The organism is Mesorhizobium sp. LEGMi-168a (assembly GCF_058312955.1).
Window position 1 is genome coordinate 57,672 of the sequence record NZ_JBZEGV010000018.1, and the last position, 56,418, is coordinate 114,089.

Sequence of the window (56,418 nt, forward strand, 5' to 3'; positions counted from 1 at the left end):
CCTGCTCGCCGGCGCTGCTAGAGCGACTGCCGCTGCGCAAGCCGGTCGATATTCTCGAACGGCCTTTGCTGGCAATCGAATGGGCACGCGAGCATCGCTCGCCGCCGACCTGGAGCGAGTGGGCAACAAGCATCGGCGCGAAATACCGCAAGACGTCGGGCGAGGTTGCATTCTCGCTGTCGAGCGCGGCCATCGACGCAGCCATTAACGGCCGCGGCTTCGTGCTGGCGCAATTGTCGATGGCCAGGGACGACATTTCCTCCCGTCGGCTGGTTGTGCCGTTCAACCTGCCACTTCGACTGCCCGATCCCTATTTCCTTGCCTGGGATCGATCGGCGCTGCAAAAGCCCCATGGCGCGGAGCTTCGCGCCTGGATCGTCTCGATCGCAAATCGCCAAGAGGCGCAGTATTCGGGACTGCGGCCCGCTTAGCCGACTCTGCCACGAACTAGCGAGGTGCTGAAGCCGTGTTTTTCGCAATAAAATAATCAAAGGTTATGGTAGGCCCGGAGGGTGTGCGACTTCCAAGGAAACTCAATGGCTTAGCGGATGGTTAGCCAACCCATATCCTTCGTATGATCTCGTATGGTCTGGCGAACCGAAGGATCGGCAGGAGGACTAATTTTCCGAGCAAGCAGTGTCTCTATCCCACGGCATGAGTGCGACTGGTTTGGGGCCGAAACCGAAAACGGCCGCTTTTCGGGCGATCAGGCGCGGCGCCGAGCACCTGCAGGAACACGCAAATCCGGCGATCCATAGCTGCATCATCTCCTCACCTTCGGCGCTTGCCATCCGATGCTTCCGTATGGGTCCAACCAACCGGTCGTCTGATCGTCCGGCCTTCACCCGCTCCGTATCATGCTGGCGCACAGTCCAATATGGAGAAGGATAATGAAGCTCATCACGCTTGCAGCCGCCTCTGTTCTTGTTTCCCTGGGAACCGCCCTCGCCGGCAGCGACCACTATGGGTCGGAGAACGCGACAGCCTCGGATAAGTCGCAAACCTCCTCGACCGGGATGGTCGGCGGACGTGCCCGACACGACGTCGGGCAAGCGGTGCGAAAGCCCGTGCCGCCGAACGACAAGTACGGACAGGGCGTTTGGGGGCGCTAGTCCGCAAGACAAACCGAATTGGGCTGCTCGATCTTCCTCCCGATCGGGCGGCTCAAACCGCCGGCCGCAGCGGGCGGCACTGAGCCTGACCATACGCAGACCGCCCAAAGATCGCCGGACTGTGTTCGATAAGCCGGCGGTAGCGGAAGAGGCCGAGTGTCCTGTTTTTGGCTCGGAAGCGACGCGACCGAACTCCGGTCCCCACATCCGAGGTTCATACTTTTCTGAATTGGTCTCTCAAATCAAAAGTGTGAGGGCTCCGCGCCACTCATTCGCCATTGCACGGTTTCCGCAATCGACGTCCCTCGAGCAGGCAAAAATCGAACCTGGCCAGACCGCGACCTGCGATCGCAATCGTTGGCACGCAAGCATGTCTCCCCGACAATCCCTCCCAGTCGTTCGTTGAGGAACCATAGACCAAGGTATGGAACGCACGCGTCCTCGGCACGATGGCTTGCACCTGGGAAAACTTGGCATCGTTCGGTCCTCTGAAGCCCGACAGAAGGAGAAGCCGAAATGACACTGCGTTTGGCCCTTTCGAAGGTGCTGCAAATCCTCCCGAGGCTCTGGGGGGTCGACGCATCAGAGCCGGCGAGGCACGAGAGCGGTGAGCAACTTGCTCGCGCGAAGGTCGAGCGAATTTACACACGCAACGGGGTCAGAGTTTCCATCTCCCCCAAGACCTATCGAGATCGCGGGTGAAATTCGCTCCGCCTGCAGCGGACGGCGGCGGGGCGAGGAGTCTTGGCCGATCTTGATACCAGCCAACGAACCAGAGGCGATGCGATGAGCGGTGAACATTCGACTTATGTGCCCAAGACCAGGGTCGGACGCTGGTTCGACGCCCGCCTGCCGCTACCGCGGCTGGTGCACGATTCCTTCATCGTCTATCCCGTTCCGCGCAACCTGAACTACGCCTACACGTTTGGCGGCATCCTGACGATGATGCTGGCATCGCAGATCGTGACCGGCGTCGTGCTGGCCATGCATTATGCGGCCGACACCACGCTGGCGTTCAATTCCGTCGAAAAAATCATGCGCGACGTGAATTCCGGCTGGCTGCTGCGCTATCTCCATTCAAACGGCGCATCGTTCTTCTTCATCGCGGTTTACACCCATATCTCGCGCGGCCTGTACTACGGATCGTATAAGGCGCCGCGTGAGCTGCTGTGGGTTCTTGGTTGCACCAACTTGCTGCTGATGATGGCGACGGCCTTTATGGGCTACGTGCTGCCGTGGGGGCAGATGTCGTTCTGGGGCGCTACGGTCATCACCAATTTCTTTACAGCTATCCCGGTGGTCGGGGACAGGATCCATCAGTTGCTGCTCGGCGGATTCGCAGTCAACAATCCCACCCTCAACCGCTTCTTCGCCTTGCATTACCTTCTGCCGTTCATGCTTGCCGGCGTGGTGGCGCTGCACATCTGGGCTCTTCATGTCGTCGGCCAGAACAATCCAACCGGTATCGACGTGAAGTCAAAAACCGACGTCGTGGACTTCACCCCCCACGCCACCGTCAAGGACGCGTTCGGAGCCCTGATTTTCCTTGTCGTGTTCACCTATTTCGTCTTCTACATGCCGAATTATCTCGGGCACCCGGATAACTACGCCCCCGCTGACCCGCTGAAGACACCGGCCCACATCGTGCCTGAATGGTACTTCCTGCCGTTCTACGCGATCCTGCGCGCCATCACCTTCAACGTAGGGCCGATCGACTCGAAGCTCGGCGGCGTGCTCGCCATGTTCGGCGTCATTGCCGTGCTGTTCTTCGTTCCTTGGCTCGATACATCGAAGGTGCGCTCGGCGGTCTATCGTCCCTGGTACAAGCGGCTTTTCTGGTTGTTCGTAGCCAATGCGATCTTTCTCGGCTGGCTCGGATCCAAGCCGGCTGAGGGCTGGTACGTCCCGGCAATGCAGGTATCGACCCTCTACTATTTCGCGTTCTTCCTGGTCGTCATGCCGCTATTGGGCATGATCGAGAAGCCGCGGCGCTTGCCGGGCTCGATTACCGAAGCAGTCCTCGAGAAGAACAGGATGGACAGCGATCCTGGTCGGGAAGGTTGGATGGCCAGACGCCCTAGTCGAGGCTGTGGCTGTCGTGATCACAATCGAGCGCGCGGCAGGGCCTCTGCCGACCGCGGTTCGCTCAGGGTTGGACGCATTGGTTGAGGCTTCGGTCGAAGCGGGTTTGTCATGGACTGGTCGAGCGCTCCCCCTCTCTATATGGTTCTCGTGGGTGCCACCGGAATTATCGTCTGGTACCTCATTCCACAGGCCCTCACCAACACGAGGCTGATCGTTCAGATCGCCTTCTTTCTTACGATGTCGGTTCTCCTTCTGGACGGGGCCGTTGTCCCCTACGAGTTAAGCCGAGGCAGTGAGACAACTGCGGAGGCGATACTCTTCGGAGCGGCGAAAGTGCTCTGGTGGGTTCACCTCGCATGGGCGCTGATCGGCTTCGTCCGCATCTTTCTCGTCGTCGAGGGGAAGCCACGCGAGGCGCGCCTCCTGCAGGACCTTGTCGTCGGCGTGGTCTATGTCGGGATGGTGCTGTCGGTTCTCGCCTTCGTCTTTGGCGTGCCGGTCGGAACGCTCATCGCCACGTCGGGCGTCTTTGCCGTCATCCTGGGACTAGCCCTGCAGAATACGCTGAGTGACGTATTTTCGGGTATCGCGCTAAACCTCGGCCGCCCCTTTGTGCTTGGAGACTGGATCGTTCTGAGCGACGGCACCGAAGGCCGAGTCGTGGAGACCAGTTGGCGCTCGACCCAAGTGCTCACCTGGGCCCACAATGTCGTGGCGCTCCCCAACAGCTTTCTAGCCAAACTTGGCTTGACCAATGTGACCAGGCCAGACGAAAGCCATGGACTTTCTCTGGCCATAAGACTGGCGCCCACGAAGATGCCCTCTGTCGTGGCGGACGTGATGAGCACGGCCTTGCTGAGCTGTAACTCCATCCTGAAGGAGCCGCCGCCCCTGGTTGTCATTCGGGATTTGAATGCCGTGGCGATCGAGGTCGCCTTGCTCGTTCACGTCGCGAATGTTGGCCAGCGGATCACGGCGCGAAACGAAGTCTTCGATCGCGTCTATCGCCATGCCAAGGCCGCTGGCTTGCTACTGGCGGCGCCTCCCTCTTCCATTGCCATGAGCAACCTGCCGGCCGAAGAGACGGCGATGCCGTCGCGCGTTACCCCAATCGACCTCATGAGAGCCATTCCGATATTCTCGACGCTGACAGACGACGAGCAGGAGGCCCTTGCCGCAACGAGTTCGGTTCGCACCTATCGAAAGGGCGACATCATAGCGCGACAGGGCGAGATGCTGCCGTCTCTCATGATCGTTCGATCAGGCGTTATCGGTCGGCAACTTGGCCAGGGCGATACCCGCATACAGGATACGGGCCGTCTCGCGCCCGGCGACTTCTTCGGCGAGACGGGTCTGCTCGCCGGTATGACCGAGACGTCGACATTGCAGGCAATGACCCATGTCGTGGTCTACGAAATAGACCAGCAAAGCCTCGCCCCCTTGTTGCTCGCCCGGCCCGAAATGGCCGAAGATCTCGCGGCAATGCTGGCGATCGCGATCTCAGCTTCAGGCGAAAATGGCACAACCGCTTCGCAGCACGAGAGTTCGCGGCCAACTCTGCTTAAGGCCATTCACAACGTGTTTCGCAACATGCCGATCAGGCGCACCTTGAATGCCGACACGCAGCCTTCACAAGAAGGGAAAGCGCCCTGACCATTCACAAAGTCCCGTCGAAGGCATCGATAGCTTTCGGGGGACTTGTCCGGCGTAGATTAACCCTTTTGCCCGGCGTCAATTCCCGACAAGGCCGCGGGAAGCCGCAAGATCACAGTCGTTCCTGATCCCAGGATGCTTTCGATCTCGACACTTCCCTGGTGTGCTTCGGCGAAATGCTTCACCATCGGAAGGCCGACACCGCCCAGGCCCTTGCCCTTTGTCGTGAAGAAGGGCTCGAAGGCGCGGGCCACCGTCTCCTGCGTCATCCCGATGCCGCTATCTCCGACGCGGAGCTCGATAAGGGCGGCACCGCCTTGAACCTCAATCGAAATCAACCCGCCATCTGGCACCTTGGGTCTTCAAGCGTATTCCCCGCGCCCGCCTCTTTGCCTTCGTCATCGGACCCTCGTCCTCGGGACCGGTCGATGCTTGAAGCTCCAATCCTTGACGACAGACCCCGGTCTCCGGACGCATCCGACCTAGACCTTCGCATCGGATGACCGATGCCCCCGTAGAATAGTTCAGCACGCCGGCCCGGGGCATCCTCTGCAGCAACTGGTCACGTCCCATTGCAGAGGAGAAGGCAAGTGCAAAGGATTACGAGAATTCTGATGCTCTCTGCGGCGATTGCCGTATCGGGCAACACTGTGGCGCAGCCCGCGAAACAGCAGGCCAAGCCGACGATCGTGCTGGTACACGGCGCCTTCGCGGAGTCGTCGAGCTGGAACGCGGTCATCGCCGACCTCAACAAGGACGGCTATGCGGCCATCGCGGCCGCCAATCCGCTTCGCAGCGTCTCCAGCGACGCCGCGGCGGTTTCGGCTGTCATCCGGTCGATCTCGGGACCCGTCGTGCTGGTCGGCCATTCCTATGGCGGCCCAGTAATCACCGAGGCTGCCAACGGCAATCCCAACGTGAAGGCGCTGGTCTATGTGGCCGGGTTCGCGCCGGATACTGGTGAGTCCAGCCTTACGCTTTCGGGAAAATACCCGGGCAGCACGCTTGGCGACGCGCTTTTGCCCGTGGCTCAGCCTGATGGGGACCAGGATCTCTACATCCAGTCGCAGAAGTTTCACGAGCAGTTCGCGGCCGACGTGTCGACGGCAGAGGCGAACCTGATGGCGGCGACCCAGCGCCCCGTCGCGAAAGCCGCCCTGGCTGAGCCGTCCCGCACCGCCTCCTGGAAGACGATTCCATCCTACGCGATCTACGGCTCCGCCGATCGAAATATTCCCCCGGCGGTCATGAAATTCATGGCGGAACGCGCGCACGCGGTGAAAACCGTGGTCATTAAGGGTGCGTCCCACGCCCTGATGGTTTCGCATCCGCGCGAGGTGACAGCGCTTATCGAAGACGCCGCCTCGGCCAAAGAATAGCCGGCTGCACGCAACAGCCGACGTTCCATCCAGCAAGCAATTTTCAAAACCGCAACAGGAGATTGGACATGAAGATCGTCGTCATAGGCGGCACCGGCCTTATCGGCTCGAAGACCGTGGATCGGTTGCGCAAAAAGGGTCATGACGTGCTCCCGGCTTCACCGAACAGCGGTGTCAACACCATTACGGGCGAAGGGCTGACTGATGCTCTGGCCGGAGCTCAGATTGTCATCGACCTGGCAAATTCGCCGTCGTTTGAAGACAAGGCCGTTCTCGAGTTCTTCGAAACCTCAGGTCGCAACCTCCTCGCCGCCGGAAAGGCGGCCGGCGTGAAACACCATATCGCGCTCTCGATCGTAGGCGCCGAGCGCCTGCCCAATAGCGGCTACCTGCGCGCCAAGATGGCGCAGGAGAGGCTGATCCGGGAGTCCGGAATTGCCTACACCATCGTTCACTCGACGCAATTCTTCGAATTCCTGGGCGGCATCGCACAATCAGCGACGGTCGGGGATACCGTGACTCTTCCGTCCGCCTATTTTCAGCCGATCGCATCGGACGATGTCGCCGACATCATGACCGACGTGGCGCTCTCCGCCCCGATCAACGGCGTCATCGAGATCGCCGGGTCACAGCCGGTCCGCATGAGTGAACTTGTCGCCCGGTTCCTGAAGGCGACGAACGATCCCCGCAAGGTGATCGGGGACCCTCACGCTCGCTACTTCGGCACGGAACTGGACGACCGGTCGCTCGTCCCCGGCGACCATCCGCGCATCGGCGCCATCCGCTTCGAGGACTGGTTCAGCCACGCCTCGCGCCCGCAACACTGATTCGCCGCGGCCGCGCATCGTCCGATGAAGCACGGCCACAGCGCTCAAACGCGAAAGAGCTAACCGATGAAAGACGACTTTCCTTCCTCCGCAGGCGCATCGCGCCGAGACGTGTTGCTGGGCGCACTGGCCGCTACCGTTGCGACCGGCCTCTCCATAGCCGCGCCCGCGCAAGCGGAGCGGTCGACAAATCTTCCCCCTACCGGACCAGGCAAAGGACCAAGGACCATGAGCACGATCACAACCAAGGACGGCGTGGAAATCTTCTACAAGGACTGGGGCCCTAAGGATGCTCAACCCATGGTCTTCCATCATGGATGGCCGCTGAGCGCCGACGATTGGGACGCACAGATGCTCTTCTTCGTCAACAAGGGCTACCGCACCATAGCTCATGACCGGCGTGGTCACGGCCGGTCCGCGCAAGTGAGCGATGGTCACGACATGGACCACTACGCCGCCGACGCAGCCGCTGTGGTCGAACATCTCAGGCTCACAGATAGCATTCACGTCGGACACTCGACGGGTGGAGGGGAAGCCGCTCGCTACGTCGCTCGCCATGGCAAGGGTCGCGCTGCGAAGCTGGTTCTTATTGGTGCGGTGCCGCCGATCATGGTGAAGACGTCTGGCAATCCCGGTGGACTTCCGATCGAGGTCTTCGATGGATTGCGTACGTCCCTCGCCGGCAACCGTGCGCAGTTTTACGTCGATTTCCCTTCGGGTCCCTTCTACGGGTTCAACCGGCCGGGTGCAAAACCCATACCTGGCGTTATCCAGAATTGGTGGCGGCAGGGAATGATGGGCAGCGTCAAGGCACATTACGAGGGCATCAAGGCATTCTCGGAGACCGATTTCACCGAGGACCTCAAGATGATCGACGTGCCGACTCTCGTCATGCACGGCACCGATGACCAGATCGTGCCGTTTGCGGATTCCGCGCCGCTGTCGGCAAAGCTCCTGAAGAACGGCCTGCTCAAGACTTATGAGAACCTGCCGCACGGCATGTGCACCACGCATGCCGAATTGGTGAACACCGACCTGCTCGCATTCATCAGAGCATAGGCTCGAGCTGCATCCCCCCAAGCAAGAGCCCGATCGCCGGCCGCCTCCGTTCCGGCCGGCGATCACCCCTTCCATTCTCAACCCGCAAACTGGAGCCAAGATAATGATCAGGTCTATCCTATGCGCCGCCGTTCTCACCGGTATCGTTGCGACCGGTGCGTTCGCCGGCGATTCGCATGGTGACAAGGTCACGCTGGTCTACGACCATCCGCTTCCCAACGTGCCGGGCAAAAGCATGCGTGCCGTGCTTGTCGAGTATGAGCCCGGCGGCACATCCTCGGCACATACGCACCCAAGTTCGGCCTTCATCTATGCGACGGTCCTCGAAGGCGCGATCCGCAGCAAGGTCAACGATGGGCCGGTGACGACCTATCACGCCGGCCAGGGCTTTACCGAACTTCCCGGCGACCGTCATGGCGTCAGCGAAAATGCCAGCGCAACCGAACCTGCCAAGCTCCTCGCCGTGTTCGTTGTCGACACAGACGAGACGGAACTGACGACGCCCTACGACGAGTGAAGTCGAGGACTTCTGAATCGGGTTTGAACAGGGAGAGAGCCGTGCCGCCGGAGCATTCGAAAGGCTCGGCGGCATGATCGATTAGACAAGGGGCGCCGCAATGCTGATCGACAGACTGCATCCTTTGACGTCGTCACGTCTTGCCGTGATCGACTTCAATGCCATCGTGCGAGCGGCCGCCCTTTCGCTGTCCAGAGCGGTTCACCGTTTCACGGAAACGGCGAACCGCTCTATCTCTTTGTTTTTACGCAATTCCGAACGGAAAACCGTTTCACACTTTTCCTGGAATTGCTCCAGGCCTGGCATCGGCCCTCGTCGTGGTGTGTAATGCCAGCGGAGGCGCTGAAGGTGTCCTCAGCAAATCCGATCTCGTGCGCCACCTCACCAGTCCGACGTCGTCAGCGCCACCGGTGTCCGCCCTGATGAGCAGGTCCATCTTCCGCTACTCGGCCGCACCGACGAGGTGATCGAGTAGGCCTTTGCAATCTACGCAGAGGGCGATCGCCCCAGAGCGGCGAGTGGACGGGGATCAAACCCAACGGTAGCGCAGCTCTTAGGTGAACCGCCGCACATGGTAGCCTGGCCGTTAAAGCAACTGGAAGAACCAAGAAGCTTTTCGTCTCTCGCAAATGCAGTTTGGCGTCGCGTTCTCGACATTGCCCATTTTTGACGACTTTGGATTAAACAAACGGATCGCGCGATGGTGCAGGCAGCAACAAAGCCGGCACCATCGGCGCTTACCAGCCACGACATCCGGCGCTTCGATGGCTTGAGAAGCGGCTACCGATCGGCGAGCTGGGTCATGACGAGTTCGTCGGCTATTCGACTCCCCGCAACCTGAATGACAGGACCTATACCGTGGTATGGCTCGCCCTCTCCCTCGACTCAATCGACCGCAAACACGCCTCAAAGTAGCGTCGTCGATGCCGTGTGTAAGGCGGCGGATCAGCAGGAGACAAACATGAGCCTAGATAACGCCTCACACCCCGGTAGGCCGGGACCCGAAGAGTTGGTTCCGTCGCGCTACGCGGTGCGAGTCGGCGAGATTGACGTGCTGGTGGTCAGCGACGGAGTGCTACCACTCCCAACCGAAATGCTGGGACACAACGCCGACCCAGCCGCCCGGGCCGCCTGGCTGGGCGACATGTTCTTGCCAGCGGATGCTTTCGACTGGTCGCTGAACGTGGCCTTGGCGCATAGCGGTGATCGAACCATACTGATCGACGCTGGGCTGGGACTGGACCCAAATTTGAACTTGCCGCGGGCCGGGCAACTGGTCAAGCGACTGGACTCAGCCGGCATCGATCTTGCGTCTGTGACCGACGTGGTGCTTACCCACTTGCACATGGACCACATCGGCGGTCTCCTCGTCGACGGCGTGAAAGACCGGCTGCGGCCGGACCTGCGGATCCACGTGGCGGCCGCCGAGGTCAAATTTTGGGAGTCGCCCGACTTCACGCACGTCCATATGCCGCAGGGATTTCCGGACGCGCTTAAGGCAACCGCCAAGCGGTTCATGGAAGAGTACCGGAGCCATCTGCGGCAGTTCGATGAGCAATACGAGGTGGCACCAGGAGTGGTCGTCCATCGCACCGGCGGCCACACTCCCGGGCACAGCATCGTCCGTCTGGCATCTGGCGGCGATCGCCTGACATTCGCTGGCGATGCCGTTTTCACGGTCGGGTTCGATCACCCCGACTGGTATAACGGCTTCGAGCACGACCCCAAAGAGGCGGCTCGCGTTCGTGTCCGTCTTCTGACGGAGCTGGCGGCGACCGGCGAACAGCTGGTGGCCACTCACCTGCCGTTCCCTTCCGTCGGCCGGGTGGCAGTCGACGGCGACGCCTTTCGTTGGGTGCCGGCCTTCTGGGATTACTGACCGCTTGTCGGGTTAGGGCGGAACCAGGGCGCGGACTCTTTGTGTTAATGAGTCCGCGTGTCCTAGTTGCCGCAACTGACCTTCCCGGCGAGCGATCCGGTCGCCGTGTTTGTTCCTGAACGTTCGCCGGAAGCCCATCAACCAGAAAATCTATCCAGCGAAGAAGCTGACCAGGAGCAAGATCATGTCCGCATTAGATAACAAAGTCGTCATCGTCACCGGTGGAAGCTCCGGTATCGGCCGCGCAGCCGCGCTCGGCCTTGCCAGGCAAGGCGCGAAAGTCATCATCACAGGACGCCGCTCGGCACCGCTGGAGCAAACAGCCGCTGCGCACCCAAACGTCGTCAGCCTCGTCGCCGACGCTGCGATGCCCGAAGATGCCGCGCGCACCGTTGCGCAGGTAATCGGCACATGGGGCCGCCTCGACATTCTCGTCAACAACGCCGGCGCTGGCGCTCTCATGCCTATAGGCGATGTTACCGCTGAGAAGATAACGAACATCTTTGCGGTGAATGTCTTCGGCCCAAGCCTGCTGGCAGCGGCGGCGCTTCCGCATCTGACAGCGGCGAAGGGAGCGATCATCAACGTGTCGAGCACGTTCGGTCACAAGCCCGGGGCTGGTCTCTCGCACTACGCCGCCAGCAAGGCGGCGCTGGAGCATCTGACCCGCTGCTGGGCGCTCGAGCTCGCGCCTCTGGGCGTGCGCGTCAACGCCCTCGCTGCCGGCCCGACCGAATCGGGAGCGCTGACGGGCATGATGGGGCTCTCGCCCGAGCATGCTGCGGTCGTCGAGGAAGCGGAGCGCGAGCAGATACCGCTCAAACGACGCGGCACACCGGACGACATGGCCAAGTGGATCATCCATCTGGCCGATCCAGCGTCCGAGTGGATGACCGGGCAGGTGATCGCCGTAGACGGAGGTCTGGGCCTCACATGACCCGCCTGCTTCAGATCCTGACGGCCTTGGCGGACCATAACTTCCGCCTGTTCCCTCGCTGCTCGAAACCCTATTGGAGACCATAGAGATGAACGGCACGACCAGTCGGATACTTGCTGGAATTTCGGTTCCCGACACGCCACTTGTGGAGCGGGCGCTCGACTATGCTCGCGGGGAATGTGAGCCTTATCTTTTCAATCACGTCGTCCGGTCCTGGCTGTTTGCGGAGCGGATCGGACAGCTTCGCAACATCGATCACGACGCGGAAGTCGTCGCCGTCGGTGTGCTCTTGCACGATCTTACGCTTAACCAGCGCTTCAACGGTCCGCGCCGGTTCGAAGTTGAAGGCGCCGATCTGGCACGGATCTTCGCCAGGCAAGCCGGTGTCGACGAGCGCCGCGCCCAGTTGATCTGGGACAGCGTCGCTCTCAACTCGACGCCATCGATTGGTCTCTACAAGGAAGCGGAGGTGGCGCTCTGTACTGCCGGGATCTGCCTGGATGTCGTGGGCCTGCAGTATGAGATCATTCCAGCCGCGGAGATCGCAAGTATCGTCAGGGAGTTCCCGCGGCTCGACTTGAAGCGACGCATGACACGGTGCTTCTGCCACATCGCCGAGACGAGGCCCGAAACGACCTACGACAATTTCGTTCGGGATTTCGGTGAACGCTATGTCCCCGGATACCGAGCTTCTTCTTCCGTCGACCTCGTAGCGAAAGCGCCCTTCGACGAATAAATGCAGCAGGCAAAACAAGTTCGCTTGAACTATCGCCTGACGGGTCGGGCTTTCAGCAGTCCCCGTTAGAGCAATTCCGGGAAAGTGTGAAGCGGTTTTCCGTTAGGAATTGCGTGAAATCAAAGAGATAGAGCATTCGCCGTTTCCGTGAAAACGGTGAACGATCTAGTCGTCGACGAGTTGCAATTCTGTCGCGCCGATATCCCATCGACGGCTGCCGCCCCTGTTCAGGCCAAGGTCTCACGCAGCGGCATGGGCAGTGTCTCCCAAGCCCGGATCAGTTCACCGATGGAGGCTGCCTCCATCTTGCGCATGACGTTGCCGCGATGCAGCTTCACCGTCACTTCGCTGATGCCGAAGTCGAAGGCGATCTGCTTGTTGAGACGACCGCGCGCCACGTGATGGAGGACCTCGCGCTCACGGGGCGTCAACGTTCCAAGTCGTTCGACATTTCGCTTGACCACCTCTGCTTTTGCCCGTCGCGAGGCATCCATCGCTATGGCCGCGATTATGGCATCGAGCAATGTTTGGTCCCGTACCGGCTTGGTGAGGAAGTCCACGGCGCCGGCTTTCATCGCCTGGACCGTCATTGGTATGTCGCCATGACCAGTGAGAAAGATGATTGGCTTCGGGTTGCCATTCTGGGCCAGATGATGCTGCAGATCGAGACCGCTCGCTCCTGGCATGCGCACATCGAGGATCAGGCAGCCGGGTTTGTGCAATACGTCGGCGTGGAGCAATTCGCGCGTCGAGGCAAAGCAGACCGGCTGGAAACCCGCCGACAGGATCAAGTCCGATAGTGCCTCCCTAACCGCTGCATCGTCATCGACAATGATCACGAGCGGCTGCTCCGCTTCGCCTCTCTGCGGTGACGATGCCGATCTCCTTTGGAGCGGCTGGTCAACTCTCATCATTACCCTCCATTTCTCGATCGTTTAAGGCGTTGGCAACGGCAGCGAGCAGGACTTGACCGTCGAAAGGCTTGCGGAAACAACCGCTGATCCCCCGGGCGCGAAACTGGTCTGCAATCTCGTGGCGGCCGGTGATGAGGAATACCGGCAATTCCGGGCGAGCCTTCTTCACCAGGTCGCGAAGTTCGAAGCCGTCCGTGCCGGGCATTCCGATGTCGGTGATGAGCACGTCCACGCCCGGCAGCCTGCGGTCGAGCAGCGATTCCGCCGACGAGAAGCAGCAAGCGACATAACCCGCGGACTCCAGTAGGTCCTCCAGCGACTCGAGGACTCTTGGGTCGTCGTCGACAACCGCCACGACAGGTCGCACCTTGCTCACACTCAGTTCCCTCCTGCTCGTCGAGAGTGGGTAATCGGTATCTCCAATCGTTCCGCCATGCGCACGAGATCGGCGAGCGACGCCGCCATCATTTTCTGCATCACGTTCCTTCTGTGGATTTGCAGCGTGACCTCGCTGATCCCCAACTCGGCCGCGGCCTGTTTGTTGAGGAGGCCACTCACAACGAGCGGCAGCACGTCGCACTCGCGCGGCGTGAGTTCTAGATAGCGTTGCCTCAACACGGTGAGTTCGGCGCGCTCTGATCGCCTTTCCTGATCCTGGGAGATCGCCGTCTGGATTGCGGCCATCAGGTCCGCGTCACTGAAAGGCTTTGTCAGGAAGTCCACGGCGCCGTGCTTGATAGCGCGCACCGAGGACGGGATGTCGCCGTGCCCTGTTATGAAGACGATCGGCGGATGATCGCCCTCGGCGATCTGCTTCTGCAGATCGAGCCCGTTGATGTCCGGCAATTCCACATCGAGGATGAGGCAGGCAGGGACGTCCGGCTTGTCGGCCAGGACATAGTCGCCGGCCGATCCGAACGCGATGGCGCGCATACCATGCGACTCCAGAAGCTCACCAAGCGCTTCCCGGATACGCACGTCGTCATCGACGATGAAGACCATGTGATTGTCGGTCGTCATGCTGCCGCTTTCATTTCAACGGGCATCGTGAAGACGAACGTCGTCCCGCGTGGCTCGTTCTTCTCCACCCACAACCGTCCGCCATGCGCCTCGACGATCGAACGGCATATCGCGAGCCCCATGCCCATGCCGTGCTCTTTCGTCGTAAAGAACGGCTCGAATATTCGGTCAGGAAACTCAATGCCCGGGCCACGATCGCTGATCTCGATCTGGATCGCATCTCCTGTCCGGCGCACGCGAAGTCCAAGAACCCTGTCACCCGCGACAGAGTCCATCGCATCCATGCCATTGCGGATGAGGTTCACCAGAACCTGCTGGATCTGCACCCGATCGAGCGCGACAACAGGAAGGTCGCTTTCGACATCGACGTCCAGACGAACACGACGCCGCACCGCCTCTTCAGCGATGAGGTCGCGCGCCTCCGCGATGACGCTGCCGAGTGTCGCGTAGGCCATCGCGTCTGCAGACTGCTTGAACAAGGCGCGGATGCGGCTGACGACATCCGCCGCGGAGTTGGCATCCCGGATAATGCGCTCCACCGTCTTCTGTGCCCGCTCGATATTTGGCGGCTCGGCCGTGAGCCAGCGCTGGCAGGCGTACGAGTTGGCGACAACGGCTGCCAGAGGCTGGTTCACCTCATGCGCGATAGAGGCCGAAAGCTCAGCAAGACTCGCCGCCTGGCTCGCACGTGCAAGTCTCTCTTGCGCCAGGCGCAGCTCTTCTTGCGCTCGAACTTCGCCATCGATGTCCAGACAGACGACGTTCCACTGAACAATCGCCCCTTCGGCATTGCGCATCGGTGCTGCGCGCATATCGACCCAGCAATATTCGCCATCGAAGCGCCGCAGACGGTGCCTCCGCGCATACGGTTCGCCAGTGGCCAACGAATGAGCATAGTTCGCTTTGACGCCCGCCAAGTCGTCAGGATGAACACCGTCGTCGAGTGTGCCGGCCAGGCGGGATTTTCCCTTGCCGTCCAATGACTCCAACTCATATCCGAGGAATTCGCGGAGCTGACGGCTGCGATATATCGGCTCGCCATTCGGCGTGGCGCAATCGATCATCACCGGCAGCGTTTCAACCAGCTGCCACAGCGAACGTTCTCTCTCGCGCAGCGCCACCTGTGCGCGCATCTCATCGTCGATGTCGATGGAAACCTGGTACCAGTGCACGATCGTTCCGTCCCGATCGCGCAGAGGCTCGCAGCGCCCCTCCATCCAGCGATAGTTGCCGTCTTTCCACCGCCGGCGATACCGCATGATGAAGGAGTCGCCCGTTTTGAGGCAGCTGGCTGACCTTTTGAGCACCTCGGGAGCATCTTCGGGGTGGATCAGCTCTTGCGCCACCTTGGTGAAATCTTCGAAGTTCGCCCCGGAGATGCCGAGATCCTCCAAAGACCGCCTGTTGACGTAGGCCAGCTTGCCATCGGGCGTCCAGCTCCAGATGTGGACCGGCAAGGCGTCGACAAGCTGCTGAAGCTCGCGCTCTCTTTCGCGCAATGCCTCCTGCGCTCGCATCTCGTCTTCGATGTCGATTGAAGCCATATACCACTGCACAATCGCGCCATCGGCATCCCGTAACGGTTGCGCTCGTGCTTCTATCCAGCGGTAGACGCCATCCTTCTCGCGCCGACGAAACCGGTTCACGAAAGGCTGGCCGGTCGCAAAGCCATTCGATGCCCTTTGGAACATGATCGGAAAGTCTTCAGGATGGGCCAGGTCCCGGGCCAGGGCGTCGAAGTCCTCGATGTGCGTCGGTGGCGAACCGACCTTCTCCAGGTATCTTTTGCTGGTGTAGGTGATCCTGCCTGAAGGGGCGAAGCTCAGGATATTCACAGGCACGGCGTCAATCATTTGCTCCAGTTGCCGCTTGCTCTTCCGCAGCGCTTCTTCGGCCCTCACTTGGTCGTCGATGTCGTGCGAAAGACCGTACCATTGGACGACGGACCCATCCTCGTTCCGCATCGGTTCCGCGCGACCCGACATCCAGCGAAAGACACCGTCGGCGCGACGCAGGCGATAGTTCAGCGAGAAGCTCTCGCCCGTGACGATGGAGTGATTGAGCGCAGCCTCCAGCTTGGCCGCGTCGTCGGGATGTACGACAGCCGCTATAGCGGCTGTCAGACCATTTCCTCCCGCACTCTCGTATTCTCCTACGTCGAGGCCGAGAAACTCGACCATACGCTTACTGAAGAAGACCGGCTCGCCCGACGCAGACAGGCGCCAGAGGAAGCTCGGCACCATATCTACAAGCTGCGAGAGCTCCCGCTCCCGGTCGCGCAACGCTTCCTGCGCGCGCATCTCGTCGTCGATGTCGATGGAGATTGCATACCACTGCACGATCGCGCCGCTGTGATCGCGCAGCGGCTCACCGCGCCCATCCACCCAGCGGTACGCGCCATCCGCACGGCGCATGCGGTATTTCATGGAGTACGGCTCGCCGGTAGCCAGGGAGTGGCGGACGGTCTCCAGGAGGCGGGCCGCATCTTCTGGATGGACGAGGGACTGTATCGCCGCCGTCAGCCGGCTCATCGCCGGCTTGTCCAAATCCGCCACGCCGTCCAAACCGAAGAAGTCAAGCAAGCGCTTGTTGAAGAAGGTCGGCTCGCCTTCCGGCGTCAGACGCCTGATCTGGACTGGGACCATGTCGACGAGCTGAGAAAGTTCCCGCTCCCGACCGCGCAGCGCTGACACGGTTTTCTTGTAGACGTCGTTGTCGAGTGCGATGCCGTACCATCCTGTGATACGACCCTGGCTGTCGCGTGCTGGCCGCGCGGCGGTTCGGGCCCATACGTAGACGCCGTTCGCGCGACGGAAGCGGAACTCGACATTGAAGTGATCGCCTGTTTCCAGACAGTGGCGCCATGTGGCTGCGATCTGCTCGTAGTCGTCCGGGTGAAGCAAACGCTTCCAGGCGGTATGCCCGTCGCTCAACGGAGCGTTCAGGTCTTCCAGCGTCACCCCGAGGGAGTTCAGTGCAAACGGATGCAGGTAAATCCATCTACCGGCCGCGTCGAACGCCCACCCGTTGCCGAATATGCTTTCAACGATCTTCGCCGATCGAATGGGTTCGGCGTCGTCTTCAACCAGGGGGTCCAGCCCTGCCTTGGCGAGCGCCTCCCTGTCGGTCACCAGATCGTCGATGTCGACACTTACACTGTAGCCTGGCTCAGACCGGGTCTCGTTCCAACGGTAACTGCCGTCGGCCTGGAGTTGCCGGTGTCTCGTGATCTGTGGGACGCCTGTCCAGAAGGCGCGGGCGGCCGCATGAGCCGCTGCGGTCCGGTCATCCGGGTGGACAAGGCTCAGCGAATGCGGCGGGTCGGAAGCGGCTTTCTTCTCGAGCGCAGCGGTAGTGACGTCAGCGAATCGCTCCCTGGCTGCTGACGGCGCATCGCCATCGATCACCGTGCCATACCATGCAACGATACGACCTGCGCTATCGCGCAGCGGCTGTCCGGAGTTTCGACTCCAGCTATACGCACCGCTCGCGCGCAGAATGCGGTGCTCCACAATGTAGTGCTCACCTGTCTCAAGGCAGCGACGCCACGCGGCGACGGCCCGGTCATGATCGTCCGGATGGATCAGCCGCTTCCAACCCGCGGAACCATCTTCCGACGAAGTGTTGAGTTCCTCCAGTGTCGTGCCGAGATCCGACAACATGGTGGGAGTAACGTAGCTGAACCTGCCGGCCGCGTCTGTCGCCCACGCATTGCCGACCACGCTCTCGATGATCCGGGCCGCTCGCAATGCTTCTGCATCGGTTTCGCCAAGTGAGTTGAACGCTGTCGTCATTGCCTTCTCCTACCGGACAATGAAAGCCGGAGACTGTCAGCGCCTTGTTTAACACTCATCCTCGAACATCTGGGCTGGCGAATTTGTGTTCCATCCTAACCGGGCCACGCCGCGGCCGCACCTCATGGAAATCCATGAGGCGTGGGTCACCTAGCCTTGAGAATAAGGCCGCCTGGACGTCCCGATTGAAGTCACAGCCCCCTCGCGCAATGGCTCAGTTCGACCTGTCCCGGCATGTTTTCCAAGCGATGAACTTCAAACTGTCGCCAAGGAGATATCGATGAACATGGCCACCAAAACGCGCACCCCCGCGGGAGCACAGAAAGCCCCGGGGCCCCGTGTCAACTACGCCGAACAGTCCCCGGAACTCCTCAAGAAATTCACAGAGTTTCTTGCCGCCACCCGGGAGAGCTCGATCGAGGAGCCCATCCGCGATCTCGTTGCCATCCTGGCCGCGCAGATCAACGGCTGCACCTTCTGCCTCGACATGCATGTCAAGCAGGCCAAGATCCACGGTGAGCGCGAGTTGCGCCTGTACCATCTGGCGGCGTGGCGAGACTCCACCTTGTTCGCTCCGCGTGAACGCGCCGCTTTGGCCTGGACGGAGGTCCTGACCAAGCTGCCCGAGCAAGGCGTTCCGGACGACATCTATGAGTGCGTCCGGACACAGCTGTCGGAGAAGGAGATCTCCGATCTGTCGTTCGTTGTGATGGTGGTCAACGCCTGGAACCGTCTCAATATCGGCTTCAAGACGGTGCCAGGTTCGGCGGACGCCAAATTCGGCCTGGAGAAGGCCGCACTGAAGTAGCGGCCTCTATCCGGCGACGCAGGCCGCTGCGTCGCTCTGCTCTCTGGCGGCGGATAACAACTCGCCAGGGAGCAGTCACAGACGGCACAGGTCGCAGTAGAAGCCGCGCCTTAGCAGACACGTCCCGCCCCCTCGACGGTCCAGCCCATATTCTAATGGGCATCGACGGCTCGGCATAGGCGATGGCGGATTGAATGCGCGGCGGTGGCGCACCACGCGTCACAAAACGTCGGTCTGAACCGTCATGTCCATGTCAGGGGTCTATTTCCAGGGGAATCTCATGAAACACCCGACTCGATCCATCTTGAGTGTCGCCGTTGCGTGCGCGCTCCTTGCAACGTCCGCGCTTGCCGGCTCCGCCCCGGCTGCACCGAACTCATCTACATCCGCGCCAGCCGGTCGCGCGGGAGTTCCGTTTCCCGATGCTCCGGAGATTGCTCCGATCGGCGTGCGCCTCGACAAGTACCTCGACGTGCCAGACTCCGCCAAGGGGCCTGCCATCGACCCGCAGAAAGGCTACCGCGTGGAAAAACTTGGCAGGGGCCTCTACATGGTCACCGACAACGCCTACCAGTCAATGTTCATGGTCTACGAGTCCGGCGTCGTCGTTATCGATGCGCCGCCCTCATATGCGGCCAAGCTGAAGCAGGCGATCGCCGAGGTCACGACGCTTCCCATCACCCACATTATCTACAGCCACTCGCACACCGACCACATCGGCGGCGCCGGTCTGCTGGGCGGCCATCCCGTCATCGTGGCGCAGGAGGAGACGAGGCGGCTGTTGCGCCGCGACGCCGATCCGGCGCGGCCTCTGCCAACCGTGGTATTCAAGAACACCTACCGGATGAAGCTTGGCAGCCAGCGCCTGGAACTTTCATATCACGGGGATGGTCACGAACCGGGCAACATCTTCATCTATGCGCCGGAACAGAAAACACTGATGGTGGTCGATCTTGTCTTCCCGGGATGGATGCCGTTCCGGCGCTTTGCCGTCGCGCATGACTTGCCGGCTTGGATGGCGCAGGTGGAACTGATTGCGAAGCTTCCCTTCGACAAACTGGTAGCCGGTCATGTCGCCCGGTTGGGAACGCGCGCCGATGTACTGACCCAGATCGAGTTCGACAACGACGTGAAGAGCGCGGCCGCAGCGGCGCTTAAGGCGGTTCCTTTCATGGCAGGCATCAATCCCGCCGATGCGGGAAATCCGTGGGCTCTCACGGACGACTACACGGCGCGTGTCGCTGGACATTGCGTCAAGGAGTTGACGCCGAAGTGGAGCAGCAGGCTAGGCGCATTTGACACTTTCGTGTGGGATCAGTGCTACGCAATGGAACAAAGCCTGCGCGTGGACTGAAACGCGGCTTTGCGCGGCGTCCGGCGGCGTCCAGCGGTTCCTGTCACCAAGAGGACCTCGAAACACCGCCGGCCACTTCGAGCGCAGCACCGGTGATGAAACCGGCGCGTGGCGAAGAGAGAAAGAGGATGGCCGCTGCAGCTTCATCTGCCGTGCCAAGCCGACCCAGCGGAATGCGCTTGTCCTTTGCCACTTCCAACAGATAGTCGTCCAGCGTCTGTCCCGGCTTCGATGCTGTCGGATACCGTCTTTCCCACTGGCCGCTATTTACGTTGCCGATCAAGGTCGCATTGACCCGTATCGCTGGCGCCAGCTCGGTACTCAGCGACTTGACAAGGTTCTGCACGCCGGCGCGCGCGGCCGAAGTCGCCACCATGTCGGGATCCGGCTGGCGAGCCAGGAGCGCGTTCACGACGACGATGGAGGCTGCATCGCTTTTGCGCAAAAGAGGGACGAAGGCACGGGTGGGGTAGATGACAGAGAAGAACTTGAACTCGAGTTCGGCCAGCCACGCTTCGTCCGATGTGGACGCAAACGTCCCGAACCGCCCCTGGCCGGCGTTGTTGACGAGTATGTCGGCCCGTCCGAATCGCGTTTCAACCATCCGCGCCATCGCGGCCACCGAGGATGCATCGGTGACGTCGCAGACGCAGGTGGTCAGCCGTTCGATACTTGATCCGTTGGCCGCCAGAAATGCTTCCGACTTGGCCAGGCGATCTGCATTTCGCCCGCAGCTCACGACCACCGCGCCTTCGTCGAGGAACGCTTTGACGGTCGCCAAGCCGATCCCGGAGGAGCCACCGGTCACGACCGCGATTCGCGTGCCAAGGTTGAGATTCATCGCTTCAGCCTTCCAATTGTCACATGTTGGCCAGTCGGTTCGTCATTACCTATGACGAACCGCGCAGGGATAATGTGACCGATGAGCGAACAGGACTGGCTGGCTTCCCAATTCGAGGCTAACCGCGAGCGGTTGCATTCGGTTGCCTACCGCCTGCTGGGCTCCGCCAGCGAAGCAGAGGATGTGGTTCAGGAAGCCTGGCTGCGGCTCAGCCGTACTGATGGTGGCGGCTTTCACAATGTGGCCGGATGGCTCACCACGGTCGTTGCGCGGCTATCGCTCGACGCGCTGCGTTCCCGCGTCAAGCGACGCGAAGAGCAGCTCGACATGGAACTGCCCGAGCACGACATCCCTGATTCCAAGCAAGAAGGCCTGGAGCAGCAAGCCATTCTTGTGGACGCGATGGGACCGGCGCTGCTCATCGTGCTCGAGCACCTGTCTCCGACCGAGCGGCTCGCTTTTGTGCTGCACGATTTGTTCGGCGTTTCATTCGAGGACATAGCACCGATCGTCGGTCGTACGCCGACTGCGGCACGCCAGCTCGCTAGCCGCGGCCGTCGGCGCGTGCGGGCGGCGGATCTGGCTTCGAAGCCAGATCCCGCGCGTCAGCGCAAGATCGTCCATGCCTTCCTCTTAGCCTCGCGCAGCGGTGACTTCGCCGCGCTGCTGGAATTGTTGGATCCCGACGTCGTATTGCGTGCCGACACGGCCGCTGTGCTCAATAGTGCAAAACAGGCCGTCGGGCCGAAGTTCGCGCCCGAGATTCGCGGCGCAAGAAGCGTCGCTGAAACTTTTGTCGGCCGCGCGCGCGCTGCCCAGCCGGCGCTCATCGGTGGCGTTGCCGGAGCAGCCTGGGCGCCGCAAGGCACGCCGCGCGTGATGTTCTCGTTCACCATCGCCGGCGACCGCATCGTCGGCATCGAAGTCGTCGCGAACCCCGCGCGTATCGCCGCGAGCAATGTCGTCCTGGACTTGAAGTAGCGTCAGAACAAGGTTTCCCTTGGTAGCTCGCCCAATCCTGGTGATCGACCAGCTCCGGAGCGGCACGACCTTTTGGCGCAGAGAGCTTGACCCGTGACCTGACCCATCTTGGACGTTAAGTCTGAGGCGCCTCGCTGGCGCACTTACGTCGATGCTGGGAATTCGATGCAGACACGAGGTCTCAAACTAGCAGGCAAGCGGGCCAATCGATCATCGCTCGCTGACGGCACGGCGAACACAACCGAGGTGTTTCTATGGCCCGCGTCAAACGTAATGTTTGACGGCAGAATCCGATGGACAAGGACAACGGAAATTCGACGGGCTCGAACCTCGGCCCTCCAAGGCAAAGGTCACAAGTTCGAATCTTGTCGGGTGCGCTAATAATTCAACAGATGATTTCATTCATAAATTAACAACGACAATCCGATCAGATTGATTTATTTTCGTTGCAGGCACGGTTCTGGCGTAACGGAGCGAGGCCGTGGCATCAATTTGCAAGCGCGGAAGCAGGTACCATTCAGGTCAGGCATTGGGGTTTCCCAATGATGACGAAGCCATTCAGGCCCCGGAAGGATGCGATGGAATGGGCACGTAACGTCGAAGGTCAGGCAGACTGTTGCGAGCCGGATCGGACGATACTCGATACGAAACACTGGGAGATGTAATCGTTCGCTACAACAATTCTCGTTGACTTAGCCTAGCGGGTCAGTAACGTTACAAAAAGCTTGGCATCGATGAGTCCACGCCCTAGTAAACGTCCGTGATCTATTTTTTACTTCTCGGTCGTTTTCGCGCCTGTGCCGGTGCGACCAGTCCCATACCGACCACCGGATCCTCTTTAGCGTAATCCTCAAGCTTCTTGGCAGTAATCAAGGACGCAGGCTGGTATTTGAACTCGCTCCGGGATGGATCTTTCGACCAGTAAGTTCGAAGCTTTGCGATCGCTTCGGAAAGGTTAGGCGACTTTCGTATGGCGTCATTCAGACCAGCTATCGCCGATTCTGAATCGTATGACCAAAAGGTTCTGTAATGATATCGGTAGCCAATTGACCAATACGTTCCCAAGTACCTCGCACCCTCAACCTTTTCCACGTTTTGCCGAATAAAAGCCTCGTTGTCTTCCAGGAATTGATGGAATGCGGGCACATCCTGGTAGGGGATACCAAATGTCCATTCAATCAGAATACAACCCAGGGCGTAAGGAATAGCCGGCTCGCACGGTGTAAATGAAATAGCCCCGTGCGTGCGAACTTCAACGACAACTGGCTCGACCGCCGGTGGCGCCGGAATGCCTTGCCGACGTACCAAGCGCTTGACCTGTTCGATAGTCGGATTGCGTGCCACTAGCCAGTCCTCCTGGTCGCCGAATGGTTTCTCCGGCGCTTCAAGCCGGTTCTACAAGCTCTATGACGCCCTGCTGAATGAGATCCTCAATGCCCCGCCGCAGTTCAAGCCGTGCAACTTCGCGCGAGCGCGAAGGTTCGATTGTAGCAAAATAGCTACGCTCCAGCGACCTCCAACTCCGCCCGTCGCACAATTCCATTATAAGCCACGCAGACGAATTGAGGGTGTATAGCCTCGGGTTCTCTGGGGTGAACACGATGCAGATACCCATCTCATCGACGGGGCGAATACGTAGGTTTGCGACCTTTCGAAAGGAGACGCGACGGTAAGACACGTAAGTCGACTCCGTCATTCAATGTCGAGCAGAACGGATCAGGTGCCCCCCAACGACCATGAAAGGCATAGGCCGCCGAACGGCATCCTCCGCGCGTTCCTTCAACGGCATCGCAGGTCGGGCACGACTTTTCGACCACACCGGAGCGCAGTTCTCGGTAGAGGGAATGCTCCCAAGTGTCGAGGAACGGCACCTCGCGAATATTGCCGTAATCGACGTACTCGCGGAGATAAGCGCAACCAATTGATCGGCCGAATGGATCTACCGCAGCAGCCTGCCAGCAGCAGTTCCGGTCATTGGGATGCCACGACTTCATCACGGTAAGCCCAGGTGGTGGTGCAAGCGAGTTGAGCACAGCCATCTGCTCTTGCAGGGACATCGCCAACTCATCCCAGCGGGACTTAGCTCGTCCCAGAGGATAGAGGCGCAGAATTCCTGCGCGGGGAACACCGAGCTCGTGTGCAAGCTCCAAATACTCTTGCAGTTCGTGCATATTTCTCCGGTTCAGGATCGTGAGCACATCAGTATCGATGCCAGCCTCGAGCAGGTAGCGAACCGCTTCGCGGGCTTTCTGGAAGCTCCCGCTTACTCCGGTGAAATAATCGTGCGTCTCGGCTCTCGCTCCCATCAGGTCAATGAGCACACGTCCTATGCCGATCTGCTTTAGGCGATGCGCCATCTCGCGATTGATGAGGGTTCCGTTGCTCCGCAACATGGTCATCATGCGGCGAGCGCAGTGTTCCAAAATTTGAAGAAAATCTTCCCGGAAAAGAGGTTCCCCGCCTTCGAAGTAAACGGAAATAAAATCATTTCTAACCAAATAGTCGAGGAACCTCTGCCATTCATCAGTAGTGACTTCAGCGGACGCTTCGCTGGCCTGGCAATCTGCATAACAATGCTTGCACTCTAGATTGCACGTCTGAGTTATCGACAGTGTTATGCTTAGGGGTGAGTTCAGAACGGGTGGCAACTCAAGTCCTCCTCAGCAACAATAGCACCTCTCGTTGGGGAAATCCAACGCGCTGCCGGCAAGCGCTCTGACCGGCAGCCCTTGTTTTGCGTCAATCGGTGCACCGAGCCTGGTTTCGGCTCAGAGCATGGTCCGAAATTCTTGAGGGTCGAGTCAGCCTTCGTAAGGAGCATGACAGAGGCAACGCAGCGGAAACCCAGGGTGGCCTCGGGGTCGTTGAAGGGCCATGAGACCTGCGTCGCGCCATAGGGCTGAACCAGGATAGACGGTGCGGACGGCAGGTCGCGCGGGAGAAGTCGCCATGCAATTCCACGACGTAGAAGATCGCGTTGATGATTTCACGCGGCGACCAGGCGCGTGGTCGCGCGTTCACACGGTTCGGCATAAACGGCTCGGTCAGAGTCCATTCGGAGTTTCTAACGTAAGCCACCGCGGCTATGATGTCGCCGGATCCACATCGTGGTTCCAAGAAGGCTTCGACAACCTTTGGAGTCGCACGAACCCCCGGCCACAAACCCCTTTCTCGGGACGGGCACTCACAGGTTTATAAGCTGGAGACGCTCCATATGCGCTGTCCTCGGTGTCGGTTCGAGAACGGGGTTGGTATGCGGTTCTGCGGCAACTGCGGAGCACCGCTGACGAACGTACCTTCGCCTCTGTCCGACGCCGCCGCACTCGCCTCCGCAGAGCGCAGGCAGATCACCGTCGTGTTTTGTGACATCGTCGGGTCAACTGCTTTATCGGAGCAACTCGACCCCGAGGATCTCCGCGACCTTTTTGCTACCTATCGATCCACTTGCGATGAGGTGGTCCGCCATTGCGGCGGGTGGATAGCTTCATACTTCGGGGACGGTCTTCTCATTTACTTCGGCTATCCCGGTGCAGGCGACGACGATCCGGTAATGGCTGTGCGCGCTGCGATTGAAATCATCTCACGTTTCCAGCAACGTAGCGCTGAAATGGTCGATTGCGCTGGTGCCAGCTTGCAGGTTCGCATCGGCATTCATACCGGATTGGTGGTTGCTGGCGATCTCCCTAGCGGTTCTGAACGGGAGATCTACTCTATCGTCGGCGAAACCCCCAATCTGGCAGCTCGTCTGCAAGCGCTCGCTGCGCCCCAGACGGTACTCATCAGCGATGCCACATACGCTCTGGTCAAGCATCGATTTGAATGTCGCGCTTTGGGAGAGCGCCACGTCAAAGGCATTTCGCGTCCGATTCGGGTCTATGTACCGTTGGCTGAATCAGCCTTCACGTGGCAGGATGCATTTGAAGTTCGGAACCTTACCCCCCTCGTTGGACGCACACGCGAGCTGGCACACCTCAGAGAAGGCTGGGAGCGCGTACTGCAGGGCAAGGGTCAAGTGGCGTTGATTTGCGGCGACCCAGGATTTGGCAAGTCACGCCTCGTACACGCTTTTCACGCCAGCATAGCCGACGAGCATTCCATGCTTGCGTGTAACTGCATGCCGCATTCGTCCGACAGCGCGTTCCTCCCGATTATTGATTTGCTGCATCGGCATCTTGCAATTACCTCGTCGGATGGCGCGGCCGAAAGACTCGCGAAACTTGAAACGTCACTAAAGCAATCGCCATTTCGGGTGGAAGAAGCGCTGCCTCTGATTGCCTCTCTGCTGTCGCTCCCGACTCCTGCCGGATTGGACACGACCAATCTGCTGCCTCGGAGGCGGCGGGAGAGGACGATTGAAATCCTGCTGGCCTGGTTGCTTCGAGAGACCGAGCGTCGCCCAGTTATTCTTGTCGTAGAGGATCTCCATTGGGCCGATCCCTCGACGCTCGACGTCATCAAGCAACTTCTTCAGCTTGTTCCAACCGCGAAGTTATTTCTCGTCCTGACGTTTCGCAAGGAGTTCGCGCAACCTTGGGTCGATCCCTCGTACGCGATGCGATTTACGCTTTCGCGCCTCTCCTCTGGTGACACTAACGAGATTATTGCCAACCTGACCAAAGGCACCGAGCTATCACCGGCGTTGCTCAGCCAGCTGATTGAACGGGCTGACGGCGTGCCGCTATTCGTGGAGGAATTAACGAAGACCGTTATTGAATCTGCGCAGGCCACCGAAAGCGCGGCGACTCCCGCCCTCCTCGACGAGACTGCCATCCCTGTAACGCTGCGCGACTCCCTGATGGCCCGACTGGATCGGCTGAATTCCATCAAAGCGACCGCGCAGATCGCGGCAACTCTTGGCCGCGAGTTTCCGTTCGAGTTGCTGAAGGCAGTCACGTTGGCGTCTGAGACAGAGCTGCTGAGCGCTCTATCCCAGCTGGTCGACCGTCAGATTCTGTTACAGCGTGGTATTCCTCCGCAGGCTTCATATTCTTTCAAGCATGCACTCATTCAGGAGGCAGCCTACCAATCTCTGCTTCGAAGCTCACGGCGCCGCTATCATCTGCGGGCCGCCGAGGCGCTGGTTGATCAGTTCCCGGATTTCGTCGAGCGGCAACCGGAGCTGATAGCTGGGCATCTCAACCTCGCGGGAGATACAGAGCGCGCCATAAACTACTGGCAAACAGCCGGCGAACGAGCACTGAGCCGTTATACAAACCTCGAGGCAGAAGCTCACTTCCGAAAAGCATTGGCTGCGATCATGAGCCTTCCTTCCTCGCGCCAGCGCCAGCAACAGGAGGCTTCGCTCTTGATCGGGCTTGGCACTGCGCTGACCGCGATCAGAGGTTGGGCCGCTTCGGAGGCTGAGCACATCTACGCGAGGGCGCGTTTGCTGTGCCAGACAATCGGAGATACCCCACAGCTCGCGGCTGCCCTTCGAGGTTTGCAGTCGTACTACCAGGTGCGAGGACCTGTTCAAACGGCACGAGAAATCGGTGAACAACTCCTTGAGGTGGCAGACCGGGGTAATGACCGGTCAATTCGAGTCGAAGCTCGACGCGCTCTCGGCTGGTGTCTCTTCTGCCTCGGCGAATTCACAGCAAGTAGAAAGCAGCTCGAGGCTGCCATCGGCGACTACGATCCAGCGTTGTCGCCCAGAAACGTCGTTGCATACGGATCCGATGCGGGTGTCGCTGGCCTTGCCAATCTTGCCTGGCTCGAATGGTGCGTGGGTAACTCCGAGTGTGCAGTTGAGCGAAGCCGCGAAGCAATCCGTCTGGCAGAAACGCTCGCGCATCCGCTCAGCCTCACCTATGCACTCTGTATGTCGGCAGCCGTCCATCAAGGCCTCCGTCAGCCAGAAATTGCTGAGGAGCTTGCGACGAGCACCGTTGCGATAGCTACCGAGAATAACCTTTTGTACTGGATGTCCTGGGGCACCATTCTTCGGGGCTGGGCCGTTGCCGAGCAAGGCTCAACCGATGCAGGGATCAACATGCTGAACGAGGGAATCGAGGCGTACGCCGCAACAGGTGCGGAGCTGTTTCGAGGCTATGCGCTCGGCCTTCTCGCCGACGCCTGCGGCAAAGCAGGGAAGCCAAGCGAGGGGCTTCGCCATATCAACCAAGCGGTCGTCAGCAGCACGGCCGTAAACGTGCACTTCTTCGACGCGGAACTCTACCGGATCAAAGCGGCCCTTCTTCTACAGTCGGGAAGTGCCCCCAAGGCAGCCACTGAGGCGCTTGAACGCGCGGTAGAGACTGCCCGTAGCCAGGGTGCGAAGATGCTCGAGCTTCGCGCCCTGAACGAACTGGTACAATTGCGCAGGCGAGCCGGCCCGTCCGTCTGACGATTGACGATCAGAGCGCGATCGCGACATTGCCTGTCAGCAACGCAGCTGGAAGCGCCGAATGTCCTCGGTCGTCGCGGTGTCGGGAGTCCGGCCAAGGAACGCGGCAAAGCGCCGGACATGCCGATCGTCGTCCTGCTGCGTATGCGGTCCCAGGCCCCGCATCAGCATGCATCGCTGGCGAAGTGGCGTGATCGGAGCATCGGTCGACAAGGTAGCCATGGCAAGTTCCCCTCGTTGAAGGGAACTCCATGGTCAGATCGCAGGCTTTAACTGCTCAAAGCCTATGAATACGCGTCATCTCAGAACCACGCGACTCTCCCGCGAAGCGGGTTCGTGCATGAGGCGCAAAGTTGCCGTTCGAGAGGCCGGGAGCGAGGCTGAATTTAACTTCCTCCCTACCCTTCCGATTCTGTGGCACTCCCAGAGATTTTTTGCGACCGGATTCATAAAACCCGAGGGGGGTTCGAGTCCACGTTTTGGGCCAGCTCGGAAAAATTTAATAATTTGAATAGCTTAATGGAGTATTCTGGTGGGCCCGGAGGGCGTATTCAGAACATTGATTTTATTGGCTTTCTCGCGGGCAAAAATCAGAAGCTCTCCCCGTATTGTTCCGTATGGTTCCGCCGCTGATTTTCGACTGCTATTCGGCCGATCGCCAACAACGATTAAGGACCACCTCGAACAGATACCGCGACATACCCAAGCATGCAGCGGGACCGCATACCGCGCATTTAAATTTGATGTAAGGGCAAGGCGTCCACCCCTTCCCCTTTTCCGGCATCATCGCGTGGTTCGTGAATTTGCAGGTTCCGGTCGTCGCGGCCCGCGGCGCGGCACTCGCTGCAAAAGATGATCTTGAGAAGGTCCCAATGCAAACAAGGCTGGTCCGGGCCGAACCGCTTGACCATCTCAGCCACGTCGAGGACTGCTCTCCGTTTCCATGTTAGGCAATAGACAGACAACCCTGTGCCAGCCTCCAGCTTCTTGCCGAGCGTGTTCTCTACAAAGGGGAATTTCGTTGTCATGGGGATCCTCCTGGAAATGGGAGTCGCCGCACCAGGGAGGATTATATTCCTTTGTCGGTGGTGGATGGCAAGAGCGTTGGTGCCGTCCTTTAAGGATTCGCCAAGCCGCCCGCGAAGGCGTAAGGTTAATGGCCGCCCGCGACTAGGCAGGGCGTACGGGCGCTTGAAAGAGATCATCACGCTTTCGCCTCATCTGAGCGGAGGAAAGCGTCACGACTTTCATCAAGTGCAATGGAATTTTCCGCCTCCGCGGATCTGGAGCTTCTACAACGAGTCTTTGACCAGTTGTGCGAAGAGCAGCGCCTCGTCCTTAAAGACGCAGACCGACGGCAAAATCTCGCCTGTGAAGTGATTGAAGCCTTTTCAGAACGGCTTCACCGATGAAACGGAGCTGTGGCGGCGCTCTCACGGCTCTGATCGGCCAAACAGGCGTGAAAAAGCCCGTAGCAGCTAATGAGCGTAAGCGACGGGCTCCTGCCACCTTTCAATTCGGGGAGCGCGCTCCTGTTCCAGACAAATTTATGTACATTAGAACCAGCTTGACGAAGCCGCTGGCCGCACCAGGCTCCATTCATGGCGAAGGGCATCAAGTTGGGCGACGTAGGTCGCCATTACTGCGACCGTGCGGAGGCGAGTCACCGAAGATCAGGTCAGTGTCTCGATCCCGAGGAAGCGCCCGAGTAATCATTGGGAACTTCACACTCGTTAACCATTCTGGTTTAGATTTGCGTTCCGCATGTGTGTTTTTAGTGGGGCGTACTGTGGCGGGTGTAAAGCAACGCGGCAAAGGTTCATCGTCTGAAACGGATACTCCCGAGGTTAGTTGGGATATCCCTGTCCCACCTCTGCATGTCGATCCTGCGGCGCTGCGCGCTCTCGACTTCAAGGAAGACGCTGTTCGAGAAGATATCGTGCATCCTCTGCTCCTGGGGATGGGGTATGCTTCAAGCGGCAGCAATCGAATAATTCGCAGCAAGCCCCTCACTCATCCATTCGTTGTGATCGGAACCACAAAGCGTCCAATCACCTTGATCCCGGATTATCTTCTTTCAGTCGACAACCGCTACCGCTGGGTCTTGGACGCCAAAGCTCCGCGCGAGTCTGTGACGTCGAACGAAAACGTCGAACAAGCCTACAGCTACGCGATCCACCCAGAAATCCGGACTCGTCATTTTGCTCTTTGCAACGGTCGGGAGTTTGCCTTGTACGAGATAGAAGATCGCACTCCTCTGCTGCACTTCGAAATGACCGAGCTGGCAGAGTTTTGGAAGCCGCTAACGGATTTCCTTCATCCGGACGCCTTCCGACGCATCGCCACGCGACCGGTCCCGCTAGCTCCACCCCCGCTCGACTATCTCGCGATCAAGCCTCCAAAGGAGATAATTTCCTTTCAGAAGCAATCTGTGAAGCGCTATCATGGTGTTCATGGCTATTTCACAAGGCAAGTATGGTCGGTTGTACAGAAATACATTTCGACGTTTACTCAGCCAGGTGACGTAGTTCTAGATCCATTTGGAGGAAGTGGCGTTACATACATTGAATCGCTTATTCTGGGCCGAAAAGCAATTCAGTTAGACATAAATCCCCTTTGCAAATTCATTGTTGAAACGCTCGTTGAACCCATCGATTCGGAAGTCTTGACTAACGATTTTCGAAGCGTCGAACATGCCTTCAAACAGCGCCGCCCCAGGAATGATCTCGAAGCCGAAGCACTCCTTAAGATTGTTGAGTATCCGAAAGGAGTTCGACTTCCCAAGACGTCAGACGTCGACACTGTCGACCAGCTATTTAGCCGGATGCAGCTGGCCGAATTGGCGCTGCTCCGCGACATAATTTCAAAAGTTCGCAGCGAGACATCTCGGGCGCACCTCATGCTTATGTTCTCGGGCCTTCTAAATAAGATCAACCTCACCTACCACGCTTCTGCGGGCCGGTCCGAAGGTCGTGGCGACAGCGCTGTTTTTCGATATTATCGCTATAGGATAGCGCACGATTCACCGCGTCTTGATGTAGCAGCGGTTTTCCGCCTGCGGTTGAAAAAGCTACTGGCGGCTAAGGAAGAACTGCGATCCCAGCTAACAAAGGTTAGAGGCGCCAATCCCGTCATGCAGGGGTCGGCAACCGACCTCTCCATGATCGAAAGCGAGTCTGTGGACTACATCTACACGGACCCCCCTTACGGATCGAAAATACCGTATCTGGACCTTTCTACCATGTGGAATTCCTGGCTAGGTTTTGAGGTGGGGCCGGAGGACTTCGCCCAAGAGGCAATCGAAGGCGGCGAACTGCGCAAGACGAAGAGCGAATACGCTTCCCTGCTGTCAGATTCCATTCGTGAAATGTACAGGGTATTGAAATTCAACAGGTGGATGAGCTTCGTATTTGCTCACAAGGGGCCAGCCTATTGGCACCTGATTGTGGAGACGGCCGAGAAAGTTGGGTTCGAATATGCCGGCGTCACTCGTCAGAACAATGGGCAAACCAGCTTCAAGAAAAGGCAAAATCCCTTCACCGTTCTCTCGGGTCAGCTGATAATCAACTTTAGGAAAGTGAAGAATCCAAAATCCATTATGGCCGTCAAGTTAGGGATGGACATAGCGGATATCATCGAGGAAACGATTGAAGGAACTATCGCGGCCAATCAGGGCGCCACATTAGAACAGATCAATGACGGATTAGTTATAAGAGGATTGGAACTTGGGTTCCTTCACATCCTAAGTCAACAATATAATGATCTGACGCCACTACTAAGGCAGAAATTTCAGTATGAGGATATTGATAGCAAATACTACATAAAAAAGAACACGAAATTTAAGACACATGTGGACGTGAGGTTGCGTGTCCGCTATTACCTCTTGTCTTATATGCGTCGATTAGAGCATCAGGGAATTCACCCAACCTTTGACGACATCGTACTGTCTATCATACCACTTCTCAAGAATGGTATTACGCCAGAAAACCAAACGGTTTTGTCTGTTCTAGAAGTCCTGGCCGAAAGGGACGACAGCGGTCGCTGGCGACTGAAATCAGACGGTCAAGTTAGCTTTGATTTTTGATCTCTGCCCGCTGCCAGTAGCCAGCCCAAACGCGGCTCACGGGATGGTTAAGCGCGCCGCCAAGGATCGCGTAGGCATTGCCGCCATTTGAGCGGCGACGATGATCTTCAACCAAGCGGCATGGTTCGCTACTGATAGAAGCCACCGCTTGGCAGGGACACTCGGTGCGGGGCTTCTTATCGGCGGTCGTCAAGAAGAAGCTTGGTCCTAACCTGGTCAGCGATGTCGGGAAGTACGGCGTTCGCCGCTATCGGATCGATGACAACGCGAAGAGCGCCTGAACCCCATGCTCGCCAAGCTCGAGAAAGAGGTCGCCGCCTTGGGCGACGTGTCCCGGGAGGAACTCGCAGCCCAATGGGAGCAGATCTCCGCTGCGCGCCACCAAAAGGTGTCAGGCGCGAACTTCTGATCAGGGCGGCAGCCTAGCATCTTCAGGCGGACAAGCACGCTCGCCGGCAACACAGACCGGGTAGACCTTGCCGCCTTCGCGCTCGAGCCTGGATTCAACCCGGATATCGTATTCCCACAGATCGCCGAAACCATACTCGTACCGAATGCACCTGGACATATGGCACCGTCGCGCGTCTGGACGAAGCGCACGAGGATACATCCGCTATCTCGATGTGTTCTATCCAAACAATCAATTCCTCTAATTGTCCGATCAGGCATATGAATGAGTTTAGTGGCGGGTCGTGGTGTTGCCATAAGGTGGATTCGCAATGGAAAAGACAATTTGGGGCGGCCAGGGTAGCAACAGTCTCTTTGGCAGCAATGGGGATGATCTAATGCTCGATCCGACGGGAGATGACTGGATCGATGGTGGTTTCGGCAACGACTCCATCTCTGCCGGCGAGGGCAATGACCGGGTCTTCGGTGGCGTCGGCAATGACCAGGTTTTTGGCGACGCGGGCAACGACTACCTCTACGGCGACATGGGCCGCGATAAATCGCGCATCCTGGCTGCGAACCTCCTCGGTGCGGACAACGACAAGCTTTACGGCGGCGCCGGCGACGACGCCCTCTTCGCGGGCGACGGTAGAGACTCTCTGACCGGGGGGGCTGGTCAGGATACCTTTGTGTTCCAGTTCCACAACCCGCAGGGCGGGGTCGATAAAAACTTTGGGCCAAACGCTGACCACACCACCATTGTCGATTTTGACCCAGCGCAGGATACTTTCACATTCGATGCGGTAGGCCTTGGCAGCGATGGTCTTGAAGCGAATTTCGTTAATCACGCGACGCGTGGTAATCAAGTGGACACCTTCTACAGCGGCCCCGCCAATGGCGCGAACGGCGAGCATGTTGTAGTGATCACTGATCACAGTTTCGCCGATGGCTCGGCCGCAGCCAAGGGTATCTCCGGCGAGGCTGCAGGCGATATCATTGCCTATTTTAATTATAGGACCATGACGGCGGAACTGGGTTATGTTACCTCCGAGAACCACGTGGACGACTTCGCGCACCTTGGCAACGTGCAAAGCTTGCTCCACTTGGCCGGCCTTGGCCTGACCGCATCGGATTTCATGTTCTGCTGATGCGGAAAACCACTTTGGCGCTCCAGACGCCGAGTCCGACAACCATTCCGTTCTCACCAAGCTTTTTCAACGCCAGCGCGTCCACGACGCCCTTGCACTGTTAATCCGCGATTGCGAGGCAACTTTCTCATTGGCAAATGCTTGTCGAGTTGCTCCAGCCAGCTATGGGGCACATTACGCCCCATCTTCAACATAGGTTGCCTTCAGTGCCCAGCAATGTTGTTACTCTGAAGAACGTTGCACTGGCGAACCTGCATCAGGACGACTTCCAGTTCGTCGCCGCCTGGGAGTCTGAACTGGAACTCAGGTGACGGTGACGACGCAACTCAGGTCCGCCAAGCCGCCGCGAGCAACGCTTGCGGCGATTCTGGCATCGTTCAAACGGGCGTTCTCAGGCGTGGCCCTGATGAGCGGCGTGGTCAACGTGCTCGCACTGACTGGCTCGTTCTTCATGCTGCAGGTCTATGACCGCGTCCTTCTGGGCCGCAGCGTGGCGACGCTTGTCGGGCTCGCCATCTTTGCGACGATGCTTTTCATTTTCCAGGGCATCCTCGAGTTGATCCGGTCGCGACTCCTGGTGCGCATCGGCATGGCGCTCGATCAGCGCATGAGCGGCAGGGTCTATGCCGCCCTCATGCGCCTGCCGCTGCGCACCAAGCTGGCCGGCGACGGTCTGCAGTCGCTGCGCGATCTCGACCAGGTCCGGTCATTCCTCTCCAGCGCCGGGCCGACCGCGCTTTTCGATCTGCCGTGGATGCCGCTCTATCTCGGAATCTGCTTTCTCTTCCATTTCTGGATCGGCGTGACGGCCCTGGCCGGCGCCGTCGTCCTGTTCGGGCTGACGCTGCTTGCCGAGGCCAGGACCCGGGAGCCGGCCAAGAAAGCCAACAGGCAGGCCGCAGCGCGCAACACGCTGGCCGAGGCGACGCGCCGCAATGTCGAGGTCCTGCAGGCGATGGGCTTCGGCTCGCGCATCGCCGAACGCTGGTCAGGCGTCAATGCCGACTATCTTGACACCAATGCGAAGGCCAGTGATCTGGCTGGCACGCTTGGGACGATATCGAAGACCCTGCGCATGATGTTGCAGTCGGCAATCCTGGCGATCGGCGCTTATCTCGTCATCCGTCAGGAAGCGACGGGCGGCATCATGATCGCCAGCTCGATCATGATGGGAAGGGCGCTGGCGCCGATCGAGCTCGCGATCGCGCATTGGAAGAGCTTTGTCAGCGCCAGGCAGGCATGGACCCGGCTTAGCCAGCTTTTGGCGTTGCTTCCCGAGACCTCGACAAGCGTTTCATTGCCGGCGCCGGCGTCCAACCTTGCCATTGAGAGCATTAGTGTCACGCTACCGGATGAGCGCCGGCTGGTCGTTCAGGATGCGGTCTTCGCATTGGAGAAGGGGGCAGGTCTCGGCATTATCGGGCCGAGCGCCTCCGGCAAATCCTCGCTGGTTCGGGCAATTGCCGGAATATGGCAGCCGGCGCGCGGCACCGTCAGGCTGGATGGAGCGGCGCTCGATCAGTGGTCGCCAGACGAATTGGGCAAGCATATAGGCTACCTGCCGCAGGATGTGCAGCTGTTCGATGGCACGATTGCCGAAAACATAGCCCGCTTCGAGCCGCAGGCGCCGTCGGACAAAATATTGGCGGCCGCGCGCGCAGCGGGTGTACACGATCTGGTCATTCATCTGCCGGAAGGTTACGAAACGCGGATCGGCGAAGCCGGCTCGACGCTCTCGGCCGGCCAGCGACAGCGGGTGGCGCTCGCGCGGGCTCTGTATGGCGACCCCTTTCTTGTCATTCTCGACGAGCCGAATTCCAATCTCGATGCCGAGGGCGAAGCAGCACTGACGGAAGCGATTCAGGGGGTTCGGGCGCGCGGTGGCATTGCGGTCGTCGTAGCGCACCGGCCGAGCGCGTTGGCGAGTCTCGACCAGGTCCTGGTCATGGCGAATGGCCGAGTCCAGGCATTCGGGCCGAAGAACAAGGTCCTGAACAAGGTTACCCGGACGGAAGGCGTTCCCCCGAAAGGCGTGCCGATGGCCGAAGAGACTGCATCCTGATGGCCGCCGACGTTCAGGCAATCGAAAGAACCATTCACCGTTATTTGATTGGTGGGGTTGCGGCGTGCCTTCTTCTGGTCGGCGGCGGCGGAGGGCTCGCAGCCGTCACGGAGCTTTCCGGCGCGGTGATCGCGTCCGGCAGGCTGGTCGTCGATTCCAGCGTCAAGAAGGTCCAGCATCCGACCGGCGGCGTGGTCGGGCAGATCCTCGTCCGAGAAGGCGACGCCGTCAGATCCGGCGACGTGTTGGTTCGCCTAGACGAAACCGTCACGCGCGCCAATCTGGCGATCGTCACCAGGGATCTGGATGAATTCGAGGCCCGCCTCGCGCGCCTCGAAGCCGAGCGGGATGGCCAGGAGAAGATTTCGTTTCCCCCTTCGTTGACGTCACGCCCGGACAACCCTGCAAAAGCAAGCGCGATGGCCGGCGAGCAGTCGCTGTTTGAATTTCGCCGGCAGGCGCGAGCCGGCCAAAAGGCGCAGTTGGAGGAGCGCATCGCTCAGCTTTCCGAGGAAAGCTCCGGCCTTACCGAGCAGCGGGTCGCAAAGAGCCAGGAAATCGAATTGATCGGGATCGAGCTCGAGAGCGTCCGCAGCCTCTGGAGGCAGAAGCTCGTCTCGATCGATCGCCTGACCGCGCTCGAGCGGGATGCGGTTCGGCTCAAGGGCGAGCACGGTCAGCTCACCGCCTCAATTGCCCAGGCTAAGGGGCGCATTGTCGAAACTAGGCTGCAGATCATTCAGGTCGACCAGGATCTGCGCAAGGAAGTCGCGACCGAGCTCCGCGACGTCCAGAGCAAGATATCCGAATTCGTCGAGCGCAGGGTCTCGGCCGAGGATCAGCTGAAGCGTATCGATTTGCGCAGTCCGCAGGATGGCGTTGTGCATCAGCTTGCCGTCCACACCGTGGGCGGCGTTATCGCTCCTGGCGAAGTGGTCATGCTCATCGTACCCGTAGCGGATGACCTGACAGTCGAGGCGCGGATAGCTCCGCAAGATATCGATCAACTGAAGCTCGGCCAGGAAGCAGGGCTGAAATTCTCGGCGTTCAACCAGCGCGTCACGCCTGAGCTCAACGGCAATGTCAAAGAGATAGCCGCGGACCTCAGTCTCGATGAGCGCAGCGGAGCAGGTTTTTACTCCGTCCGCATCGGTATCGCCCGCCCGGAGCTGAAGAAGCTGAAAGGCCTGACCCTGGCGCCCGGTATGCCGGTCGAGGTGTTCTTCTCGACAGGCAACCGCACAATGCTTTCCTATCTGGTCAAGCCGTTGGCTGATCAGATCGACCGAGCCTTCAGGGAGGAGTAAATGGTGTGCTCGTCGTCGAAAGAGTAACGATTCTCGCTCAGGCTAGGTCCGACTGGGGACCGGTAACTTCTCCCGGGTCGAATACGGCTTGTTAGACCCGACCAATCCATGAATCGCTTTGTTCAAGGAGGCAATGGTGGCGATGGAGTGGACGATCACGATCGAGGGGAAGAACGAATTCGGCAACGTTTGTCGTAAGCAAGTCCGGACTGGCAAGAGCTGGGAGCGCTTGTTCGACGGTGAGATCGGCTTCTCGATCGCAGAGGGCAAAAAGGTTATGGCGGCGCTACAGATTGCGGTCGTAAACCATGAGGCAGAGACATACGCGCTTTTCCGTCGGGTATGCCCGGACTGCCACACATTCCGACCGGTTGAGGGTGAGCGTCACGAGCACCCCACCTTGCCTGAGGGCTATGCACTGGCGAGATTTGCCGCCTGATTTGCCAGGAGCGTAGGCGCATGGAGTGCGACGAGCCTGATACCAGTCATCAAGGCAGGCATGAACAGTGTCGTTATCGCCGGATCGAGGCGATCACCGGCCGGCGGCGGCGGCGCAACTGGACGCCGGCGGAGAAGGCTCGGGTCGTCGCGGAGAGTGCGGGAGTCGGCGCCAACATCTCGGCAGTCGCGCGACATGGGGGCGCGCCTGCCCGCCGGCACCCCGCCCGGATGTCGCATGACGCAAAGCTGAACACGAGTTTATTGTGTTCGCGCCTGCGTCGGTCAATCTCGAGGCGATCCGCCGCGGACAATGAACAGTGTCGGATCAGGCTGTCCTCGTCGCCGATCGGCGGCCAGGTGAAGCGGCCGGATTCGAGCCATTGCGAGTCCAGAACCATGCCGCTTCCGTGCCGAAAAGAAGGCGCAATCTGTCGCCGCCCTTGGGGCGGAAGACAAAGACGTCACCGCAGAAGGATCGGCTGCAAGAGCCGAGGTGACCAGGGTAACGAGGCCATTGATGCCGCGGCGAAAGTCGACCGGCTGCGTTACTACCAAGATCTTCACGTCGCCGCCAAGCGCGTGAGACGGTACGAAGTGATTTGGTCTGCTCGTCTGTCGAGAGAAAGTGTGGTCGCAATTGAGGGCTATACTATACTCCTCGAGGTTGCGTGATTGTCGACCAGTAAGCAACCGACGGGTCATGCATATGGTCAAACAGCTGCCGTCTTCTGAACTCGACATATCCGGGAGGATCGGGTGGTCGGAGCCACTTCCCGTGCTGCCCCACCTTGCGTCGCGTCCAGTCGTGCGAACTATACGCCGGTCGCAGTTGAGGGAAATCGTTCCGCTATCCGACACGACCATTTATGAGATGGAACAACGTGGCGAGTTCCCGCGACGGTTCAATCTCACCCCCCGCTGCGTCGTCTGGGACTTGGCAGAAGTCGAAGCTTGGATAGAGCAGCGGCGGAACGCATCATCTGCCGGCAGGACCCAGCCCTCCAATGCTCCCGACGTAAGACTGCGAAAGGCGAGACCTGTTAAGTCGGATCAAGAGTAATCGCCGCGTCCAAGGCCGGCTGAAGTGCGGGCGTGTGCTTCTTCCCTGCCGCCCACGTATCAATCATATCGGCCCATTCCTGCAGCATGTGGCGACGCTGCGGCTCATATTCGGCCCTGTTGTAGACACCACGTGATGAGCGGCTGTCTTCGTGAGCGAGGCATTTTTCGATCCAGTCCCGATTGAATCCGATTTCGTTTAGCAGCGTTGAGCCAGTGCGGCGTAGGTCGTGTACCGTGAATGGCGCCAGCGGGAGGTCTTGCTTCTTTACCCGGTCGATAATCGCCATGGTGACCCGGTTGAAGGTGGCGCGCGACATTGGCTCGTCGGCATCGTAGCGGGAGGGCAGTACATATTGCGAGTTCGCCGCACACGTCTTGAGCGCTATCATGATGTCGAGGGACTGGCGCGACAGATAGACGTTATGGGGCTTCTTTCGCTTCATCCGCTCTTTTGGAATGCGCCAAACGGCGTTCTCAAAATCGACCTCGTCCCACGTCGCATCCAGCAGCTCGCTCTTTCGCACCATCGTAAGCAATATCAGCTTTAGGCCTAGGCGAATGGTCGGCAATGTCGGCACATTTTCCAACTCTTTGAGCATGATGCGGATTTCCGCAGGGGACAAAGCTCGGTCCTTCGGCTCGAACGTGGCTATCGAAGAAGGTCCCACCTCATCCGCGGGATTGGAAATCTTCTCGCCGTTCAGAATGACATGGCCATAGATCTGCTTCACGATATCCCGGATATGGATCGCCGTTGCCGGCGCTCCGCGGTTCTTCACCTTGGTGCAAAGTTCCCGCAAATCGTCAGGTGTGATTTCGGTTAAAAGCCGCTTCTGCCAGATCGGCAAAATGTCGCGATCGAAAATGACCTTGCGCATAGAGCGCGTGCTGTCCGCCATCGCAGCATTCTTGAACCAATCCTTACCGGCATCGCCAAAGGTTCCCACGGTTAGCCGACGCCGCTTAGCGCGCTGCTTTTCCTGTGCCGGCGACTTCCCCTCGGCAACGAGCCTGCGAGCGTCGAGGCAACGGTCCCGCGCTTCTGACAGCGTGATGCCTCCCGCACCGTAACGGCCCAGGGTCACAGTCTCTCGTCGGCCGTTCATCCGATAGTCGTATCGGAATGCGATTTGCCCGGCAGGAGAGACGGTCGCGTACATACCGTCACGATCGGCGACCTTGTAGATTTTATCTTTTGGTTTCAGTCGTTTGAGCGCGATGTCGGTCAGCATGATGGAGAGGAACCAAGGACAATCTAGGCACTTTTCGCCCCGATTTTACCGTCAACGATTTTACCGTCAACCCACCAATAAAACACTTATTTTCAATAATTTAATTGATATTTCCTGCGCGAACTTCCGATCAGCGCTCTGACGGTATAGAGCATTCGCTCAGAAGGAGCGGAAGTCTATACCGTCCGGCTTACCGTCAAATGTTCTCGCTTGGAGGCGATCGATACCGATAGACTCCATGAGAGAAAATTTGAAATTTCAGTGACTTATGTTATCTTATCGATAGGTGCCGAAAGCTAGAAAAGGATGCAGCTTCATTCCCACTCGATCGTTCCAGGCGGCTTCGACGTCACGTCGTAGACGACGCGGTTGATGCCTTTCACCTCGTTGATGATGCGCGTGGCGGCGGCGCCGAGGAAGTTCATGTCGTAGTGGTAGAAGTCGGCCGTCATGCCGTCGACGGACGTCACGGCGCGCAGCGCGCAGACGAATTCGTAGGTGCGGCCGTCGCCCATCACGCCGACGGTCTGCACCGGAAGCAGCACGGCGAAGGCCTGCCAGATGGCGTCGTAGAGGCCGGCCTTGCGGATCTCGTCGAGATAGATGGCGTCGGCCTGGCGTAGGATCTCCAGCTTCTCGCGGGTGATGCCGCCGGGGCAGCGGATGGCAAGGCCGGGGCCCGGGAACGGATGGCGGCCGATGAAGCTTTCGGGCAGACCGAGCTCCTTGCCCAGCGCCCTCACCTCGTCCTTGAACAGCTCGCGCAGCGGCTCGACCAGCTTCATGTTCATCCGCTCTGGCAAACCGCCGACATTGTGGTGCGACTTGATCGTCACCGACGGGCCGCCCGAGAAGGAGACGCTCTCGATGACATCCGGGTATAGCGTACCCTGCGCCAGGAAGTCGGCGCCACCGAGCTTCTTTGCCTCCTCCTCGAACACCTCGATGAACAGACGGCCGATGGTCTTGCGCTTCGTTTCCGGATCGGCCTCGCCTTCGAGCGCCGAAATGAAGCGGTCGGAGGCGTCGACCAGGATCAGCGGCAGGTTGTAGTGTTGGCGGAACATCTCCACCACGCTTTTCGCCTCGTCCTTACGCATCAGGCCGTGGTCGACGAGGATGCAGGTCAGCTGATCGCCGACCGCTTCGTGGATCAGGAGTGCTGCGACCGAGGAGTCGACGCCGCCCGACAGCGCGCAGATCACCTTGCCTTTGCCCACCTGCTTGCGGATCGCCTCGACCGCCTGCTCGCGATAGGCAGCCATGGTCCAGCCCCTGGCGAGGCCGGCGATGTGGTGGACGAAGTTGCTGAGCAGCTTCGCGCCATCCGGGGTATGGACCACCTCGGGATGGAATTGCACCGCGTAGAACTTGCGCGCCTCGTCGGCAATGGCGGCAAAGGGCGCGCCGGTGGAGGTGCCGACGATCTTGAAGCCCGCGGGAATGGCGGTGACGCGGTCGCCATGGCTCATCCAGACCTGGTGCCGCGTTCCCTTGGCCCAGACGCCGTCGAACAGCGCGCAATCGTCCTCGATTTCCAGGAAGGCCCGGCCGAACTCACGATGATGGCCGGCCTCGACCTTGCCGCCGAGCTGGGCGCACATGGTCTGCTCGCCATAGCAGATGCCGAGCACCGGAATGCCGGCGGAAAAGACTTCGTCGGGCGCGCGGGGCGAACCGATGTCGACGGTCGAGTGCGGGCTGCCCGACAGGATGACGGCCTTTGGCCGGATGCGGCGGAAGCCTTCGGCGGCGGACTGAAACGGGACGATTTCGCAGTAGACTCCGGCTTCACGCACGCGCCGCGCGATCAGCTGCGTGACCTGGCTGCCGAAATCGACGATGAGAACGGTGTCGGGATGATTGGCTGTCGTCATGGCGAGCCTTTAGAGAAAGAAATGAGTCGACGCAATGGGTCGCGCGGTCGCGCCGCTCACTTCGATTCAGGCGCTTCCAGTGCGCCGGCCCGCCCTGCGTCGAGTGAGCGCAAGGCGTCCATCAGCGCCGCGAACCGCTGTTGGCCGATGCGATCAATGTAACCGCGCTCGATCTGAAGCTTGATGCGATCGCCGTCGCGCAACGCATCCAAACCCTTGGCCGTATAGCGCACAAGCTTGCCGCGCCCGTCCCGGGGGTCGGGAAGCCGCTCCAGCACGCCTTCCGCTTCCAGCCCGTCGAGCAATTGCTGAACCGCCTGCTTGGAGATGGCCGTGCGCTCGATCAACGCCGACTGGCGCGTGCCGTTGCGGGAAATGTGCCCGAGCAGACCGGCGCGCGCTTCGCTGAACCAGGCGTGGCCGGCGGCCCGCATGGCGGCAGCAAATTCCGCCTGCCAGGCACGGCTCGCCTGCCACAGCCGCCAGCCGACATGATCGGGCAACGCCTGCGGTTTTTCGTCAAGCTCCTTGACCACTTGATCTGAACTCCATATAGTCAAGATACTTGACGATATTCACGCCGTCGAGGCTCTTCCGAAACGGGAAATCGTGGACAGTGACAATGACGATACTGAACAGGGACACGCTGGCCATTATCATGGTCGGAACGACGCATGTCATCGACATGGGTGGCAAGAGCGCCTTCATCCACTACGAAAACGCAGACTGCGCGCATATGCTGTTGCCAGACGGCACGCGTTTTCATGGGGTTTGGATGCTGCTTGACGACGGCTACAAGGTCGAATGGAAGGACGGCCCCCAGGGCACGTGGAAACTCCGTCACACGCCGGGAGCAATCGACTATCTCGACGCAAGCGGCGCCCCCCGTGGACGCATTTCACGCATCGATTTCGGCGATCCGCAGCGCCTGGCTGCCTGATCCGCGTGGCAGTCAGCCACCAAGCAGGCCGCCGCCGATCGCCTGTTCAAGCAAGCCGATGGCGGCCGCCAGCTTCTCGTCGATGACGTGCAGATATTCCGTCCAGTCGCCAACATGCCTGAGATCGGCGGCGCCATCGGAAATGCCGCGCAGGCCGATCAGCGGCACGCCGAAGAGCTGGCAGGCGCGCAGGCAGGCGAAGGTCTCCATGTCGACCATGTCGGCGTCGATCGCGTCATAGCCGATGCCGGTGACGATCGCGCCGCCGGTCGAGAGCGTGGCGCCCTTGATGCCCGGGATGACGAAGGGCAGCGGCACCGTCACCGGCAAGTCGAGGAACGGCGTGGCGCCCTTCTCGAAACCGAGCGGCGAGGCATCCATGTCGCGGTAGCTCACCGACACAGCCTGGTAGATTTCGGTCTGCTCAAGCGTGCGGCTTCCCGCGGAGCCGAGCGAGACGACGAGCTCCGGCAGCTCGCCCTCCGCCTTCAGCGCCGCAAGCTCGGCGCCAAGCCTCAGGGCGGCCTCGACCGGACCGACCCCGGTCATCAACGGCGTGAACAGTTCTTTGAGATGCGGGCCGTATTCGGCCTCCGCCGCCATGACGAAGAGAACGGATTTGCCCGACAGGCGCGACACTTTACCGGTCATGAGGCTCTACCCTTTTGTTGCCCCTGCGAAAGGGAAAGGGCAACGTGCCCTCGCCGCCTCCCGGCCCTTCGCCATGGCTCGGGGCGTTCGTCGCTCGAAAAGCCCATTTGGGGGCTTTTTCGTCCGCTATGCGGACCGCTCCTCACCCTTCTATCCCATCGCGGCCGACCACCGTCATCATCGTGCCGGTCATGGTGGCGATAAGCTTGGCCTCGCCATCGGCGGCAAAGGCGTAGGCCTGGCCGTCGGCGACGATGATGGTGCGGCCGGGCTTTGTCACCGAGCCGCGGAACAGGAAGCGCTCGCCCCTGCCCGGCGCCAGCAGATTGACCTTGAATTCGATGGTCAGCACGCTGGAATTCTGCGGCATCAGCGAGAAGGCGGCATAGCCGCAGGCCGAGTCCAGCGCCGTCGAGATGACGCCGGCATGCAGGAATCCGTGTTGCTGGGTTAGCGAAGGCGCATAGGGCATCTCGATCTCGATGATGCCGGGCGTCACCAGCGTCAGCTCCGCGCCGATTGTGGCCATGGCTTTCTGGCGGGCAAAGGAAGTCCTGACGCGATCCTCATAGTCGGGAGCGGGTACGATCTTAGCTGCCATGGCCTTCGCCTCACTTTTGCTGGCGAAGCTTATTGCAGAGGCAGGCCGGACAGGCAATGTTTTATGTTGCAGCGCAGCAAAGTGGTGGCTGCTCTCAGGCGGCCCTGCGCAAGGCATGGAAATAGAAGCCGTCGGTGCCGCTGAGCGCCGGCGACAGCGAGATGCCGCCGGCGTCGGCGATGCGCGCGGCGCCTTGATGGCCGGGGAAATGGCTGTCCCAAAGCTTGCGATGGTCGACCGGCGCAAAGTTGCCGTGGCGTGCGCGGAAAGCCTGGACCTGCTCGCCGTTTTCGGCATCGAACACCGAACAGGTGATGTAGACGAGCAGTCCGCCGGGTTTCACGAAGGCCTGCGCCGTGTCGAGGATCGCCAGTTGCTCGCCCTTGCGGGCGTCGAGCTGCCTGTCGGTCAGCCGCCATTTGGCGTCGGGCCGCCGCCGCCAGGTGCCGCTGCCGGTGCAGGGCGCGTCGATCAGCACGATGTCCATATGACTGGACAGCGGCGCGAGCTCCGCGGGCTTGCTGACGACCTGGACATTGCGGCTGTGCGCGCGGCGGATGCGCTCGAATATCGGCGCCAGCCGCACCTTTTCCGCGTCATGGGCGAACACCTGGCCGCGATTGTCCATCTCGGCCGAAAGCGACAGCGTCTTGCCGCCGGCGCCGGCGCAATAATCGAGCACCTGCATGCCGGGCGCGGCACCGGCAAGCGCCGCGGCAAGCTGCGAGCCCTCGTCCTGCACCTCGAACCAGCCCTTCTGGAAGGCGGGCTCGGCCTGCACGTTCGGATGCCTGCCGTCGCCGTCGATCGGCGGGATGCGGATGCCGTGCGGCGCGATCGCGGCAGGCGCCGCACCCGTGCCCTGGAGTTCCGCCAGCACCTTGCCGCGGTCGGCCTGGAGCGCATTGACCCTGAGATCCAGCGGCGGGCGCATCGCGAGCGCCGCCCCTTCCTCGACCCAGGCATCGCCATAGGCCTGTTCCAAGAGCGGCGCGCACCAGTCCGGAACATCGGCCCGCACGGCGGCGGGCGCATCGGCCGACCGGCGCCCGGCAACCGCCTTCAATTCGGCGGCGCTGAGCAGCGGCGGCGCGAACTTGTCGCCGTCGAGCGCATCGTTGAGAGACTGCGCCGTCTGGCCCCATTCCAGCAGCAGCGCGCCGAAGCCGATGGCGCGCGGCGTGTCCTCGCCGAAGAGCCAGCCGGCCGAGCGCTTGCGGCGCAGCGCGTCGTAGACGATGTTGCCGATCGCCGCGCGGTCGCCGCCGCCGGCAAAGCGGTGCGACAGGCCCCAGTCGCGCAAGGCGTCGGCCACCGGCCGGTGACGCCGGCTAATATCTTCCAGAACTTCGATGGCCGCCGCCAGCCTTCCGCCCAATCTCATTCCTGCTTCCGTCTGTCATTGCTTCGACCCTGCTCTTAGAGCCTTTCTGGCCAGGATTGAAACAATCTATTTGGGTTGCCGGCGAAACGCCGTTTTCAAAGCCGCGCTAATTCGCCGAACGATTTTCTCAAAATCGGGCGACACAATCGAAGAACAAGAACAATCGATAAGAGTATGAAAAATCTCTAATGTCTTTGACTGGCGCGCGCAAGCAAGCCTTCTGGCTTAACCCCTCTTCTTTCCAAGTCTTTCGGGCAGGAATACTCTTTCGCCTGTGATTCGCGGCGCGGGAAACGCGGTGTGACGGATCCTCATGAGGAGAGGGCAATGAAGACTTATCTGGCAGAAGTTCTAGGCACGTTTTTGTTGGTGTTCATCGGCACGGCCTCCGTGGTCACGGGCGGTTTCGGCGGCGCGCTGCCGCTCGGCCAGGAAGGCATCGGCCTGGCGTTCGGTATCGGCCTGATCGCCGCGGCCTATGCGATCGGCCCGATCTCGGGCGCGCATCTCAATCCGGCGGTGACGCTCGGCGTGTTCCTTGCGGGACGGATGCCGGCCAAGGATGTCGTGCCTTACTGGATCGCGCAGATCATCGGCGCCATCATCGCTTCGCTGGCGCTGTGGATCATCGTCACCGGCCAGGCGGGCGGCCACACCGGCGGCTTCGGCGCCAATGGCTGGGACGAGGCGAAATGGGGCATGAGCTCGGCCTTCCTTTGGGAGCTGATCGGCACCTTCACCTTCGTCACCGTCATCCTCGGCGTCACCAACGCCAAGCACACGACGGCCTTTGCCGGCCTGGTCATCGGCCTGACGCTGGCGGCAATTCACTTCGCCATGATCCCGGTCACCGGCACCTCGGTCAACCCGGCCCGCTCGATCGGCCCGGCGCTGTTTTCGGGTGGCGCCGCGCTCAGCCAGCTCTGGCTGTTCATCGTCGCGCCGCTGATCGGCGGGGCGATCGCCGGCGTCGTCGCCAAGGCGGGCATCTTCGAGAAAGACTGACCCTAGAGCAGTTCATCGTTTCACGGAGACGCCGAACTGCTCTAACTATTTGTTTTTACGCAATTCCGGACGGAAAACCGTTACACACTTTTCCTGGAATTGCTCTAGCGGGGTTGAATCAAAAAGGCGCGGGGCAAGCCCCGCGCCTTTTTACTTGGGAGGATGAGACCCTTACTTCGAGGCGACTTCGAAGCGATCGAGGTTCATCACCTTGGTCCACGCCTTGACGAAGTCCTTGACGAACTTCGCCTTGGCATCCGCCGAGCCGTAGACTTCGGAGAAGGCACGCAGCTGCGCGTGCGAGCCGAAGATCAGGTCGGCGCGGGTGCCGGTCCATTTGACCGCCTTGGTCTTGCGGTCGCGCGCCTCGTAGACCTCATCCGAGCCCGGCTCGGAGCCGGCGGCCGGATCCCAGACGGTCGCCATCGAGAGCAGGTTGACGAAGAAGTCGTTGGTCAGCGTGCCGGGTCTGTCGGTGAAGACGCCAAGCTTGGAGCCGCCGGCGTTGGCGCCGAGCACGCGCAGGCCGCCGACCAGCACGGTCATCTCCGGCGCCGTCAGCGTCAGGAGCTGCGCCCGGTCGACCAGCATCGCCTCGACCGACATCGGCTGCTTGCCTCTGGTGTAGTTGCGGAAGCCGTCGGCCCTCGGCTCGAGCGCCGCGAAGGACTCGACATCGGTCTGCTCCTGCGAAGCGTCCATGCGGCCGGGCGTGAACGGCACTTTCACCTCATGGCCGCCGTCCTTTGCCGCCTTCTCCACCGCGGCGACGCCGCCGAGCACGATCAGGTCGGCCAGCGAGACCTTCTTGCCGCCGGTCTCAGCCGCATTGAATTCCTTCTGGACGGCTTCGAGCTTCGCCAGCACCTTGGCAAGCTGTACCGGCTGGTTGACGTCCCAGTCCTTCTGCGGGGCAAGACGGATACGGCCGCCATTGGCGCCGCCGCGCTTGTCCGAGCCGCGGAAGGTCGAGGCCGAGGCCCAGGCGGTCGAGACCAGCTCGGATACCGAAAGGCCGGAGGCCAGGATCTTCGCCTTCAGCGCGGCGATGTCCTGGTCGCTGACCAGCTCATGGTCGATCGCCGGGATCGGATCCTGCCAGATCAGCTCTTCCTTCGGTACGAGCGGGCCGAGATAGCGCACGACCGGGCCCATGTCGCGATGGGTGAGCTTGAACCAGGCCCGGGCGAAGGCGTCGGCAAACTGGTCCGGGTGCTGGTGGAAGCGCCGAGCGATCTTCTCGTAGGCCGGGTCGAAACGCAGCGACAGGTCGGTGGTGAGCATCGCCGGCGCGTGGCGCTTCGAGGCATTGTGCGCGTCCGGCACGGTGCCTGCGCCGGCACCGCCCTTCGGCGTCCACTGATTGGCGCCCGCCGGGCTCTTCGTCAGCTCCCATTCGTAATTGAAGAGGTTGTCGAAGAAGCTGTTGCTCCACTTGGTCGGCGTCGTGGTCCAGGTGACCTCGAGGCCAGACGTGATGGCGTCGCCGGCAATGCCGGTGGCGTATTTGCTCGACCAGCCGAGGCCCTGCGCCTCGATGCCGGCACCTTCCGGCTCCGCGCCCACAAGGGCTGCATCGCCGGCGCCGTGGGTCTTGCCGAAGGTGTGGCCGCCGGCGATCAGCGCCACGGTCTCCTCGTCGTTCATGGCCATGCGGCGGAAGGTTTCGCGGATGTCGCGCGCGGCGGCGATCGGGTCCGGCTTGCCGTTCGGCCCTTCCGGGTTGACGTAGATAAGGCCCATCTGCACGGCGCCGAGATGGCCCTGCAGCTCACGGTCGCCGGAATAGCGCTGGTCATCCAGCCACTTGGTTTCGGAGCCCCAGTCGACGTCCTGCTCCGGCTCCCACACGTCGGCGCGGCCGCCGGCGAAACCGAAGGTCTTGAAGCCCATCGATTCCAGCGCGACGTTGCCGGCAAGGATCATCAGATCGGCCCAGGAAATCTTGCGGCCGTATTTCTGCTTGACCGGCCACAGCAGCCGGCGGGCCTTGTCGAGGTTGGCGTTGTCCGGCCAGCTGTTGAGCGGCGCGAACCGCTGCTGCCCGGCGCCGGCGCCGCCGCGGCCGTCGCCGATGCGGTAGGTGCCGGCGCTGTGCCAGGCCATGCGGATGAAGAGCGGCCCGTAGTGGCCGAAGTCGGCCGGCCACCAGTCCTGCGAATCCGTCATCACCTTGTGCAGATCCTTGACCACCGCATCGAGATCGAGGCTTTGGAATTCCTTGGCGTAGTCGAAGTCCTCGCCCATCGGATCCGAGAGGTTCGACTGCTGGTGAAGAACGCCAAGGTCGAGCTGGTTCGGCCACCAGTCGCGGTTGGTCCGACCGGCGGATCCATGCGCCACGGGGCATTTGCCAGCGCTGTTGTCGTCGGTTTTCGCGTCCATCTTACTCTCCGATTTTTGCCGAGTTTTGAATTGAGTTTCCGGGGCAGCCAGCGGCCGCGCCAATCTGGAACGATTCCAGACTAGGCCGGCTGGCCGATAAAGACAAATTGCCTTTGCTGTTTTTTCCGATAGGATTTCCTTATGATCGGTCTCACCGTCAGGCAGATGCTTTATTTCGACGCGCTGGCGCAGACGCTGCATTTCGGCCGCGCCGCGAAGCTTGCCGGCGTCAGTCAACCGGCGCTCTCCGCCCAGATCGCCGAGATGGAAGAGCGGCTGAACTGCCTTCTGTTCGAGCGCGGCGGCAAGACGGTGCGAATGACCGACGAGGCGCTTGTCCTGCAGCCGCGCATCGAACGCATTCTTGCCGACATTCGTGACGTCGAGACGACTGCCCGGCGCGGCCGTCCCGCGATGGAAGGCCGCTTCCGGCTGGGCATCATCCCGACGGTCGCGCCCTATCTGCTGCCGCGCGTCCTGCCAGAATTGAAGCGGCATTTCCCGTCCCTGCAGCTCGAGCTGCGCGAGGCGGTGACCGCATCGCTGGTCGAGGACAATGTCTCGGGCAAGCTCGACGCTTTCATCGCCGCCTTGCCGCTCGACCATCCGGGGCTGGTCACCGAGGAGCTTTTCCCGGACCGCTTCTTCCTTGCGGTGCCAGCAGGCGATCCGGCCTTCGCCTCGCCGCCTGTGCCGCCGGAAAGCCCGGCGCTGGAGCGGCTGATGCTGCTCGAGGAAGGCCACTGCCTGCGCGAGCAGGCTTTAGCCGTTTGCGGCAATGTGCGGCCGGTGGCGATGGCAAGCTATGGCGCAACCAGCCTGACCACGCTTCTGCAGATGGTGGCGCATGGGCTGGGCGTGACGCTGGTGCCGGAAATGGCGGCAAGCGCCGCCGGCGTCATGCCCGACTTGAGGATCGTGCCGTTCCAGGAGCCGATGCCGCAGCGCATAATCTGCATCGCCTGGCGGAAGAACAAGGTACGCCAGGACGAATGCGTGGAACTGGCGAAAATTATCCGCGGGCTGGATCAGGCCGTGCTGGCGACATGAGCCGGAGATCGAGGCGGCTGGCCGTTGTCTGCCCGACCGACGAAGCTGCGCCAGCCGCCGAATGACGAGATGTCGGACGCACCGTTGAGGCCAGCGGTTTCCACCAGAAAGCCCTTGGCCGCGCTGCCGTCCTCGAGCTCGATCGTGCCGATGCAGAGCGGCGGAGGAATGGCCGCGACGAAGCGGCCGAAGGCGTCAGCGCAGAGCCGCCAAATCTCAACTTCGACCGTGGTGCCGCCATCGTCGACACGGATCAGGCCGGGTTTCGGCACGGATTGGCCGGCAAGCGCAAACAGCTTGTAGGCGGATGAGGTCCGCGCCGCCCGCGAGAACCGTGCGCCCAACTGGCTCAGCTGACTGTTGAGCGGCATGCCCGAGAGATGCGCTCCCACCACCACCAGTTCGATCGTGGCGTCCTCGGCCGGCGTGACGGCGGCACGGGCGCCGTATGGTCGCCAACCGGTCGCGCCAAGGCAAAGGCCGCTCGCGGCATGCAGGTCGCGCCCGACCGACGCAACGAGGCCGTCCCTCTCCGCGGCGGCGAGCAAGGTGACGCTCATCGGCAGGCCGTCGCCGCGCCTGCCGGTCGGCACGGCTATGCCGCACATGTCGAGCAGGTTGACGAAATTGGTGTAGGTGCCGAGGCGGCTGTTGGTCGCGATCGGTTCGGCAAGCACGGCATCGACCGAGTAGTGCGTCGGCGCGGTCGGCACGCAGAACAGGTCGACGGAAGCAATGACCGGGGCGAGCCTGGCCTTGTAGGCCTGCAGAGCGTAAAGCCCGCGGAAGGCATCGGCGGCCGAAAGGCCGCGCGCGCCGCCGATGATCTTGCGCGTCACCGGGTGCAGGGCTGCTTCGTTGGCGTCGAAGAAATCGCGGATCGCCGCATAGCGCTCGGCCACCCAGGCGCCTTCATAGAGGAGATCGGCGGTGGCGTAAAAGTCGCCGAACGGGATCTCGATGAGCCTGGCTCCCATCGCTTCCAGCGCAGCCAGAGCAGCTTCGAAACCGGCCTGCATCGACGCATCGCCGAAGAACTTGCGGTCCGCGCGCGCCGGCACGCCGATCGCAAGCACGGGCGGCCGAAGCCCGAGCGGTTCTGCTGGCACGGACCTCGAAAAGACGTCGGACGGATCGAAGCCGGCGGCCACGCCGAAAACAGCATACGCATCGTCGACAGTCAGAGCGAAAACCGACACGCAGTCGAGCGTCCGGCAGGCCGGCACGACGCCGGTCGTCGACAGCGCGCCGACCGTCGGCTTCAGCCCGACGATGTTGTTGAGGCCGGCCGGGATGCGGCCGGAGCCGGCTGTATCGGTGCCCAGCGCGAAGGAAACGATGCCCCGCGCCGTCGCCACCGCCGAACCGGACGAAGAGCCGCCCGGCACCAGTTTCGGATCAATCGCATTTCGAGGGATCGGCCAGGGCGTGCGCACGCCGACGAGACCGGTCGCGAACTGGTCGAGATTGGTCTTGCCGACGACCAGCGCGCCGGCTGCCTTCAGCCGCGCGACCACGGTGGCGTCGCTGTCGGGCCAGTAGGTGTATTCGGCGCAGGCGGCGGTCGTCGGCATGCCGGCGACGTCGATATTGTCCTTGACGGCGAAGGGGATGCCCCAAAGCGGCTTGGCCGCGGGGTCGAACGGACCGAGCGCCTCGGCGGCGGCCAACATCTCGGCCTGCGTCGCGAGATGGATGAAGATGCCGGGATCGCCTGCGGCCTCGATGCGGGCGTGGACAGTATCGATGACTTCGCCAATGCCGGCACCGGCCTGATAGGCGGCGTGCAGGCCTGCTATGTCGAAGCGCATATCGTTCATTTCGCCTCCCCCAGGATGATTACCGGCAGGTCCCACTGGATCAGCACGACGCAGCCTTCTTTCGTCCACACCGAGTGCTCGCTGCCCACCGGGTTCAGGACCACGCTGCCGGCAGGATAATCACCGTTCTCGTCGCTCTGGGTGCCTTCCAGCACGACAATGGTTTCCAGCCCGGCATGGCGGTGGCGCGGCACGCCGGCGCCTGGCCCGTAGCTGAGTATTGCTACCGACGGCTCGACCGGCCCGCCCTTCAACAACCAGTGCACGCCGATACCGTCGCGGAAATGCTCGAACGCCAAGTCGCGCCAGCCGCCGTCGAGCAGGCCGGCAAAGGCAAGATTAGGCATTCGCAATTCCCTCGAGCACCTGATCGGTCGTCGCCGTCCAACCAACGATGGCGCCTTGCGCCCGGATCATGGCCAGAGCCGCTGCCTTGAATTCGGGGAAATAGCTTTCCGTGGCATCTTCGGCGAGCAGGCACTCATAGCCGCGGTCGTTGGCCTCGCGCATCGTCGTCTGCACGCAGACTTCGGTGGTGACGCCGGCGAAGACCAACTGCTCGGCGCCGAGATTCTTGAGGTCGTCGCCGAAGGAGGTGGCATAGAAGGCGCCCTTGCCAGGCTTCTCGATGACGATCTCGCCGGGCAGTGGCGCGAGCTCGTCGAGGATCGCGGTGCCGGGCTCGCCGGCGATCAGCACGCGACCCATCGGCCCGACGTCACCGATGCGGATCGGCGGATTGCCGCGGTCGCGCTTGGTCGGCGGCAGGTCGGAAAGATCCGGCCGGTGGCATTCCATGGTGTGGATCACCGGCAGGCCGGCGGCGCGAAAGCCTTCGATCAGCCGCTTTACCGTCGGCACGATCGCGGTCACACGGCTGACGTCATTGCCGAGGCTGGCGCCGAAGCCGCCCGGCTCGGCGAAATCGCGCTGCATGTCGATGACGACCAGCGCCATGGTCTGCGGTTTGAAGGCGAACGGAAATGGCTGCGCTGCGATCTCAGCCATCAGTGATGTCCCGCCATGTGCGCACCGATGGTCTGCACGCTCGCCTGTGCGATCGGCGTCTCGTAGACCAGCGCGCCCTCAGACATGACGATGATGCGGTCGGAGAGCTCGAGCAGTTCGTCGAGATCTTCCGACATCAGAAGTATCGCGGCGCCCGAATTGCGCGCTTTCATGATGCGCGCCCGGATCTCAGCTACCGCCGAGAAGTCGAGACCGAAGCAGGGGTTGGAGACGATCAAGAGATCGACCTCGCCGGTGAGTTCACGGGCGAGCACGGCGCGCTGGACGTTGCCGCCCGACAAGGAGGCGATCGGCGAGGACAGCGATGCGGTCTTGACCTTGAACTGCTCGACAAGGCGGGCGCTGAAGGTCCTGATGGCACCGGTGCTGATCCAACTTACCGGCTTGCCGTTGCCGTCGATATCGAAGGTGCGGAAGGCGATGTTCTCGGCCACCGTCATCTTCGGCGCGCAAGCGTTCTTCAGCGGCTCCTCGGGGATGAGGCGGACATTGCGCGCGCGCGCCTCGGCGCGCGTCGCCCTGTAGGCGGTGCCGCGCACCATGACTTCGCCGGCATCGCGCGGGCGCTGCCCGGCCAGCACTTCGAGGAATTCCTTCTGGCCGTTGCCGGAAATGCCGGCGATGCCGACGATCTCGCCGGAACACACGCCGAGATCTTCGATCCGGATCGATTTCAGACCGGTGCGGTCCGGCGCCTTCAGCGCCTTGACCTTGAGCACGATCTCGGCGTCGGGCTTCGGCGCGGCGCGGCTGTCGAGCGCGGCGATCGGCTGGTCGCCGATCATCATCGCCGCCATCTGTCTGTGGTCGAGGTCGGCGACGCGTCCGGTGCCGGTCAGCCTGCCCTTGCGCAGCACGCTGACGTTGTCGGCGAATGCCGTGACCTCGTGGAACTTGTGCGAGATCATCAGCACGGTGAGGTCGCCAGCTTGGGTCATGCCACGCACCAAGCCCAGCACCTCCTGCGCCTCGCCAGGGGTCAGCACCGAGGTCGGCTCGTCCAGCACCAGGAATGAGCGACCGAGATAGAGCTGCTTGACGATCTCCAGCTTCTGCTTCTCGCCGGCGGCAAGCTCCGCCACCTTGACGTCGAGCGGCAGCTTGAACGGCATCCGCTCCATGAATTGTGCAAGACCGGCGCGCTCCTTGCGCCAGTCGATGACGACCGGCACTTTCTCGCGCGAAATCACCAGGTTCTCGGCGCCGGTAAGCGAGGGGACCAGCGTGAAATGCTGATAGACCATGCCGAGGCCGAGCGCCGAGGCGTCCCTGGGGCTGGCGATCGCCACTTCGCGTCCGTCGACCAGCATGTCGCCGGAAGTCGGGTGGTAGAACCCCATCATGCACTTGACCAGCGTCGACTTGCCGGCGCCGTTCTCGCCGAGCAGCGCGTGGAAGGAGCCGGCCGGCACCTTGACCGAGACATCGTCGAGCGCCGTGAAGGCGCCGAAGCGCATGGTCATGCCGATGGTCTCCACGCCGACCGCCTTGCTGTTGGTGGTTCCGCTCATCGTCCGATCCTCACGGCAGCTGGGCGACGAGAGCGGCAGCGTTCGACACGGCGCCGAAGACGCCACCCTGCATCTTGATCATCTTGATGGCGGCGAGGTGGTTGCCGTAGTCGGTGGCGCCGCAGCAATCCTCCAGCATCACGCATTCGAAGCCGCGGTCGTTAGCCTCGCGCATGGTGGTGTGGACACAGACATCGGTGGTGATGCCGGTGAGCACGATGTTTGCGATGCCGCGCTGGTTGAGGATCAGCTCGAGGTCGGTGGCGCAGAACGAGCCCTTGCCCGGCTTGTCGATGATCGGCTCGCCCTCGGCCGGATAGAGGTCCGGAATGATGTCCCAGCCCGGCTCGCCGCGCACCAGGATGCGTCCGCAAGGGCCGGGATCACCGATGCCGGCATTGATGCGGCGCGAGCGCCAGCGCTTGTTGGCCGGCAGGTCGGCGAGGTCGGGCCGGTGGCCCTCGCGCGTGTGGATGATGGTGTAGCCCTTGGCGCGCATCGCCGACAGCACGGACTTGATCGGCTCGATCGGCGCCCTGACCAGCGACAGGTCGTAGCCCATGTGGTCGACATAGCCGCCCGGCCCGCAGAAATCGGTCTGCATGTCGATGATGATCAGCGCCGTGTTGTCGGGCCGCAGATCGCCATTGTAGGGCCATGGATAGGGGTCGGCGTCGATGTGGCGCTGATGGATCCCGGCTCTGGCGTTCATGGCAAAAACTCCGGTCTCATTTGGTGATCGACAGTTCGCACGGCGCGCCGGCGAGCGAGCGGCTCGGCGACGAGGTGGCGATCATGATGACGAGGGTGAGGATGTAAGGGGCGGCGTAGAAGAGGTAGTAGCCCTGGGTGACGCCGACCGACTGCAGCGCCGGCCCGAGCGCGCCGGCGCCGCCGAACAGAAGGGCGGCGGCAAAGCAGCCGAGCGGGTTCCAGCGCGCGAAGATGACCAACGCCACCGCCATCAGCCCCTGTCCCGACGAGATGCCCTCGGTCCAGCTGCCGGGGTAGTAGAGCGACAGGTAGGCGCCGCCGATGCCGGCCAGCGCGCCGCCGACGCCGGTGGCGGCGAGACGCATCGTGTTCGGGTTGAGGCCCATGGCGCGCGCCGCATCGGAACTGTCGCCGACGACGCGCACGATGAGGCCGGAGCGCGTATTGCGGAAGGCCCACCACAGGAACACCGCCAGTGCCGCGCCGATCAGGAACAGCACGTTGACGTCGAGGGCTGCCCGCACCTGGGGGATGTCCGACCAGGCACCGAAGGGAATGGCCGGCAGGTCGGGCGCCGAAGGCTGGATGAACGGTTTGCCGAAGAAGAAGGCGAGGCCCGATCCGAAAAGCATCATGGCGATACCGATGGCGATGTCGTTGACCTTCGGGAACTTGCAGATCCAGCCGTGGAAAAGGCCGAAGCAGAGGCCGGCAAAGGCGGCGGCGATGAGGCCGAGCCAGGGCGATCCGGTCATCACCGCCACGGCATAGGCGCTCATGGCGCCGAACACCAGCGTGCCTTCGAGACCGAGGTTGATGCGGCCGGAGCGCTCGGTGATGGCTTCGCCGAGCGAGACGAAGATGAAGGGAGTGGAAACGCGGATGGCGCCGCCGAGGATGGCGAGCGGCACGCCCCAGAGGCCGATCTCCGTGCCGTCCATCAGCTGCTCCTTCGCCAGAGATCGGGATTGAAGGCCTTGAAGCGGCCGTAGAAAGTTTCGCTGAACAGGATGACGATGAACAGCATGCCCTGCAGCACCAGCACGGTGGCGTCAGGGAGATCCATGCGGCGCTGGATCAGCCCGCCCGATGCGTCGATGCCGCCGAGCAGGAAGGCGACAGGGATGATGGCCAGCGGATTGTGGCGCGCAAGGAAGGCGACGAGGATGCCGGTGTAGCCATAGCCGGCGGCGAGCGAAGCGTTGGCGCTGCCCTGCACCGCGGCGACCTCCAACATGCCGGCCAAACCCGCAAAGGCGCCGGCCAGGCCGGTGAAGCCGACGATCAGCGAGCCGACGGCAAGCCCCTGCACCTGCGCCGCCCTGACGTTGCCGCCGGCGATGCGGGCGGCGAAACCCCAGCGGGTCTTCTCGATCAGCACCCAGGACAGGACGCAGGCGACGACGCCGGCGGCAAGGCCCCAATGCACCTCCATGCCCGGCATGTTGCCGATGCGGTAGATGTCGGCCAGCGGCTGGGTCGAGGG

At 61.2% G+C, this 56,418-nt stretch carries 53 protein-coding genes and 2 pseudogenes (2 of these 55 running past the window's edge); 27 read left to right on the top strand and 28 right to left on the bottom strand.

The window, feature by feature from the left end:
* From AC4FWB_RS22035 to AC4FWB_RS22050, 4 genes are all read left to right on the top strand, one after another.
* Positions 1-431, top strand: partial view of a LysR family transcriptional regulator gene (locus AC4FWB_RS22035; RefSeq protein ID WP_491028356.1) — the end only. It extends 499 nt beyond the left edge of the window; only the last 431 of its 930 coding nucleotides appear in the window; its start codon lies beyond the left edge, outside the window; it ends in the stop codon at positions 429-431.
* A 459-nt stretch (positions 432-890) separates the two neighbouring features.
* Positions 891-1,112, top strand: a complete 222-nt coding sequence (locus tag AC4FWB_RS22040) for a DUF680 domain-containing protein (protein ID WP_491028357.1) — start codon at positions 891-893, stop codon at positions 1,110-1,112.
* Between the two features lie 786 nt (positions 1,113-1,898).
* Positions 1,899-3,281: a cytochrome b gene (locus AC4FWB_RS22045; RefSeq protein WP_491028418.1), complete on the top strand. Its 1,383-nt coding sequence runs from the start codon at positions 1,899-1,901 to the stop codon at positions 3,279-3,281.
* 24 nt (positions 3,282-3,305) lie between these two features.
* Positions 3,306-4,850 (top strand): mechanosensitive ion channel family protein, encoded by a 1,545-nt coding sequence (locus AC4FWB_RS22050; RefSeq protein WP_491028358.1) that lies wholly within the window; start codon positions 3,306-3,308, stop codon positions 4,848-4,850.
* Between the two features lie 59 nt (positions 4,851-4,909).
* Here AC4FWB_RS22050 and AC4FWB_RS22055 read toward each other — a convergent pair whose 3' ends face one another.
* Positions 4,910-5,188 carry a sensor histidine kinase gene (locus AC4FWB_RS22055; protein ID WP_491028359.1) on the bottom strand — a complete coding sequence of 93 codons (279 nt, stop codon included), beginning with the start codon at positions 5,186-5,188 and terminating at the stop codon, positions 4,910-4,912.
* 276 nt (positions 5,189-5,464) lie between these two features.
* Here AC4FWB_RS22055 and AC4FWB_RS22060 point away from each other — a divergent pair, with 276 nt between their 5' ends.
* The 8 genes from AC4FWB_RS22060 to AC4FWB_RS22095 all read left to right on the top strand — a co-directional run bounded on the left by AC4FWB_RS22060 (position 5,465) and on the right by AC4FWB_RS22095 (position 12,184).
* Positions 5,465-6,229, top strand: coding sequence for an alpha/beta fold hydrolase (locus tag AC4FWB_RS22060; protein WP_491028360.1), 765 nt, complete (start codon positions 5,465-5,467; stop codon positions 6,227-6,229).
* Positions 6,230-6,297: 68 nt separating this feature from the next.
* Positions 6,298-7,056, top strand: a complete 759-nt coding sequence (locus AC4FWB_RS22065) for an SDR family oxidoreductase (RefSeq protein ID WP_491028361.1) — start codon at positions 6,298-6,300, stop codon at positions 7,054-7,056.
* A gap of 228 nt (positions 7,057-7,284) precedes the next feature.
* Positions 7,285-8,115 carry an alpha/beta fold hydrolase gene (locus tag AC4FWB_RS22070; RefSeq protein WP_491028362.1) on the top strand — a complete coding sequence of 277 codons (831 nt, stop codon included), beginning with the start codon at positions 7,285-7,287 and terminating at the stop codon, positions 8,113-8,115.
* Between the two features lie 103 nt (positions 8,116-8,218).
* A complete protein-coding gene (locus tag AC4FWB_RS22075) occupies positions 8,219-8,632 on the top strand; it encodes a cupin domain-containing protein (protein WP_491028363.1) in 414 nt (137 codons plus the stop codon).
* Positions 8,633-8,732: 100 nt separating this feature from the next.
* Positions 8,733-8,960 (top strand): hypothetical protein, encoded by a 228-nt coding sequence (locus AC4FWB_RS22080; RefSeq protein ID WP_491028364.1) that lies wholly within the window; start codon positions 8,733-8,735, stop codon positions 8,958-8,960.
* Between the two features lie 633 nt (positions 8,961-9,593).
* Complete coding sequence (locus tag AC4FWB_RS22085) at positions 9,594-10,511, top strand: MBL fold metallo-hydrolase (RefSeq protein ID WP_491028365.1); 918 nt, start codon at positions 9,594-9,596, stop codon at positions 10,509-10,511.
* Positions 10,512-10,620: 109 nt separating this feature from the next.
* The gene (locus AC4FWB_RS22090; protein WP_491028366.1) at positions 10,621-11,448 is read left to right on the top strand and encodes an SDR family NAD(P)-dependent oxidoreductase; all 828 of its coding nucleotides are present in this window, start codon (positions 10,621-10,623) and stop codon (positions 11,446-11,448) included.
* Between the two features lie 88 nt (positions 11,449-11,536).
* Entirely contained in the window at positions 11,537-12,184 is a 648-nt protein-coding gene (locus AC4FWB_RS22095; protein WP_491028367.1) for an HD domain-containing protein, read from the top strand.
* Positions 12,185-12,411: 227 nt separating this feature from the next.
* Here AC4FWB_RS22095 and AC4FWB_RS22100 read toward each other — a convergent pair whose 3' ends face one another.
* The 4 genes from AC4FWB_RS22100 to AC4FWB_RS22115 are packed head-to-tail and all read right to left on the bottom strand — an operon-like array spanning position 12,412 to position 17,912.
* On the bottom strand, positions 12,412-13,095 hold the full coding sequence (locus AC4FWB_RS22100; RefSeq protein ID WP_491028368.1) for a response regulator transcription factor: 684 nt from the start codon (positions 13,093-13,095) through the stop codon (positions 12,412-12,414).
* The gene (locus AC4FWB_RS22105) at positions 13,085-13,474 is read right to left on the bottom strand and encodes a response regulator transcription factor (protein ID WP_491028369.1); all 390 of its coding nucleotides are present in this window, start codon (positions 13,472-13,474) and stop codon (positions 13,085-13,087) included. The genes AC4FWB_RS22100 and AC4FWB_RS22105 overlap by 11 nt, the downstream gene beginning before the upstream one ends.
* Before the next feature lie 2 nt (positions 13,475-13,476).
* Positions 13,477-14,118: a response regulator transcription factor gene (locus AC4FWB_RS22110; protein WP_491028370.1), complete on the bottom strand. Its 642-nt coding sequence runs from the start codon at positions 14,116-14,118 to the stop codon at positions 13,477-13,479.
* Positions 14,115-17,912: a PAS domain-containing protein gene (locus tag AC4FWB_RS22115; protein ID WP_491028371.1), complete on the bottom strand. Its 3,798-nt coding sequence runs from the start codon at positions 17,910-17,912 to the stop codon at positions 14,115-14,117. Before AC4FWB_RS22115 ends, AC4FWB_RS22110 begins: the two co-directional genes overlap by 4 nt.
* 286 nt (positions 17,913-18,198) lie before the next feature.
* Here AC4FWB_RS22115 and AC4FWB_RS22120 point away from each other — a divergent pair, with 286 nt between their 5' ends.
* Together AC4FWB_RS22120 and AC4FWB_RS22125 are read left to right on the top strand one after the other, a co-directional pair.
* Positions 18,199-18,720 carry a carboxymuconolactone decarboxylase family protein gene (locus AC4FWB_RS22120; RefSeq protein WP_491028419.1) on the top strand — a complete coding sequence of 174 codons (522 nt, stop codon included), beginning with the start codon at positions 18,199-18,201 and terminating at the stop codon, positions 18,718-18,720.
* 280 nt (positions 18,721-19,000) lie between these two features.
* Positions 19,001-20,074, top strand: coding sequence for an MBL fold metallo-hydrolase (locus AC4FWB_RS22125; protein ID WP_491028372.1), 1,074 nt, complete (start codon positions 19,001-19,003; stop codon positions 20,072-20,074).
* Positions 20,075-20,117: 43 nt separating this feature from the next.
* Here the strand turns inward: AC4FWB_RS22125 and AC4FWB_RS22130 are convergent, their stop codons facing one another.
* A complete protein-coding gene (locus AC4FWB_RS22130; protein WP_491028373.1) occupies positions 20,118-20,915 on the bottom strand; it encodes an SDR family oxidoreductase in 798 nt (265 codons plus the stop codon).
* A gap of 81 nt (positions 20,916-20,996) precedes the next feature.
* On the opposite strand from AC4FWB_RS22130, the gene AC4FWB_RS22135 reads away from it, so the two are divergent.
* A complete protein-coding gene (locus AC4FWB_RS22135) occupies positions 20,997-21,896 on the top strand; it encodes a sigma-70 family RNA polymerase sigma factor (RefSeq protein ID WP_491028374.1) in 900 nt (299 codons plus the stop codon).
* A 765-nt stretch (positions 21,897-22,661) separates the two neighbouring features.
* Here AC4FWB_RS22135 and AC4FWB_RS22140 read toward each other — a convergent pair.
* From AC4FWB_RS22140 to AC4FWB_RS22150, 3 genes are read right to left on the bottom strand one after another with little or no spacing between them, the layout of a single operon-like run.
* The gene (locus AC4FWB_RS22140; protein WP_292375036.1) at positions 22,662-23,240 is read right to left on the bottom strand and encodes a hypothetical protein; all 579 of its coding nucleotides are present in this window, start codon (positions 23,238-23,240) and stop codon (positions 22,662-22,664) included.
* 40 nt (positions 23,241-23,280) lie between these two features.
* Positions 23,281-23,592 carry a PqqD family protein gene (locus AC4FWB_RS22145; RefSeq protein ID WP_491028375.1) on the bottom strand — a complete coding sequence of 104 codons (312 nt, stop codon included), beginning with the start codon at positions 23,590-23,592 and terminating at the stop codon, positions 23,281-23,283.
* The gene (locus tag AC4FWB_RS22150; protein WP_491028376.1) at positions 23,513-24,544 is read right to left on the bottom strand and encodes a radical SAM protein; all 1,032 of its coding nucleotides are present in this window, start codon (positions 24,542-24,544) and stop codon (positions 23,513-23,515) included. The genes AC4FWB_RS22145 and AC4FWB_RS22150 overlap by 80 nt, the downstream gene beginning before the upstream one ends.
* A gap of 605 nt (positions 24,545-25,149) precedes the next feature.
* On the opposite strand from AC4FWB_RS22150, the gene AC4FWB_RS22155 reads away from it, so the two are divergent.
* Positions 25,150-28,242: an ATP-binding protein gene (locus AC4FWB_RS22155; RefSeq protein WP_491028377.1), complete on the top strand. Its 3,093-nt coding sequence runs from the start codon at positions 25,150-25,152 to the stop codon at positions 28,240-28,242.
* Positions 28,243-28,278: 36 nt separating this feature from the next.
* Here the strand turns inward: AC4FWB_RS22155 and AC4FWB_RS22160 are convergent, their stop codons facing one another.
* Positions 28,279-28,464, bottom strand: a complete 186-nt coding sequence (locus AC4FWB_RS22160; RefSeq protein ID WP_491028378.1) for a hypothetical protein — start codon at positions 28,462-28,464, stop codon at positions 28,279-28,281.
* 512 nt (positions 28,465-28,976) lie between these two features.
* Positions 28,977-29,270: a hypothetical protein gene (locus AC4FWB_RS22165; RefSeq protein ID WP_491028379.1), complete on the bottom strand. Its 294-nt coding sequence runs from the start codon at positions 29,268-29,270 to the stop codon at positions 28,977-28,979.
* 761 nt (positions 29,271-30,031) lie between these two features.
* Here AC4FWB_RS22165 and AC4FWB_RS22170 point away from each other — a divergent pair.
* The 3 genes from AC4FWB_RS22170 to AC4FWB_RS22180 all read left to right on the top strand — a co-directional run bounded on the left by AC4FWB_RS22170 (position 30,032) and on the right by AC4FWB_RS22180 (position 32,735).
* Positions 30,032-32,326, top strand: coding sequence for a DNA methyltransferase (locus AC4FWB_RS22170; RefSeq protein WP_491028380.1), 2,295 nt, complete (start codon positions 30,032-30,034; stop codon positions 32,324-32,326).
* Between the two features lie 164 nt (positions 32,327-32,490).
* Complete coding sequence (locus AC4FWB_RS22175; RefSeq protein WP_491028420.1) at positions 32,491-32,607, top strand: hypothetical protein; 117 nt, start codon at positions 32,491-32,493, stop codon at positions 32,605-32,607.
* 5 nt (positions 32,608-32,612) lie between these two features.
* Positions 32,613-32,735 (top strand): hypothetical protein, encoded by a 123-nt coding sequence (locus AC4FWB_RS22180; protein WP_491028381.1) that lies wholly within the window; start codon positions 32,613-32,615, stop codon positions 32,733-32,735.
* Here AC4FWB_RS22180 and AC4FWB_RS22185 read toward each other — a convergent pair whose 3' ends face one another.
* Complete coding sequence (locus AC4FWB_RS22185) at positions 32,736-32,936, bottom strand: IS1096 element passenger TnpR family protein (RefSeq protein WP_491028382.1); 201 nt, start codon at positions 32,934-32,936, stop codon at positions 32,736-32,738.
* 109 nt (positions 32,937-33,045) lie between these two features.
* On the opposite strand from AC4FWB_RS22185, the gene AC4FWB_RS22190 reads away from it, so the two are divergent.
* The 4 genes from AC4FWB_RS22190 (at position 33,046) to AC4FWB_RS22205 (ending at position 37,669) form a co-directional block, all read left to right on the top strand.
* Positions 33,046-33,861 carry a calcium-binding protein gene (locus tag AC4FWB_RS22190; RefSeq protein ID WP_491028383.1) on the top strand — a complete coding sequence of 272 codons (816 nt, stop codon included), beginning with the start codon at positions 33,046-33,048 and terminating at the stop codon, positions 33,859-33,861.
* A 307-nt stretch (positions 33,862-34,168) separates the two neighbouring features.
* Entirely contained in the window at positions 34,169-35,923 is a 1,755-nt protein-coding gene (locus tag AC4FWB_RS22195; RefSeq protein WP_491028384.1) for a type I secretion system permease/ATPase, read from the top strand.
* Complete coding sequence (locus tag AC4FWB_RS22200) at positions 35,923-37,230, top strand: HlyD family type I secretion periplasmic adaptor subunit (RefSeq protein ID WP_491028385.1); 1,308 nt, start codon at positions 35,923-35,925, stop codon at positions 37,228-37,230. Before AC4FWB_RS22195 ends, AC4FWB_RS22200 begins: the two co-directional genes overlap by 1 nt.
* 142 nt (positions 37,231-37,372) lie before the next feature.
* The gene (locus AC4FWB_RS22205; RefSeq protein WP_491028386.1) at positions 37,373-37,669 is read left to right on the top strand and encodes a hypothetical protein; all 297 of its coding nucleotides are present in this window, start codon (positions 37,373-37,375) and stop codon (positions 37,667-37,669) included.
* A 224-nt stretch (positions 37,670-37,893) separates the two neighbouring features.
* Here AC4FWB_RS22205 and AC4FWB_RS22210 read toward each other — a convergent pair.
* Positions 37,894-38,018 (bottom strand): annotated as a pseudogene (locus tag AC4FWB_RS22210) (DUF4158 domain-containing protein); the annotation flags it as partial.
* Positions 38,010-38,235, bottom strand: a pseudogene (tnpB, locus tag AC4FWB_RS22215) (IS66 family insertion sequence element accessory protein TnpB); the annotation flags it as partial. The pseudogenes tnpB and AC4FWB_RS22210, both read right to left, overlap by 9 nt.
* A 241-nt stretch (positions 38,236-38,476) precedes the next feature.
* Here tnpB and AC4FWB_RS22220 point away from each other — a divergent pair.
* Positions 38,477-38,731, top strand: a complete 255-nt coding sequence (locus AC4FWB_RS22220; protein WP_491028421.1) for a helix-turn-helix transcriptional regulator — start codon at positions 38,477-38,479, stop codon at positions 38,729-38,731.
* Here AC4FWB_RS22220 and AC4FWB_RS22225 read toward each other — a convergent pair.
* The 3 genes from AC4FWB_RS22225 to AC4FWB_RS22235 form a co-directional block, all read right to left on the bottom strand.
* Positions 38,712-39,965, bottom strand: a complete 1,254-nt coding sequence (locus AC4FWB_RS22225; RefSeq protein ID WP_491028387.1) for a tyrosine-type recombinase/integrase — start codon at positions 39,963-39,965, stop codon at positions 38,712-38,714. The two genes, AC4FWB_RS22220 and AC4FWB_RS22225, sit on opposite strands and share 20 nt — an antisense overlap.
* A gap of 314 nt (positions 39,966-40,279) precedes the next feature.
* Positions 40,280-41,842 carry a glutamine-hydrolyzing GMP synthase gene (gene guaA / locus AC4FWB_RS22230; RefSeq protein ID WP_491028388.1) on the bottom strand — a complete coding sequence of 521 codons (1,563 nt, stop codon included), beginning with the start codon at positions 41,840-41,842 and terminating at the stop codon, positions 40,280-40,282.
* A 56-nt stretch (positions 41,843-41,898) separates the two neighbouring features.
* Positions 41,899-42,378, bottom strand: coding sequence for a MarR family winged helix-turn-helix transcriptional regulator (locus AC4FWB_RS22235; protein ID WP_491028389.1), 480 nt, complete (start codon positions 42,376-42,378; stop codon positions 41,899-41,901).
* 86 nt (positions 42,379-42,464) lie between these two features.
* Between AC4FWB_RS22235 and AC4FWB_RS22240 the strand changes: the two genes are divergently transcribed.
* Positions 42,465-42,782 (top strand): hypothetical protein, encoded by a 318-nt coding sequence (locus AC4FWB_RS22240; protein ID WP_491028390.1) that lies wholly within the window; start codon positions 42,465-42,467, stop codon positions 42,780-42,782.
* Between the two features lie 12 nt (positions 42,783-42,794).
* Here the strand turns inward: AC4FWB_RS22240 and AC4FWB_RS22245 are convergent, their stop codons facing one another.
* The 3 genes from AC4FWB_RS22245 to AC4FWB_RS22255 form a co-directional block, all read right to left on the bottom strand.
* On the bottom strand, positions 42,795-43,433 hold the full coding sequence (locus tag AC4FWB_RS22245; protein ID WP_491028391.1) for a 5'-methylthioadenosine/S-adenosylhomocysteine nucleosidase: 639 nt from the start codon (positions 43,431-43,433) through the stop codon (positions 42,795-42,797).
* Between the two features lie 142 nt (positions 43,434-43,575).
* Entirely contained in the window at positions 43,576-44,034 is a 459-nt protein-coding gene (locus tag AC4FWB_RS22250) for a PaaI family thioesterase (RefSeq protein WP_040973884.1), read from the bottom strand.
* 94 nt (positions 44,035-44,128) lie between these two features.
* Positions 44,129-45,418 (bottom strand): RsmB/NOP family class I SAM-dependent RNA methyltransferase, encoded by a 1,290-nt coding sequence (locus AC4FWB_RS22255; protein WP_491028392.1) that lies wholly within the window; start codon positions 45,416-45,418, stop codon positions 44,129-44,131.
* Positions 45,419-45,745: 327 nt separating this feature from the next.
* Here AC4FWB_RS22255 and AC4FWB_RS22260 point away from each other — a divergent pair, with 327 nt between their 5' ends.
* A complete protein-coding gene (locus AC4FWB_RS22260) occupies positions 45,746-46,423 on the top strand; it encodes an MIP family channel protein (protein ID WP_491028393.1) in 678 nt (225 codons plus the stop codon).
* A gap of 171 nt (positions 46,424-46,594) precedes the next feature.
* Here AC4FWB_RS22260 and katG read toward each other — a convergent pair whose 3' ends face one another.
* Entirely contained in the window at positions 46,595-48,808 is a 2,214-nt protein-coding gene (gene katG / locus AC4FWB_RS22265; RefSeq protein WP_491028394.1) for a catalase/peroxidase HPI, read from the bottom strand.
* Between the two features lie 141 nt (positions 48,809-48,949).
* On the opposite strand from katG, the gene AC4FWB_RS22270 reads away from it, so the two are divergent.
* Positions 48,950-49,858, top strand: a complete 909-nt coding sequence (locus AC4FWB_RS22270; protein WP_491028395.1) for a hydrogen peroxide-inducible genes activator — start codon at positions 48,950-48,952, stop codon at positions 49,856-49,858.
* On the opposite strand, the gene atzF is transcribed toward AC4FWB_RS22270, so the two are convergent.
* The 7 genes in view from atzF to AC4FWB_RS22305 are tightly spaced (at most 16 nt apart) and all read right to left on the bottom strand, a layout consistent with a single transcriptional unit that may run on beyond the window.
* The gene (atzF, locus tag AC4FWB_RS22275; RefSeq protein ID WP_491028396.1) at positions 49,837-51,678 is read right to left on the bottom strand and encodes an allophanate hydrolase; all 1,842 of its coding nucleotides are present in this window, start codon (positions 51,676-51,678) and stop codon (positions 49,837-49,839) included. The two genes, AC4FWB_RS22270 and atzF, sit on opposite strands and share 22 nt — an antisense overlap.
* Entirely contained in the window at positions 51,675-52,025 is a 351-nt protein-coding gene (locus AC4FWB_RS22280) for a cupin domain-containing protein (protein WP_491028397.1), read from the bottom strand. Before AC4FWB_RS22280 ends, atzF begins: the two co-directional genes overlap by 4 nt.
* Complete coding sequence (locus AC4FWB_RS22285) at positions 52,018-52,686, bottom strand: cysteine hydrolase family protein (RefSeq protein ID WP_491028398.1); 669 nt, start codon at positions 52,684-52,686, stop codon at positions 52,018-52,020. The genes AC4FWB_RS22280 and AC4FWB_RS22285 overlap by 8 nt, the downstream gene beginning before the upstream one ends.
* Positions 52,686-54,218, bottom strand: coding sequence for an ABC transporter ATP-binding protein (locus tag AC4FWB_RS22290; RefSeq protein ID WP_491028399.1), 1,533 nt, complete (start codon positions 54,216-54,218; stop codon positions 52,686-52,688). The genes AC4FWB_RS22285 and AC4FWB_RS22290 overlap by 1 nt, the downstream gene beginning before the upstream one ends.
* Positions 54,219-54,228: 10 nt before the next feature.
* Positions 54,229-54,930, bottom strand: coding sequence for a biuret amidohydrolase (gene biuH / locus AC4FWB_RS22295; protein WP_491028400.1), 702 nt, complete (start codon positions 54,928-54,930; stop codon positions 54,229-54,231).
* A gap of 16 nt (positions 54,931-54,946) precedes the next feature.
* Entirely contained in the window at positions 54,947-55,873 is a 927-nt protein-coding gene (locus AC4FWB_RS22300) for an ABC transporter permease (protein WP_491028401.1), read from the bottom strand.
* On the bottom strand, positions 55,873-56,418 hold the end of the coding sequence (locus AC4FWB_RS22305) for an ABC transporter permease (protein ID WP_491028402.1). 579 nt of this gene lie beyond the right edge of the window; 546 of the gene's 1,125 nt are visible here — the last part of the coding sequence; its start codon lies off the right edge, out of view — the gene reads right to left on this strand; it ends in the stop codon at positions 55,873-55,875. The genes AC4FWB_RS22300 and AC4FWB_RS22305 overlap by 1 nt, the downstream gene beginning before the upstream one ends.

Coding starts and splice junctions, on each gene's coding strand:
- AC4FWB_RS22040 (WP_491028357.1), top strand. CDS start 891: ATGAAGCTCATCACGCTTGCAGCCGCCTCTGTTCTTGTTTCCCTGGGA.
- AC4FWB_RS22045 (WP_491028418.1), top strand. CDS start 1,899: ATGAGCGGTGAACATTCGACTTATGTGCCCAAGACCAGGGTCGGACGC.
- AC4FWB_RS22050 (WP_491028358.1), top strand. CDS start 3,306: ATGGACTGGTCGAGCGCTCCCCCTCTCTATATGGTTCTCGTGGGTGCC.
- AC4FWB_RS22060 (WP_491028360.1), top strand. CDS start 5,465: ATGCTCTCTGCGGCGATTGCCGTATCGGGCAACACTGTGGCGCAGCCC.
- AC4FWB_RS22065 (WP_491028361.1), top strand. CDS start 6,298: ATGAAGATCGTCGTCATAGGCGGCACCGGCCTTATCGGCTCGAAGACC.
- AC4FWB_RS22070 (WP_491028362.1), top strand. CDS start 7,285: ATGAGCACGATCACAACCAAGGACGGCGTGGAAATCTTCTACAAGGAC.
- AC4FWB_RS22075 (WP_491028363.1), top strand. CDS start 8,219: ATGATCAGGTCTATCCTATGCGCCGCCGTTCTCACCGGTATCGTTGCG.
- AC4FWB_RS22080 (WP_491028364.1), top strand. CDS start 8,733: ATGCTGATCGACAGACTGCATCCTTTGACGTCGTCACGTCTTGCCGTG.
- AC4FWB_RS22085 (WP_491028365.1), top strand. CDS start 9,594: ATGAGCCTAGATAACGCCTCACACCCCGGTAGGCCGGGACCCGAAGAG.
- AC4FWB_RS22095 (WP_491028367.1), top strand. CDS start 11,537: ATGAACGGCACGACCAGTCGGATACTTGCTGGAATTTCGGTTCCCGAC.
- AC4FWB_RS22100 (WP_491028368.1), bottom strand. CDS start 13,095: ATGAGAGTTGACCAGCCGCTCCAAAGGAGATCGGCATCGTCACCGCAG.
- AC4FWB_RS22110 (WP_491028370.1), bottom strand. CDS start 14,118: ATGACGACCGACAATCACATGGTCTTCATCGTCGATGACGACGTGCGT.
- AC4FWB_RS22115 (WP_491028371.1), bottom strand. CDS start 17,912: ATGACGACAGCGTTCAACTCACTTGGCGAAACCGATGCAGAAGCATTG.
- AC4FWB_RS22120 (WP_491028419.1), top strand. CDS start 18,199: ATGGCCACCAAAACGCGCACCCCCGCGGGAGCACAGAAAGCCCCGGGG.
- AC4FWB_RS22125 (WP_491028372.1), top strand. CDS start 19,001: ATGAAACACCCGACTCGATCCATCTTGAGTGTCGCCGTTGCGTGCGCG.
- AC4FWB_RS22130 (WP_491028373.1), bottom strand. CDS start 20,915: ATGAATCTCAACCTTGGCACGCGAATCGCGGTCGTGACCGGTGGCTCC.
- AC4FWB_RS22135 (WP_491028374.1), top strand. CDS start 20,997: ATGAGCGAACAGGACTGGCTGGCTTCCCAATTCGAGGCTAACCGCGAG.
- AC4FWB_RS22145 (WP_491028375.1), bottom strand. CDS start 23,592: ATGACGGAGTCGACTTACGTGTCTTACCGTCGCGTCTCCTTTCGAAAG.
- AC4FWB_RS22155 (WP_491028377.1), top strand. CDS start 25,150: ATGCGGTTCTGCGGCAACTGCGGAGCACCGCTGACGAACGTACCTTCG.
- AC4FWB_RS22160 (WP_491028378.1), bottom strand. CDS start 28,464: ATGGCTACCTTGTCGACCGATGCTCCGATCACGCCACTTCGCCAGCGA.
- AC4FWB_RS22165 (WP_491028379.1), bottom strand. CDS start 29,270: ATGACAACGAAATTCCCCTTTGTAGAGAACACGCTCGGCAAGAAGCTG.
- AC4FWB_RS22180 (WP_491028381.1), top strand. CDS start 32,613: ATGCTCGCCAAGCTCGAGAAAGAGGTCGCCGCCTTGGGCGACGTGTCC.
- AC4FWB_RS22185 (WP_491028382.1), bottom strand. CDS start 32,936: ATGTATCCTCGTGCGCTTCGTCCAGACGCGCGACGGTGCCATATGTCC.
- AC4FWB_RS22190 (WP_491028383.1), top strand. CDS start 33,046: ATGGAAAAGACAATTTGGGGCGGCCAGGGTAGCAACAGTCTCTTTGGC.
- AC4FWB_RS22200 (WP_491028385.1), top strand. CDS start 35,923: ATGGCCGCCGACGTTCAGGCAATCGAAAGAACCATTCACCGTTATTTG.
- AC4FWB_RS22205 (WP_491028386.1), top strand. CDS start 37,373: ATGGAGTGGACGATCACGATCGAGGGGAAGAACGAATTCGGCAACGTT.
- AC4FWB_RS22225 (WP_491028387.1), bottom strand. CDS start 39,965: ATGCTGACCGACATCGCGCTCAAACGACTGAAACCAAAAGATAAAATC.
- guaA (WP_491028388.1), bottom strand. CDS start 41,842: ATGACGACAGCCAATCATCCCGACACCGTTCTCATCGTCGATTTCGGC.
- AC4FWB_RS22240 (WP_491028390.1), top strand. CDS start 42,465: ATGACGATACTGAACAGGGACACGCTGGCCATTATCATGGTCGGAACG.
- AC4FWB_RS22245 (WP_491028391.1), bottom strand. CDS start 43,433: ATGACCGGTAAAGTGTCGCGCCTGTCGGGCAAATCCGTTCTCTTCGTC.
- AC4FWB_RS22250 (WP_040973884.1), bottom strand. CDS start 44,034: ATGGCAGCTAAGATCGTACCCGCTCCCGACTATGAGGATCGCGTCAGG.
- AC4FWB_RS22255 (WP_491028392.1), bottom strand. CDS start 45,418: ATGAGATTGGGCGGAAGGCTGGCGGCGGCCATCGAAGTTCTGGAAGAT.
- AC4FWB_RS22260 (WP_491028393.1), top strand. CDS start 45,746: ATGAAGACTTATCTGGCAGAAGTTCTAGGCACGTTTTTGTTGGTGTTC.
- katG (WP_491028394.1), bottom strand. CDS start 48,808: ATGGACGCGAAAACCGACGACAACAGCGCTGGCAAATGCCCCGTGGCG.
- AC4FWB_RS22270 (WP_491028395.1), top strand. CDS start 48,950: ATGATCGGTCTCACCGTCAGGCAGATGCTTTATTTCGACGCGCTGGCG.
- atzF (WP_491028396.1), bottom strand. CDS start 51,678: ATGAACGATATGCGCTTCGACATAGCAGGCCTGCACGCCGCCTATCAG.
- AC4FWB_RS22280 (WP_491028397.1), bottom strand. CDS start 52,025: ATGCCTAATCTTGCCTTTGCCGGCCTGCTCGACGGCGGCTGGCGCGAC.
- AC4FWB_RS22285 (WP_491028398.1), bottom strand. CDS start 52,686: ATGGCTGAGATCGCAGCGCAGCCATTTCCGTTCGCCTTCAAACCGCAG.
- AC4FWB_RS22290 (WP_491028399.1), bottom strand. CDS start 54,218: ATGAGCGGAACCACCAACAGCAAGGCGGTCGGCGTGGAGACCATCGGC.
- biuH (WP_491028400.1), bottom strand. CDS start 54,930: ATGAACGCCAGAGCCGGGATCCATCAGCGCCACATCGACGCCGACCCC.
- AC4FWB_RS22300 (WP_491028401.1), bottom strand. CDS start 55,873: ATGGACGGCACGGAGATCGGCCTCTGGGGCGTGCCGCTCGCCATCCTC.